Source organism: Siphonobacter curvatus (genome assembly GCF_002943425.1).
Taxonomy (GTDB): domain Bacteria; phylum Bacteroidota; class Bacteroidia; order Cytophagales; family Spirosomataceae; genus Siphonobacter; species Siphonobacter curvatus.
Window position 1 is genome coordinate 2,422,203 of the sequence record NZ_PTRA01000001.1, and the last position, 57,671, is coordinate 2,479,873.

Consider the following 57,671-nt stretch of genomic DNA (forward strand, 5'->3'; position numbering starts at 1 on the left):
GCTCGAAAAGTATCAAAGGCGGTATGGTGCTTGAAGACGGTACAGCTCAGGCGATTGCCACGAATAACAACGGAGACCGGGTTCGCCGCAACTCGACCGATAATCTGGATTACTGGTACGATAACTACTTCCTGGCCTGGGGTTTCCAACGCATCACCAATGATGCCGAAGGCCGTCGGAACGTGTTTTATCTCAATAAAGTAGCATATTAATTTTGCCCGAAATACGATGCGAAAGGACTGATGATTTACCTCATCAGTCCTTTTCCTGTCTTTGAACCATCAACTTCTTTCAGGAATAGTAGCCCTATTTTAGTCCTTAGAAGTAATACGTTTATCGATTGAACAAATCGCACGTTCGGTGACTTGTACGAAGGTGTGATTAAACCTGAAAGACTGAAGACAAGCAAAAGACTTGTCTAAACAATACCTTTTATGAAATTACTGACTCCCACCCCCTGGTCTGATTACGAACTGATTGACTGCGGAGGTTTCGAGAAATTAGAACGCTTTGGTGCCTACGTACTGGCCCGCCCCGAACCGCAAGCCATCTGGGATAAAACCCTGTCGGATGCCGAATGGGAAAGCAAAGCCCAAGCCTACTTTAAACGCGAAAAAGGCAACTCCGAACGCGGCGAATGGCTGACGAAGCAGGGGATGCCCGACCGCTGGACGGGTACCTACCCCCTGGGTTCGCAGAAGCTTACCTACAAACTTGCTCTGTCTTCCTTTAAGCACGTGGGTCTGTTTCCGGAGCAGGCTGCTAACTGGGAATTCATCTACCAGAAAACCAAGGCCCTCGGCGTAGAGAAGCCCAAAGTCCTCAACCTGTTTGCCTACACGGGTGTGGCCTCGCTGGCAGCTCGGGCCGCCGGAGCTGACGTTACGCACGTGGATTCGGTAAAACAGGTCATCAGCTGGTCGCGGGAAAACATGGAACTTAGTAATCTGGAGAACATCCGCTGGATGGTGGAAGACGCCATGAAGTTCGTGAAGCGGGAAGTTCGTCGGGGCAATACCTATCACGGCATCATTCTGGATCCGCCCGCCTACGGTCGCGGTCCCGACGGCGAGAAGTGGGTACTGGAAGAACAGATCAACGAGTTACTCAAACTTTGTAAGCAATTACTGAACCCACAACAGCACTTTTTCCTGATCAATCTCTACTCCCTGAGTTTTTCGGCCCTGATTGCCGAAAGTCTGATTCTGCGGATTTTCGAGAAAACCGAAAATCCTGAGTTTGGGGAACTGTACCTACCCGATTCATTCCATAAAAAGTTACCGCTGGGCATCTTTTACCGCTTTGCTACGGTTTAATGGCCGAGGTTTTTTGACTCCTGGCCCTTACCTTTCGCTTTGTTAGCGGAAACGGGCCCGGAGCCTCCCAAGATAGACGACTTATGAAACTATTGATCATCGAAGACGAGCCGAAAACCGTCCAGTCCATCAGACAGGGCCTGGAAGAAAATGGTTTTGAAGTAGATATTGCTTACGATGGTCTGATTGGTAAACATCTGGCCAAGCGAAATCCCTACGATCTGATCGTTTCGGATATTATCATGCCGGGCCTGAATGGCGTGGAACTGACCCGTGAGCTTCGGAGTGAAGGTGTAGAAACGCCCGTTTTGCTCCTGACGGCGTTGGGTGGTATTGACGAAAAGCTGATGGGCTTCGACGCCGGTGCCGACGATTACCTGGTTAAACCCTTTGAATTTGCTGAACTGCTGGCCCGTATCCGCGTACTGACCCGCCGCTGGAACGGTTCCATGCCCATCGCTTCCAATATTCTGCGGTATACGGATCTGGAAATGAACCTGGATTCGAAAACGGTAATCCGCGGCGAGAAGAAAATTGAACTTACCGCCCGTGAATTCGCCCTGCTGGAATTTATGTTACGGAATCAGGGAAAAGTGCTTTCGAAAGCCGAAATTGCGGAGAAAGTGTGGGATGTCAATTTCGACACGGGAACGAACGTGATTGAAGTGTATATCAACCTGTTACGCAAAAAGGTGGACAAAGATTTCACGACCCGTCTCATCCATACCCAATACGGGATGGGCTATGTACTAAAGGTGGAAGATTAACAGATGGTCCTGCTACCTTTCTCCTCTTTCTCAATACTGATTCATTAGGTTTCCATGCAAATTCGTACTCGTCTAACCATTCAATTCACCCTCTTGGTTTCGGTGATTGTTTTGCTGGCGTTTGCGGCCATTTACTACTTCCGGGAGTACTCTTTGCAGGAACAGTTCTATAAACGTCTCCGTCAGAAAGCCCTGAGTACGGTGGAGTTGCTGGTCAACCAGAATGAAGTAAATTCCGAGATTCTCAAACTCATCGACCAGTCGAATTATGACCTGTTGTACAAGGAAAATGTCATTCTGTACACCTATCGAAATGACATCTACCATGCCAACAATGATACCATTCGCTTCGATCTGGACCGGAATATCCTGAACCGCATCCGATTAAATAAGGAGCTGCGAATTGATCAGGGCGAGTACAAACTCTACGGACTCTATTACACTAACGATGGCGAACGCATGGTCAGCGTAGCCGGAGCCGCCGACGTAGCCGATCAGGTGAGTATGCGTTCGCTCCTGCGGATTATGCTGTATGCTTACGTTGCCTGTATTCTGCTGGTAGCAGTGGTAGGCTGGTTTTTTGCGGGAAGGGCCCTTGTACCCATATCGGATGTTATCAACGAAGTGCAGCGAATTTATCCGCAGAACCTGAGTAGGCGGGTGAACACGCAAAACGAAAAGGACGAAATCGGTCGGCTCACTTTCACGTTCAATGCCCTACTCGACCGGGTGGAACAGGCGTTCCGGCTGCAGAATATGTTCATTTCGAATGTCTCGCACGAGCTTAAGAATCCGCTTACCAAGATAATCTCTCAGTTAGAAGTAGTGCTGCTGCGGGAACGTAGTACGGAAGAATACCGCCAAACGGCTTCTTCCGTCTTGGCGGATGCCCGCGACCTGAGTCAGCTCTCCAATACCCTACTCGAACTGGCTAAAGTTTCCGATCAAAATCAACCCTTCCTGACGGCTCCCGTACGCATTGATGAAGTATTGTGGGATGCCCGTGATCTGCTTCGTTCGACCCATCAGTCGTATACCATCAAGGTAGAGTTTCCGGTTGACATTGAAGAAGATTCCGTTTTAACCTTAAACGGAAATGCCTACTTGTTGAAGGTAGCAGCGATCAATTTGATGGAGAACGGCTGTAAGTTTTCTATCGATCATACGGTTTTTGTGAAAGTACTGCCTAGTTCGACGCAACTTGAGCTGGTCTTCAGTAACCGTTCCGACATTGCTCAGGAAGAATTGAGTCTAATTTTTCAGCCGTTTTACCGTAGTCAGAAATCCGTACGTATTTCGGGGTACGGCATCGGTTTATCATTGGTAGACCGAATCATAAAATTGCATAATGGCACGATTGAGGTAGATTCGCAGGAAGGAAACGTGACCTTTCGTATCGTCATTCCTCAGCCTAAATCAAATTTTCAGTAGATTTTAAGGATTGCTTCACGTGTGCTTAAGTATTGGCCCGTTCATTTGCCCTTGCAAAGCAAACCAGTTTTCTCATCCGGTTAGATGGTTTGTAATGGGGGAAATGCAGACACGCTGGGGCCCTTACTGTCGGCTCCAGCGTAGTCTTTTTGATCAGTAACCTCTTTTACCCTCATGAAGTATATGCCTTACCTGGTCGCTACCATAGCCGGGTTTGCGTTAGGCGGCATGGTTCGTTGGTACTGCTACCCCTGGACAGACCTCGTATCCTCTCGCGAAATGATGCTGGTTACGGTACTCATCGGTGTCCCTTCCGGATTCGTCTTACAAATCATCGCCGTTCGGTATCCTCCCCAGAGTCGTCTGCTTGATATACGAGTTTTCGTATGCCTGGGAATTGTTTGTTCCTTGATCTGGTAAACGGTGTACAAAACTACGGCTCTATACTAAACGCGTCTACCTTTTCGTAAATCCCTGCTTTTCTTCCTAATTGAGGCCTTTGGCAATGTGCGGAAGGCCTTCGTAGCCCCTTCGCTGGTTGCAGGATTCCTGTCTGTTTACCTCTTCTTTATACTGGAGTACACCAAAAAAATCAACGCTTGACGTAAATCAAAACTTAACGTATATTCGAGTCATAAGCAGCTAGTTGTCCGCCCATTGAAATTTATGCCCGTACTGTTATCTTTAGGTTGGCAGATATACAATTAACCCAGGAACCTATTTCGTACACCTTTACTTAACCGCCCTTATGCTTTTACTAGTTGCCTTTCTGGCTTTAGCTCCCCTATTGCTACTAAATCAGATCAAAATCGACTCTCTTTCTTTCAGAGAAGCTATTATCGTTGGGCTTTGATTTTGCAGCATACTTTTCCTCCGTGAGCCAACCTTCATTTCTCAGGGATTTCAATGGATTGCAGCGATAAAAATTACTGCTTGAATCACTGATTTCGCCTGAAGATGAGGGCGATGCTTTACCAACTATTAACCCAGTCCGATCATGAAACACTTATTTACCTTCCTCTTCTTTTGTTTTACCCTTTATACATCCTCCGCTCAGGTGGGCATTGGTACGTCCACACCAGACCCCGCAGCAGCGTTGGATATTACCGCCACCGATAAAGGCTTGCTTATACCAAGGGTAACGCGGGCTAATCGACCGGGTAGTGCGGGCATGGTAGCTCCTACTCCTGGCTTGATGATCTATCAAACGGACAGCGATCCTGGATTTTATGTATATGACGGGACGAGCTGGGACAAGATGGTCAAGAAATCAGATCAACCCGGAGCTACGTTCTTTCAGGGGATTCGTAAAATGCCAGCCGATTTTAATACCTATCCACTATCTGGCCGCTTGGTTTCCTTTACTCCCATTACCTATGATACACTAGCTATATCACCAGATATTTTGATCAACGCAGCTCAAAGTCAGGTAACGCTTACAAAGGCGGGCACCTATCTAATAAAGTATCAGGTCAATCCTATCTCTGCGACCAACCCATATTTTAGTGCTGCTATCAGGGTTAATTTCAAAGCGATTTGGGGCACTTGGAACAGTGACTATACTTCTAATAGTCCAAAACTAAGTGGAGAGCTTATTGCTAAAGTGGAGGCCAATTCTACGGTAGATGTTGTTTTAAATAATGGCAGTTCAACCATAAATGTGATACAATTTCAACGCAATAATAGTCTAGGAGCCTCGCTCACCATAATACGGCTGAATTAACAGTAACCTATGATCCATCTCGAAGCATTCATCGCCCATTACATCCACATCAAAGACTTGATATTCGAGTTTGCCGTGGATCAGTCCAGCTTCACGCTACGCCTCGGCGATGCTTTGACGAAGAAGTAAATGGGGTGTAGAAAAGCGATGGGTCTTAAACCCATTAGGATTGGGAAAATAGTAAGGCTTGCGTTACATCTTTACCTGATCGAAAATTAGTACGAACGCAGCTTTTGTCGAAACATCGACGTCTCCATTCTGGCTTTACTGCAACAATCTACTCACAATCAGCTTACATTAATGGTACTTAGAGTAGGTCCGGAAGACCTACTCTAAGTATTTTACAACAACACGATAATGCATCTTTTCCAGTAATCCATTACTTTTGACCCGCTTATGCTTTCACTTCACCGTACAAGGGTGAACGGTCTTTGCCGGTTGGGACCTGAAGAAAGTACGAAGTGAAAGGATGCAGAGCTACTCTGGCAGCAATAGCCTTGCCCTGGTCCGCATTCCTAGCCCCATACGATTTATATTTTTATAAAGCACAGATTTTCAGTTCGTTCTATTTGCACGACTGTATAAACTATGTAAGTATGGCATTTTATTTGAATGGACTTAGATACCGCCCCCGGCCGGCCAAACGGACTTCTGCCGGCATTCTCTCTGGACTACTCCTGCTTTCCATTTTAGGCAATCTCGTACAGTGGACTTCCCAAAAGGCTATACGTACGCAGTTAAACAATGCCATCGTTAGCAATGATTCGACGCTGGCGGCCAAACACGAAACCGAAAAACGGCTGCTTCGGATGGAAGAGGAACTGAACCAGCAAAAGACCTTACGACTTATTTCGGAAAAACGTTAAAAGTACATCTCTTCCGCCAGTCGGAACGTGTTGCAATGAGCTTCGACAATGTCGGCGAGCCGATGCGAGTAGCCCCCGCCCATGACCACCACGAGCGGCAAACGGTAGCATTGAGCCTGTTCGAACACAAACTGGTCGCGACGGCGGCAGCCTTCTTTAGTCATCTTCAGCTTGCCGAGCTTGTCCGTTTCCAGCACGTCCACGCCCGCGATAAAAAAGAGAAAATCGGGTTTTTCTCGTTCCAGTAAGCCGGGCAGCGTTTCGTAGAGTTGCTGCAAATATGGTTCATCGGTTAGGTAAGAGGGCAATTCGATGTCCAGGTCCGACTTCTCCTTATGTAGCGGATAGTTGTCCTTCCCGTGCATCGAAAAGGTAAACACACGGGGTTCGTTTTCGAAAATGCAGGCGGTTCCATTCCCCTGGTGCACGTCCAGATCGATCACCAGAATTTTCTTCCGCTGTCCTTCATCCAGTAAATAATTTGCGGCAATGGCTACGTCATTGAGGATACAAAATCCTTCGCCTTTGTCCGCGTAGGCGTGGTGCGTACCGCCGGCAATGTTCATGGCCACGCCGTATTGCTGAGCGTACCGGCAGCAGTCGATCGTCCCCTGAGCAATGACGATTTCCCGGTGAACCAGAGCCTCCGTTAAGGGAAATCCAATCCGCCGTACCATTTTATCGGATAAACGGAGGTTCCATAGATCATCCCAGTACGTTGGCGTATGCGTTCGAAGAATCCAGTGCGGATCGAGGGGCTGCGGTTGAAAAAAGGAATCCTCCCGAACGACGCCTTCCCGCAACAGTTGTTGGGGAATGAGTTCGTATTTTTCCATGGGAAAGCGGTGTCCTTCGGGAAGCGAATAGCAGTATTCGGCAGTGTAAGCAATTTTTAACATAGGGATTGAGTTGCCCCTGGCCCGCTACCATTTTCATTCCAGCGGCCCAAGTGGCCTTATTTTTTTAGGCTATTGCGGATATTCAACCAACGTATAGCTTATGAAAACGCTACTGTTTGTATTCGCTCTGGGTATTACGGCCAGCTACGCTCAAACTTCCGTCAACGATTCTCGTAAGGATCTGATCGCAAACTTGAGCAGTACGGCCGATTACGCCACGTTCACCAACGCTCTCAATCAGAGCGGTTTGTCACAAACGTTACGTGCCAACGGTCCTTTTACCATATTCGCACCTACGGACAAGGCTTTCGCAAAGGTCCCTTCGCTGGATGAACTCATGAAAAGCGAAAATAAACCCAAGTTGATCAAGTTACTCTCCAACCACGTCCTGACGGGAAAGTATACCGCTCAATCGATTCGTGAAGCCATTGAAAAAGGCCAGGGCAAAGCCACATTCAAAACCCTGGGTGGCGGCACCCTGACGGCAGCTTTATCAGAAAACGCCCTATTGATTACCGACGAAGCCGGGAGCACCTCCCGCGTGATCATGCCCGACCAGAATTCCGATAATGGCATTATTCACATTGTAGATACGGTTGATCAGACGAAGTAGGCATTTGTTTTCATACTAGTTTGTCACTACATTTTCGAAGGGTCGATGGAAGAGAATTTCTTTCGTCGATCCTTCGTTGCATATAGGAGTGATCTTGTAAATTGCTCCATCATCCGTTTACACTTTATATTTTTACATGGCTACGTGGTTTTTAGGAAAGATCCGATTTACAAAGGAAATTGATGCAGGGAAGTTTCAAACCGTTACGGAGGCGTATTTGCTCGACGCCGTATCGTTTACAGATGCCGAAGCCCGCTTGTATGATTTATTAGGTGACAACGCTCCCGACTTTCGGGTAACCAGCCTGTCGCCCATGAAAGTTCAGGAAGTTTTTCATGTGGAAGGCCCTGAATTAAAGTGGTTCAAAATCAAAATTCTGATTACGACTTTTGACGAAAAAGCGAAGAAAGAAAAGAAGTCCTCGGCCTCCTTTCTCATCAACGCCGACTCCATTAAACAGGCCTACGATCGGGTGGAAGATGCCTTGGGTCGCGTAGAAGATTACGAAATTACGGACGTGTCCCTTACGCCCATTCTTGAAGTGGTTCCCTACGACGTGGACAACCAGAAGATGGATCAGTTGCGTCCGTTATCGGAGGCAGTGGCGGCGTTTGAAAATGATTCGAACCCCGCCTCAAAGCATTCACCCGAACAACCTTTTGAACGGGTCGAACCAGCGGCAGAGTAACCCCGGAATCCGGCAGGTATTCACTCCGGCCGGATTCTTATTCCTAATATCCCCATCATGAAAAAAATCTGCTTTGCTTTACTCACTCTCTGGGTTACCGGCTGCGTAAGTAGCCAGGGCCCCAGCCGTACCTCTACCCCATCTCAACCGACTTCTCCTGCGGCTCCGGCCAGCGGCGGACGCGTGAATATCGCCCAGCATGCCGCCCGTTCGCAGGAACACAGTATTCTTACCAAGGCTCTCAAAGAGACTGGATTTGTAAACACCCTACAGAACTCTGGACCGTTTACGGTCTTTGCTCCCACGGACTCCGCCTTTCACAAGTCGCCGGAAGCTACTGCCCTGCTGCAACCCGATCAGATGAACCGCCTGCGAAAAGTGCTGGCCTATCACATCGTTACAGGCGTTTGGCAAACCAAAAACTTTCAGGAAGCTTTAGACCGGGGTATTCAACGCGTGGAATTGCGAACCCTCGCGGGCGAATACATCTACGTATCCAAGAACGGCGACCAGTGGTTGGTAACGGATAAAACCGGCCATCAGGCCAAGCTTGAAACCACGGACTATGCCGTTAGTAACGGAATCGTACACGTAACTGACGCCGTACTTTGGCCCTAAGTCCGCAAGTTTCGGGTTACGGGACTGCAATGAAGCCGGTATTTTTGGTTCATGAACGACTATCAACGTATTGAAAAAGCGATTCAGTACCTGAATACGCACTTCCAGCAACAGCCTTCCCTGGACGCGGTGGCTGAGCATGTCCACCTGAGCCCGTACCATTTTCAACGCTTGTTTAAAGACTGGGCGGGAGTGAGTCCCAAGAAGTTCTTGCAGTACATCAGCCTCGAACACGCCAAGAGCTTACTGGCTCAGGGACACTCCCTGGCCGATACCAGTTTCGAAACCGGCCTTTCCAGTACCAGCCGTCTGCATGATTTATTCGTTACCATCGAAGGTATGACACCCGGCGAATACAAAAACGGCGGGCAGTACCTGCAGATTCAGTACAGCTTTGGCTCTACGCCCTTCGGACCGATTTGCATGGCTTCCACCGAAAAAGGCGTCTGCCATGTGGCGTTTATTACCAGTGAGGACGAAGGAAGAACTACCCTACAGCTCCGCTTTCCCCAAGCTCAGCTGCAGCTTCTACCTACTGACTTTCATCGGGCCGTGTTGCTGCGGTTTGAAGCTTCGCCTACGAATTTACCCCAGTTGAAGTTACATCTGAAGGGTACGGATTTCCAGCTTAAAGTGTGGCAGGCTCTTTTACAGATTCCACCGGGACGACTGAGTACCTATGCGGGTATTTCGCAGGCCATTGAGCAGCCTTCGGCCTGTCGGGCCGTAGGAACGGCGATTGGGCAAAATCCGATTGCGTACCTCATTCCCTGTCACCGCGTCATTCGTTCTACAGGTCTGATTGGTGATTACCACTGGGGAGCGAGTCGAAAAGCGGCTTTGATCGGCTGGGAATCAGCCCATATCTTAGGGGAACCAGAGAATGTTTGTTAGTAATTTTTAACACGACATTTATGGCATCGCATCGATAAATACCTAAACTTGCACTAGAATCAACGAAACCCATAACAACGATCACCCCTTAAAAATATAGAAATATGAAAGCGATTCTTTTGTCAGTCTTAGCCGCTGGTTTGCTTACCGCCACGCAGACCTTCGCTCAGCAAACAGCTCCCGTAGATGCGGCTAAAAAAGGTCAAATTATCATGAGTGCCCAGAAAATGATTGTGGAAAATGCCGTTCAATCACCGGGCTTAAAGACTTTTACCGCCGCTTTGAAACAGACCGGCGTTAGCAATACCCTATCTTCCAGCGGTCCCTTCACGGTTTTTGCTCCTACCGACTCGGCGTTTTCTGCCGTTCCTGACGCGGCTCAATTCGTTTCGGCTGGTAACGTGACGACCTTACGTAAAACCTTGCTTCATCACGTCGTAACCGGCAAGTGGACGGCTAACGACCTCCAAAACGCCGTGAATAAGGGCAAAGGGAAAACCGTACTCCGCACCTTAACGGGTCAGAACCTGACGGTAACAAAATCAGGCGATCAGTTTGTAGTAGCCGATGAAAAAGGCCATCAGGCAGTCGTCGAATTCCCTGATCAGGCTCAGAAAAATGGTGTAGTACACGTGATTAGTGCCGTACTCATGCCGAAATAATTATTGCGTTTTACCTAATACAAAAAGCCTTCTCTGATTACTCAGAGAAGGCTTTTTGTTACAAACGTCCGTCAGATTTCTTTGATGAACACGACCCGATCCTGTCCCTCTCCCGCGTAATTTTTAACGACGGGTACATCATAATCGCCTAGCTCACCGATCATTTTCATTCCCATTTTATGTTGGTGGAAGGCAATTGATTTCGTATTCTCCGGCGTTGTAATGGCTCTTACATGCGTACGGCCTTTCGCCTGGCAATAGTTGATAAAATGCTGGTACAGGAGCGTACCAAGCCCTTTTTTCTGGTGACTTTCGCGAATCCCAACGAGATGGACGTATCCTGACTGATCCGTCTGGGAGAGAAAACCGAAGAGATACGCTACGGGTTTTTGTTCTTCCCGAATGACAAAAGCTGTATTCCCAAATTCGTGAATGTAAATGGGATGATGGAAAGATAGCGTACGTTCGCTTCCCCAAAACGCAACGATGTCCCGAATGATGATAAAATAGTCGTCGAGCGTACAGTTTTCGATAAGCATAGTTGAGTGGTTAACAGTGGAAGAAAGATTGGGGCATACCTAGAAACAGATACCGTGGCAAATAAAAAGTCCCTAACCAATTTCGCAATTGATTAGGGACTTTTACTATACGTATTCAGAAAGAATTACTTCACTTCTTCGAAGTTCACATCCTGAACATCTTTATCGTTACCAGCAGAACCGCCAGCTTGACCTTCGGTAGCATCACCACCGGGGTAACCATTCGGCTGAGCACCACCACCGGCATTAGCGGCATTGTACATTTCAGTAGAAGCGGCCGCCCAGGCATTGTTCAGTTGTTCGGAAGCAGCATCGATAGCCGCAACGTCCTGGCTTTGGTGAGCCGTCCGCAGAGCAGCAACGGCCGTTTCGATGGCTGATTTATTGCCTTCTGACAATTTATCACCGTATTCTTTCAGTTGACGTTCCGTTTGGAAAATCAGTGAATCGGCCTGGTTCAGCTTCTCGATTTTTTCACGTTCAGCCTTATCGTTGGCTTCGTTCGCTTTGGCTTCGTCACGCATTCGTTGGATTTCGGCGTCGCTCAAACCGCTGGAAGCTTCGATCCGAATCTTCTGCTCTTTGTTTGTAGCCTTATCTTTGGCTGATACGTTCAGGATACCATTCGCATCCACGTCGAAAGTTACCTCGATTTGAGGAATACCACGGGGTGCGGGCGGAATATCGCTCAGGTGGAAACGACCCAGGGTACGGTTTTGACCGGCCATCGGACGCTCGCCCTGCAATACGTGGATTTCAACCGAAGGCTGATTATCCGACGCCGTTGAGAACGTTTCAGATTTTTTTGTAGGAATCGTGGTGTTCGCATCGATCAGTTTCGTGAACACACCACCCATGGTTTCGATACCCAGTGACAAAGGAATAACGTCCAGCAGCAGTACGTCTTTCACTTCACCCGTCAATACGCCCCCTTGTACGGCAGCACCAATGGCTACGGCTTCATCAGGGTTGATATTTTTCGAAGGTTTCTTACCGAAGAATTTCTCTACTTCTTCCTGTACTTTCGGAATACGCGTCGAACCACCTACCAGAATCACTTCGTCGATTTCGGAAGTGCTGATGTTGGCGTTCTTCATCGCTTTACGAACGGGTTCCATCATCCGTACGAACAGGCTATCAGCCAATTGTTCGAACTTCGCCCGCGTCAGCGTACGCACCAAGTGCTTGGGCATACCGTTTACCGGGAAGATATACGGCAGGTTGATTTCCGTCTGGCTGGAAGAAGAAAGTTCTACTTTCGCTTTTTCAGCGGCTTCTTTCAGACGTTGCAGAGCCATCGGATCCTGACGCAGGTCTACACCTTCGTCTGCTTTGAATTCATTGGCCAGCCAGTCGATGATCACTTGGTCAAAGTCATCACCACCTAAGTGCGTATCACCGTCGGTTGACTTTACTTCGAATACGCCATCACCCAGTTCCAGAATCGAAATATCGAACGTACCGCCACCTAAGTCAAACACGGCAATTTTCATGTCATGTTTTTTGTCCAAACCAAAGGCCAGAGCAGCAGCCGTAGGCTCGTTGATAATCCGTTTTACGTCCAGACCAGCGATTTGTCCGGCTTCTTTCGTAGCCTGACGCTCGGCATCGTTGAAGTACGCAGGTACCGTAATAACAGCTTCCGTTACGGTTTGTCCCAGGTAATCTTCAGCCGTCTGCTTCATTTTCGTCAGAATCTGAGCTGAAATTTCCTGAGGCGTATACAGACGGTCACCAATCCGTACACGAGGAGTATTGTTAGGGCCTTGTTCTACGACATACGAAATGGTTTTCATTTCGTTTTGTACTTCCGTAAAACGTTTACCCATGAAACGCTTGATTGACTGAATAGTATTCGTAGGGTTCGTAATAGCCTGACGTTTGGCAGGATCTCCCACTTTACGCTCGCCATTACCATTATCCATAAAGGCTACGACTGAAGGAGTCGTACGACGTCCTTCGCTGTTTGGGATAACAACGGGCTCGTTACCTTCCATTACAGCAACGCAGGAGTTTGTCGTGCCTAAGTCAATGCCAATGATTTTTCCCATGATAAAGTATTTGGTTTAATTTCTCGGTTATCGGTAGATGCTCTATTTATCTAAATCCCCGTGCCTATCGCTATTTTCTGTCTTAATTCTGACAGATTGACAGCATAAAAAAGGGCCCGCAGGGAAAAAATCTGCGGGCCTTTGACACAAACTTTACTCATCGCTGAGGTACTGACAGTTTATTTACCAAAAAGTCCGCCCAGCATACCGCCGAGTCCGCCTTCGTTGTTTTTGTCATTTTTATCGTTGGACGAGCCAAACAAGCTACCTCCAATATTCTTCAAATCATTCATATCAAGTTTACCGTCGGCCAAAGCCGCTCCTACCTGATTAAAGTTAAATCCACCCGTGTTGGCGTCCGTACCCGCCAGAAGTGATCCCATCATGGAATTAGCATCCACGGATGTATCGTTCGGATTGTTCAATTTTCCGATGATTGTACTCAAAACCATTGGCACGATGGCTCCAACAATGTTTTGAGCTACGGAACCACTGATTCCAAATTTGTCCATCAGACTCCCTATGGCATTTTGGGAAATTCCCGAAACAATGGGACTCTGCTGCACCGCCTGACGACCGGAGAATAATTCCATCAGGCCATTGATGTTTCCTTTGGCCGCTTCGCCCTGTAATCCCTGTACGATAGACGTAAAGATGGTCGTCTGAGCGGCTTCGTTCTGCTGTTCAGGAATAGCCGGATTGTTGACAATGGCTTCCTGTGAATTATTTTTGACGAGATTGAGGAGCTGATCTAACATAGTTGTTTATTAGTAAGAGTATGGTCGTTTTTACTTAGCAATAGTACTCTACTTTTTTGAAAAACAAAAATTACCTTTGCTGCATTACTTTGTAAAAAAGTTGAGCCTCCCTCCCTTAGTACGCTTATTTTTAATTCAATTTCGGACTTTTTCAACCTTACGATTATGGCTGCCCGACTGGCTTCCAATCTTTTGATCGAAAACCTGAAGCAGGAAGTAAATGGCCTGCTCTATACCAGCGAATCTGATGCTCCTTTTGAGGTAAACGCGTTGCCCGAATGGCAGGAAGAGACGCCTCCCGAGGCAGAAGCGTTCCGTACCTTGCTGGGACTAGAAGCGGATGTACCCGTGAAAATCCAAAAAATAGAATCGTTTTTCAGGCCTTTACTGAAGACCTATGATTGGTTCGGGGAAGAAGAAAATCAGACGGTAGAACGCTATCAGCAATTGAAAAGCTTCGTCGCTACCCAGTTGACGAAACCTCAGGTATACCGTGTGGGAGAAGTAGAAATCGATATTTACATCGTAGGGCAGTCCGTGGATGGCCCCTGGGTAAGTTTAAAAACCAAAGCTACGGAAACGGAATAAGGACCATTTTCAAGCCTGACGTGTAGTCATGAATTGCGGCTTTCTTTCTTGAAAAAGTGACATTTCGTCGTATTCGCTATAGGCTATTAAAACAAAAATCCTCCGGCAAGCCGGAGGATTTTCTATAGATCGAAACTTGATTTCTAATCTATGGCTCATTTCACGTGGTCAACCACAGCCTTGAACGCATCAGGATGGTTCATTGCCAGGTCAGCCAATACTTTACGGTTCAGTTCAACGCCTGAATTATGCAGTTTGCCAATGAATTGTGAGTAGCTCAAACCGTGCTGACGAGCACCGGCGTTGATACGAGCAATCCAAAGAGCACGGAAATTCCGTTTTTTCTGCTTACGATCGCGGTAAGCATAATTTAAACCACGTTCAACGGCATTTTTAGCTACCGTCCAAACGTTTTTACGACGGCCATAATAACCTTTGGCCAGTTTGAGCACCTTTTTGCGACGGGCCCGAGACGCTACGTGATTGACACTACGTGGCATGTTGTGTTAGTTTTTTGACGTTGGCGGAGGAGAGTTTTGAGTTCTGAGTTTAGGGTTCTGAGTTAAACTCGTAACACTAAACGCCAAACCCTAAACGCTGTTCTCGCTTAAAAAGCCATGAGTCGGGTTAAACAAGGAAACCTGTAATTGGTCCGAAGACGAACTACTTGGCAAGCAGAGCGATTACGCGAGCGTGATCTGACTCATGTACCAGCGTGCTCTTAACGAGGTTAGCCTTACGTTTGTTAGACTTCTTCGTCAGGATGTGGCTGTGGAAGGCGTGCTTCCGCTTGATTTGTCCGGTTCCAGTCAGCTTAAAACGCTTTTTGGAGCCCGAGTTTGATTTTTGCTTAGGCATAAACTGAACCTGTTAATAGATGAAAAAAGTACTCAAAGTGAAATGAACCGCAAAAGTAACAAAAAAAGCAATAATAGTTACGATTTAATTACGTTTTTTAAGCTATGTTCCTCGTTTTCAGGCCGTAAAATAACCCATGGAGTAGCATTCGTATGAATACTACTCCATGGGTTGGTACAGATTCGACTTTGCTAAAAAGCAGGTCGATTTATTTTTTCACTTTTGGAGCGATGATGATGTTCATCCGGCGACCTTCCAGACGAGCTTCTGATTCCAGTTTTCCGTGTTCTTCCAGATCCGACATGAATCGTTTCAAAAGATTGAAACCCTGATCTTTAAATACGATTTCCCGTCCGGAGAATTGTACGTAAGCTTTCACTTTCGAACCTTCTTTCAGGAAGTTTGTCGCGTGTTTTAATTTAAAGTCGTAATCATGATCATCCGTCGTAGGACTAAAGCGGATCTCTTTAATTACCACTTTAATTTGCTTGGATTTCAGCTCCTTCTGTTTTTTCTTCTGTTCGTATTTGAACTTCGAATAATCAACGATACGACATACTGGGGGATCTGCATTAGGAGAAATCTCCACTAAATCCAGAGCCTGTTGCTGAGCCATCTCCAGAGCCTGACGAATATCAACAATCCCCTGGTCCACGTTTTCGCCAACCAAGCGTACTTGCTGTACTCCGCGAATCAATTGATTAATGCGGTAGGGTTCTTCTTTCCTTACAGGAGGTCTGCGGTTCATACCGCCGGGGCGTAATGCCATACTTGTTAATTTGGTGATTTTTAAGTTTTCAGTGATTAATGTTTTCAGCAGAATGGAAGTAGACTGAAAACTCCTGATCCTGAACTGAAAACTGAGAAGAAGCCGTCACGAAAGCTTCCTTACGTAACGGCTTCGAAAAATACGTGCCTAAGATGAAGTATTTTTAAAATTTAAGCAAATTTTTATTGATTTCCTCCTTAGCCAAGGCAATAAACTGACCGATTGGCATACTGCCTAAGTCACCTTCGCCTTTTTTACGGACAGAAACGGTTCCTTCTGCCTGCTCTTTCTCACCTACAATGAGCATAAAGGGCGTTTTTGAAACCTCCGCATCACGGATTTTTTTGCCAATTTTTTCATCCCGGTGATCTACGTATCCCCGCAGATCATCTTCCTGAAGCATCAGGAAAATTTCGTTGGCGTAATCGGTGTATTTCTCCGAAATCGGCAATACAGCCAATTGCTCCGGTGACAGCCACAGCGGGAAGTTTCCAGCCGTACTTTCAATCAGAATAGCTACAAAACGCTCGAGCGAACCAAAAGGTGCCCGGTGGATCATCACGGGGCGGTACTTTTTATTATCCGCTCCGGTGTATTCGAGATCAAAACGTTCGGGCAGGTTATAATCTACCTGAATGGTACCCAACTGCCACTTCCGGCCCAGGGCATCTTTCACCATGAAATCTAGCTTGGGACCGTAGAAGGCCGCTTCACCGTATTCAATGACCGTATTCAGTCCTTTCGCTGCGGCGGAGCTGATGATGGCCTGTTCGGCCCGATCCCAGTTTTCTTCCGAACCGATGTACTTGGACCGGTCTTCCTGATCCCGTAATGAAATCTGAGCACTGTATTCGTTAAAGCCCAGAGCTTTGAACACGTACTGAACCAGATCAATTACTTTCATAAACTCTTCCTCGACCTGATCGGGACGGCAGAAAATGTGAGCATCGTCCTGCGTAAAGCCACGTACGCGGGTCAGTCCGTGCAACTCACCCGACTGCTCGTAGCGATAGACCGTACCGAATTCCGCAAAACGTACAGGCAGATCCCGATAACTGCGGGGCTTCGACCGATAGATTTCGCAGTGGTGCGGGCAGTTCATCGGTTTCAGCAGGAACTCCTCGTCTTCATCCGGGGTATGGATGGGCTGGAAGGAATCCTTACCGTATTTTTCGTAGTGACCGGAAGTCACGTAGAGTTGCTTGGAACCAATGTGCGGCGTTACGACCGGTAAATATCCCGCCCGAACCTGAGCCCGGCGAAGGAAATTTTCCAGCCGCTCGCGAAGGGCTGCACCTTTCGGCAACCACAGGGGCAAGCCCTGCCCTACCCGCTCGGAGAAGGTAAATAACTCCAGCTCCTTACCCAGCTTCCGGTGATCCCGCTTCTTGGCTTCTTCGAGCATGTGGAGGTATTCATCCAGCTCTTTCTGCTTGGGGAAGGTCACCCCGTAAATGCGGGTGAGCATTTTATTGTTTTCGTTGCCCCGCCAGTAGGCTCCGGCTACGTTAAGAATCTTGGCAGCTTTAATAAAACCGGTATCCGGAATGTGCGGGCCCCGGCACAGATCGGTGAAATTTCCCTGCGAATAGAAGGTAATCTTTCCATCTTCAAGGTCCTTCAGCAGATCCAGTTTGTACTCGTCGCCTTTTTCTTCAAAATAGGCAATGGCATCGGCTTTCGACATCGGTGTACGGGCATACACTTCTTTTTGCCGGGCCAGTTCGAGCATCTTGTCTTCTACTTTCTTGAAATCTTCCTGCGAGAACTTCTGATCGCCCAGATCAACGTCGTAGTAGAAACCGGTTTCAATGGCTGGACCAATCCCGAATTTCACGCCGGGATATAAGGCTTCCAGAGCTTCCGCCAGCAAGTGAGCCGACGAGTGCCAGAAGGTTGCTTTTCCGTCCGTGTCGTTCCAGGTCAGCAGTTTGACGGTTGAATCGTTTTCGATGGCACGACTAGCGTCCCATACTTCGCCGTTTACTTCGGCGGCTAATACATTACGGGCAAGGCCTTCGCTGATGCTACGGGCAATGTCCAGGCCGGAGACGCCCTTCGGAAACGTACGGATGCTTCCGTCCGGCAGGGTAATCTGGATTTGATTTTCCATGAATATTTGAAATAAGCGATTAAAAATCACGGAGATACAAAGTCCGTGAGAGCCTTACAGTTTCCAGTATACCGTTTGCTGTTTTCAGTAAACTGTGTCCAGCAAACGATTCTGTCAACGTGATATATAGTTACTTCTACTATGAAATCCGTTCATTGCATGCCCTAAACTAACAACCGTTCCCGATAAACGCACTACTAAATGGAATCGGCGGCGACGGTTCCCGTTTTGTCGGGTACAGTCAGGGCTGGTCGGTAGCGTTCGTCCTGCCGCAGCTCCGGGTAATTGCTGAGCTGTTTTCGTCGCGTCCGCCAGTACCCGCCTACCGCCTTTCGGTTACCCGGATTCTGCTGGGCTTCGGCTAGGTAATAATCCATGGCTTTGTCGTCGTTGCCTACTAATTCAAGACATTGAGCCATCAGAAAGTTCAATCCGGGGTAATTAGGATTAACCTTCTCGACTACCTGCAGGTGCTTAAGGGCGGCGGCCGCTTTTTCAACGTTGAACAAAAGAGACGCTACGTATAAGTTTGCCCCCGGATTATTCGGCTCCGTTTTAATGGCTTTCATAAACTCGGTGTACGAACTGTCCACTTGCGAAGTCTGCAGGAACGTCAGCCCCCGACGGTAATGCAAATCGGCATCGTTCGGATAAAAATGGAGCCCTTCCTGAGCAAATGCCAAAGCTTTGGGATACTCCTTTTTCTGGTAATAAATCCGAGATAGTTGCTGATACGCATCCAGAAAACCGGGCATAAGCGTACGGCTTCGCAGAAGCAATACCAGGGCTGAGGTGGTATCTCCTAATTTCGCGGCGATCATGCCACGATAGAAATACGCTTCGCCGTGGTAAGGGTTGATTTGCAGCGTACGGGCCAAGTACTGACGGGCTTTTCCCAACTGATACTTTTGCTGGTACAGATCAGCCAGCAGGACGAAAAGTTCGGGGGTACGTTCATTAAGAATTTCGGCCCGTTGAGCCGCGTACAGAGCCTCATCAATCTGCCGGCGTTGCCGCAAAATCTTCGCTTTGGTAACGTAATAACGACCCGTATTTCGTTTGAGTTCGATGGCCCGGTTGATGTCTTCCAGGGCGGCATCCAGCTCCGAACGCTGGAGGTAAATTTCCGCCCGTTTCTGGTAGTTGTCTGGAGCATCCGGGTACTGATGAATAACACGGGTCAGCAAATCCAGAGCTTTGGGCGTAGAAAAGCCTTCGTTCATATTCGGCAGCGGCGGAATACGTCCGCCCGCCTGCTCTTCCGAAGAACAGGCCATCATTCCCCCAAGTAAACCTAGAAACACAAAAACCAGAACCGAACGAATCATTCCCAAAGTCTAAAATCGCCGCAAAACTACGGAATTTAAAGTTCTGAGGATACCGATTCCAGAAAAGACCTGCGTATTCGTTAGGGGTTAGACGAAACAGCCTGGATTTTCTTACGAAAGAAAAACCGGTATTCGTACGCAGTTTTCGGCGATTGATATACAGCCTGCAAGTATTCCCAGCCTTGATCAATCATAAAATTTACTACTTCCATCGAAGAATTGAACCGTATGGCCTTACCCGTTTCAGGGTCTTCAATGGCCATTTTGCGGTCAGCCCACCTACTTTTCTGACCGTAATCCAATCGTAGCGTTAACGGATTTAAGGGAGCAGGTTCACTGATTTCAATACTGCAAATCGTACCTTCTTTGAGCTGATTAATATCGACACCATCGACAATCACTTGAGCCTGAGCGAACGAGGCTAGCAAACTAAAAACGAAGAGAAAGCGTACAACTAGCATAGGTCATAGAGTGAAAGGTTTCATTCCTTAAACTCGACGAGCCGAATGCTGGTATCTGCTTTAGAATTTTTAACAATTTCAGCCCGCTCTGCCCGCACCTCTTCTTTATTCGTACCCGTTCGTATTTCCGTATCAAACCATTGCTTTCCCGGTTTACGATGCCTGTGATAGGCGTTGATCTGAGCCGCAAAATCTTCCTGAGCGTTGCGGAGAAAACTCGCAGAAATGTACGTATCGGTAATACGAACGGTGGTCAAGTACACCAGGCGTGGCGTGCCCGGCGTTCGAATTTCATCATTTGTAGCCGTCAGAAAATAATAATAGGTCTCTGGTGGACGAACCAGCGTACCCATCACAAAAAACAGGCGGATTAGTAAATACTGCATACGTAATAAAAAATCAGTTGGCCCCCTTCAGATTTTCCTGAACGATTCAGGGCCGGACTTGATCGACGATAATCCCAAACCAGTGCGTTTGATTTTATCTTTTGTCGATCTGCGATCCGAGTAGGAGAAAATTCGCCTAATTTTGAAGTTTCCGGATAATACACAACATTGGCATGAAAAAAGTTTCCCTTTTCTTTCTCCTAACCCTCTTTGCGTACCAAGCTCTGGCTCAGAAGACTCCCAAAGAATTTTTAGGCTATGAACCTGGTACCATTCGCTGTACCCCCCACTACCGGGTTCTGGATTATTTTGAGTACCTGGCTCAGCAATTTCCCAAGCAGGTTAAACTTCAGCAGTACGGCACCACGTATGAAAACCGTCCTTTGATGGTGGCCATCATCGCGTCTGAAGAAAATTTCCCCCAACTTGAAACCATCCGTAACAATCACCTCAAGTCGATTGGCTTACTGGAAGGTTCCGCTTCCGGAAAATCGGTACCGGTTTCCTGGATGAGTTATAACATTCATGGCAACGAAAACGTATCGTCGGAAGCCGCCATGATCGTGGCGTATAACTTATTGAAAGGCGATAATACGGCCGTTCTCAAAAACACGGTTGTGATCATCGATCCCTGCGTGAACCCCGATGGCTACGATCGCTACGTAAACGGGTACAACCAGCGTTTGGGTAACGTTGCCAATGCCTACGCCGGTGCCTGGGAGCACTCGGAGCCTTGGCCGGGCGGACGGATGAACCACTACATGTTTGATCTGAACCGCGACTGGGCCTGGATGGTACAGAAAGAAAGTCAGGCTCGCAATACGATTTATCAGCAATGGATGCCGCACGTATTCGCCGATTTCCACGAGCAGGGTATCAACTCTCCCTACTTCTTTACACCACCAGCCAAACCCATACACCAGGACGTTACCGCCTGGCAACGGGAATTTCAGACCATCATCGGTGATTACAACCGGAAAACCTTTGATAAAAACGGCTGGCTGTACTTTACCCGCGAGAACTTTGACCTGTTCTACCCTAGCTACGGCGATACGTACCCGACTTTCAACGGGGCCATTGGTATGACCTTCGAACAGGCCGGAAACGGCCGGGCGGGTCTGGCTATTCAAAAGGAAGACGGTGATACGCTGACGCTTCACGAACGCATCAGCCACCACGTAGCGGCCAGCAAGGCGACGATGGAAGCTCTTTCAGCCAATGCGGATAAAGCGGCGTCGGAGTTTATTAAGTTCTTTACTAATGCCAAAAATAACCCAACTGGAACGTACAAGTCTTACGTCATCAAAACCAAAGGCAGCGAAGGAAACGCCCGGGCATTCACAGCGTACCTTAAACGCATGGGTTTCCAGTACGGTTACGCGGACAAGTCTGCCAACTTCTCGGGAGCCTACAGTTTTGCGGATGACAAATCAGCCTCTGCTTCCGTGGAAGCCGGTGATATTGTGATTAGTACCGCTCAGCCCCGTTCGACCTTCCTGAAAATTCTGATGGAGCCGAAAACGACGCTGGAAGATTCTGTTACCTACGATATCACGTCCTGGGCACTTCCCTACGCCTACGGTCTGAAAGCGTTTGCTCTGAAAGAAAAAGTGCCGTTTACAACCACCGCTCCGGCAGCTACTACGCCAGCGGCCATTACGACGAAACCCTACGCGTATCTGCTTCGCTGGAAATCGCAGGAAGATGCTCATTTGCTGGCTCATTTGTTCCGGAAAAACGTTCGGGCCCGGGTAGCTACGAAGGCGTTTGAGGTAGAAGGTCAGAAATACGACATCGGTACGGTCATTCTGACGCGGGGTGAAAACGCCAGACTGGGTGACGCGTTTGATACGATTTTACAACAGGAAGCCAAAGAAATGCCGGGCAGCCTGATTCCCGTGGCTACGGGTTACGTAACGAACGGTCCGGATTTGGGCTCGAATTACGTAGCACAGATGAAGGCTCCTAAAGTAGCGATTCTGACGGGCGAAGGCACCTCTCCCTACGCCGTAGGCGAAGTTTGGCATTACTTTGATCAGCAGCTGCACTACCCCGCTACGATGATTCACACGAACGATTTTGCGAGTGCCAAGCTGGCTGATTTCGACGTACTGATTCTGGCGAATGGTAATTACGGACGGGTGCTCAACGAATCCGGTCTGACCAAGTTGAAAAGCTGGGTACAGGCGGGTGGTAAACTGATTGCTCTGGAAGGTGCCGTTGGATCACTGGCGGGCAAGGATGGTTTCGAAATCACGAAAAAAGAGGAAAAGGACGAGAAAGGAAAAGCGGCCAACGACCTGAAAGTATTCGGTAACCGCGAACGCGAATCCGTATCGACTGACACGCCGGGAGCGATTTACAAATTCAACCTTGACACCACGCACCCGCTGGCGTATGGGTTGACGAATCCTTACCACGGGCTGGTACTTTCGACGAGTGAATATGGATTCCTGAAGAACGGCTGGAATGTAGGGTATTTGCAGAAAAACCCGGCCGTTGCTGGTTTCGTAGGCTTTGAAGCGAAAAAGAAACTGGAAAATACGCTGATGTTCGGTACGCAGGATTTAGGTCGTGGTCAGGTGGTTTACCTGGTCAACAATCCCCTTTTCCGTGGGTTCTGGCATCAGGGTAAGCTAGTATTTGCGAACGCCGTATTCATGGTGAACTAAGCAGTACCTGCTTTCGATGCAAACAAAAATCCCGGAGCCTGATCGTTCCGGGATTTTTTGTTTGTCCTTAGTATAAAAAACAATTATAAGATCGTCTAATCACTGAGAAATAGTTAGATATTTGTCTAATTATCTATTTACCGGATGAACACTTTATTTAAGGCTCTGAATGATCCGACACGGCGACAAATCCTGGAATTACTTCAGGAGAAAGATTTGACGGCGGGTGAGATTGCGGAGCATTTTGACATGACCAAGCCCAGCATTTCTCACCACCTGGATTTACTAAAACAAGCTGATTTGGTGGTTTCCCTAAAGAAAGGGCAACACATCATTTATTCGCTCAACATGACCGTGCTGGACGAAGTACTTGCCTGGATCATGCACTTACGTACACCCAAACCCTAACCTTATGAAAGCTTCCCGTACTTTACTTGCCATCGTTATTTCCCTGTTACCCCTGCTGTATCTAAACTTCATCTTTCCTGAACTGCCAGACCGCGTACCGATTCATTTCGACGCTCAGGGCCGGGCGGATAACTATGCGTCCAAATCCGGCTTTTACGGCTTTCAGTTTGGTTTGGCAGCCCTTTCCATTGGTGTTTTTCTGTTGATTAAGAACGGGCATGCTACCAAAACCAATGCTACGCCACATACTCAGGAAACCTTCGAACAAGTAGGTCTGGGATCGACGGTCTTTCTGGCCGCTATCAACTTCATTATCATTCAGGCGGCTTTGGCTACAGACGGACAAAAGCTGATTGACTACGTCTTACTAGCCATTCCTTTTCTCTTTCTGTTTCTGGGAAATTATTTCATTCGGTTGAAACCCAATTATTTCATTGGCATTCGGACAACGTATACGCTGAACAACGAAGAAATCTGGCGAAAAACGCACCGTCTGGCGGGCCGGTTACTGGTGGCTGCCAGTTTGATGAGCATTCTGCCGATGCTATACGTCAGCTTTACGGGGAAACTTGGTATCATTTTCGGTTTGGTCGCCGTAGGTTTCATCTATCCCATGTACTATTCCTATCAGTTGGCCCGTAAATAACTTCCCTTTTCAATCGTTTAAACCTGCCTATCTTATGAAGTCACTTACTGTCCTCCTGCTCGGCCTGAGTACACTTGCCTTTGCCCAGGAACCCAAACCTTTTCACGAAGAAGAAGTAGGCTACTGGAACACCAAAGATTCCGTGCAGTTAAAAGGTACATTGACGCTGCCGAGTCAGGGCAAAAATTTTCCGGCTGTGATTCTTATCACGGGCTCGGGACCTCAGGATCGGGACGAAACCATTCTGGGTCATAAACCTTTTAAAGCCATTGCCGAATACCTGGGCAGTCGCGGGTATGCCGTCCTGCGATACGACGATCGTGGCGGAGGAAAAATGAATAAAACCTTCATCAACGCTACGATTGATAACTTTATCAAGGATGCCGAAGCGAGTCTGGATTACCTGAAAACCCGAAAAGAAATCAATCCCCGAAAAATTGGCATGCTCGGCCACAGCGAAGGTGGCAGTATAGCTCCGGGCGTGGCCGCTCAGCGAAAAGACGTTGCATTTGTCATCCTGATGGCCGCACCGGGTCGATCGATGGTGGAGGTCATGCGGCAGCAAAATCGCGATTTGTTCTATACGGCAAAGATCGACTCAGCAGTCGTTGAAACCTACGTTACGGAATACTTCGACAAGGTCTTTCCTGCTTTTGCTACGCAACAGGATACAGCCCAACTAAGTGGGTTGATCCGGGAACGCATTGGTTTTCTACGTACCCAACTGTCGCCCAATCAGTTGTTCGTTTTTGGTATTCCTCCCAAAGAAGATATGTACGTCAAACAGGTGGTTGCTAATTATAACGGGGAATGGTTTCGTCGCTTCATTACCTTCGACCCCGTTCCTTCCCTGCAAAAAATGACGGTACCGACGCTCGCGTTGAATGGTACCAAAGACGTCCAGGTGAACGCCGACATGAACCTTCAGGGGATTGAAAATGCATTACAAAAAGCCGGAAATAAACGGTACAAAATCGTACGTCTGGAAGGATTGAACCACCTGATGTTACCCGCCAAAACGGGTTTACCTCAGGAATACGCCGCCATCAAAGGTGACATTGATCCAACGTTCCTGGAAGCTGTCTACGAATGGTTACAGAAAGAGGTCAGGTAATACTGGCGGCGAAATGCGGCCAGCCAGGTAGGCACAGTTTACCAACTTTTACGTCCGTAGCATCCGCTATGGACAACCCGTCCGGTTAACGTTATCGGAATTGCTACAGGAAACTTGAAAGAGAAGGCGGAGTTAGAAATTGTTAGGTAATGGATCTACCCGCTTAAACGTGCACCAGTGTACCTAATTCAATCCATTTCCTAACCCCGGAGGGGTTCAACCATACATAGCCCCGTATGCAATACGGGGAAGAAATCCTTACAAACAGCTGAGGTTTCAGTTTTGACGGTCGCATTTGCAATCCATCAAACCTGAAACCTCAAACCCCTTAAAACCTTCTAATTTCCGCGATACAGCACCGCCGTTCCTTCCATGATGTAACCGTTGGAAGTCGTTGAGGTATAGTACTGATACTTCACGTCAATGACGGCATTGGCACCCATATCTTCGGCTTTTTTCACGAGCATCTGAGTCAGCCGGTCTTTTTGCCGGGCGTCATTACCGCGTTGTGTCATGGGACCTTTAGTCGTCCGCTGAGCATCCGTCAAAGGCATTTCTTCGTGGATACTCACCTGATCAATCACTTGAAAAGGACGATCCGGTTTTTCCTGGTTTTCCCAGTACACATCCAGGTCATACTTCCGGTCACGCGAAATGGGTACCGAAGGCATAAAACACGACGTTACCGTCCAGGCCAGTATCCCAAAGCCCAGTACACGTAGGCCGAGGGTTCGATTAAATCGTTTCTGAATCATAGATTACTACCCGATCCCAGTATTGCTTGCAGTCTTCCACGAATTTCAAGTGAATCGGGTCTACCTGATACACATCGTGGCCCGCCATATCTTTAAAAACGGTCAAAAGACAATAATCGTACGAGCGATCAATCACGGGACGATCCGTAGAAGCCGGTTTGCCGACATTAAACAGCTCCAGGCCTTCTACCTGACCCAGGGAAGATACACCCTGTTCAAATTTTAAACGATCTTCTGCAGAGATATCCGCTTTCAGGAAAAAATTAACGACGTGTACGAACATTAGAGTTTTCAGTTTATTGTTTTGAGCGGCTGACGCCGCGGTTTAGAGTTTTGGATTTAGCGTTAGTGGCGATACTTGCTGTGAATACCTCAGCTAACCAGTAACACAACTCAAAACACTAAACCCAAAACCCTCTACTCACCTAAACTAGTTTATCCTTTTGAATCACCGAACGTTGGCGTTCTTTTAATTCTTCGGAGGTTTTCATTAAGGGTAAGCGTACATCGGAAGAAATCAGTCCCAGCGATTCGAGAATCCCTTTCACGCCGACCGGATTTCCTTCTTCGTATAGCAATGGATCAATGTCCAGGAACGAACCGAGTGTTTTACGGGCCGTAGCAAAATCGCCGTTGAGAGCCGCGTGAACCATCCCAGTGAATTTTCCCGGGAAAGCGTTGGCAATCACGGACATTACACCTACGCCACCGATGCTAATGATGGGTACCGCCTGTACGTCATCGCCCGAGATGAGCAGGAAGTCTTCGGGCATATCGCGGAAGATTTCCATGCATTGCTCGATAATACAGGAAGCTTCTTTCACCCCGATGATATTCGGATGCTGAGCCAGCTCAATCACCGTCGCACTCGTCATGTTGATGCCCGTACGACCGGGGATGTTGTACATGATTACGGGAACGGGAGAAGCATCGGCCACCGCCGTGTAGTGAGCAATGACGCCCCGTTTACCGGGCTTATTGTAGTACGGACAAACCGACAGAATGGCATCAACGCCCGTCAGATCCGTTTTAGCAATTTCTTCAACAACCTTGGAAGTGACGTTACCCCCGATTCCGTAGACGATGGGAAGTTTGCCCGCATTTTTTTCCTTGACAAACTGAAGTACCTCCACTTTTTCGGCTTGGGTCATCGTGGCTGACTCGCCGGTAGTTCCCTGGATCACCAGGTAATCAACGCCCCCGTCGGTGACGTGTTGCAGCATACGTTCCAGACCCGTCCAGTCGATGGAGCCGTCTTCGTGAAAGGGAGTAACTAGGGCGACTCCAACGCCGTGAAATTTTTTCATACTGGATGGTAATGGGGTCAGGTCTGCCTATGTATCCGTCCCCGATCAACTAAACTATTAATTTCAAAAATTCTTCTTCGCTAATCATCGTTACGTTGAGCTTCTTGGCTTTTTCGACCTTGGAAGCTCCGGGTTTTTCCCCCACGATGAGGTAATTTAATTTACCCGATACGCCACTGAGCAATTTACCGCTGTGGGCTTCAATGAGGTGTTCGAGGGCTTCCCGCTCGAAATTCTCGAACGTTCCGGTGTACAGAAACGTCTTTCCGGCCAGTTTATCGCTCAATTGTTCGACAATCGCTTCCTGACCTACGCTCATCTGTAAACCCGCCGCTTTCAGCCGTTCTACAAAAATACGGTTATCTTCTTCCTGGAAAAATTCTACGACACTTTGAGCGATACGTCCGCCAATTTCGGGGACGTTTACCAATTCTTCGGCACTGGCTTTCTCAAGGGCCTCGATGGTTTTGAAATACCGGGCCAGCTTTTGAGCCACCGTTTCGCCCACATAGCGGATGCCCAGGGCAAACAATACGCGTTCGAAAGGCACGGTTTTAGAATCGTCGATAGCTTTCAGAATAGCCTGCGTCGTTTTTTCCCGGAAACCAATTTTCTTGCTTTTGCCCGTATCAGGATCGGTGATCGTTTTTTCCAGCCCGAAGAGTTGCTCGTACGTCAACGCATAAAAATCGGCGGCGGTTCGTACCAGTCCTTTTTCGTATAATAATTCTATTTTCCCTTCGCCCAGACTATCCATATTCATGGCTTTTCGTTGGATAAAATGCTCCAGACGAGCCCGAATTTGCGGTGGGCAGCCTTTTTCATTCGGGCACAAACGGGCTACTTCGCCCTCCCGCTGAATCAGGGTCGAGCCACAGGCCGGACAGGTGGTCGGGTAGTGAATAACCTCCGAAATCAGGGGCCGTTTCTCCAAGTTGACCCCCGTAATTTTGGGAATGATTTCGCCTCCCTTTTCCACGTATACGTGATCGCCTAAACGCAGCCCCAACCGTTCGATTTCATTGGCATTATGCAGACTGGCCCGCTTTACGATGGTACCGGCCAGCAGCACGGGCGAGAGATTAGCCACGGGCGTAACGGCCCCCGTGCGTCCCACCTGATAGCTGATGGATCGTAGGGTCGTTTCTACCGACTGAGCTTTGAACTTATAAGCAATGGCCCAACGCGGCGACTTGGACGTATACCCCAATTCCCGTTGCTGAGCGAAGGAATTGACTTTAATGACAATCCCATCGGTATTTAAAGGCAGATCGAAACGCTTGGTTTCCCATTCGTTGATGTAAGCCAGTACTTCCTGAATCGAGGAGCATTTTCGCCAGGTTTGCGACACGTTAAATCCCCAGCGTTGCAGGGCCAGTAAGCTCTCTTCGTGCGTGCTGAAAATTTCTGTATCGGCCAGGAACGTATACAGGTAACAATCCAGTCGGCGACGGGCCACTTCCGCGGAATCCTGTAATTTGAACGTTCCAGCAGCGGCATTACGGGGATTCATCAGCGGTTCTTCGCCAATGTCCACACGTTCCTGATTGAGCTTATTGAACGAAAGCAACGGCATGAAGCCTTCGCCACGTACTTCAAAAATTGGCGGCAAATCTTCGGCTTCGATGTGGTGCGGCAGAGTTCGCAGGGTTCGCACGTTATTGGTAATGTCATCCCCCCGCGTTCCGTCCCCCCGGGTGACACCCGTGGTCAGCAGCCCGTTTTCGTAGCGGATGGACAGGGAAATACCATCGAATTTCTGTTCGCAAATGAATTCAACGTCTTCCTCAGGAATGATTTTACGAATGCGTTCCTCCCAGTCCAGAATTTCCTGTTCGTTGTACGTATTCGACAACGACAGCATCGGATACCGATGGAATACGGTTGCAAATTCTTTGGAAACGGTACCCCCGACGTTCTGCGTGGGCGAGCCTTTGTGCTTGAATTGCGGGTACTCTAATTCGAGCTGCGTCAACTCCCGCAAAAGGGCGTCGAACTCAAAATCAGATACTTCAGAAACGGCGTCCTGATAATATCGGTTATTTAAATACTGAAGACGTTCGGTTAGTTCGTCAATTCGTTGCTGAGGAGTCATGCGTACGGTTACTAAGGGACCGTTTTCAGTGCGACGCGTGACGGTTTTATCTACCCTAAACGCAGTCTTTGCCCACTGGAAACTGATTTTATACAAAGGTCTAAAACTTTCGCATACAGAAAAATTTACCTTTGCTCCATGAAAACGCCTTTAATCGCTCCTTCGATACTTGCCTCTGATTTTGCGAACCTGCAACGTGAAATCGAAATGCTCAACCGCTCCGAAGCCGACTGGATTCACGTGGACGTCATGGATGGGGTCTTTGTCCCCAATATTTCTTTTGGTTTTCCAGTGGTCGAAGCCGTCAAACGCTACGCCCAGAAACCCCTCGACGTGCATCTGATGATTACGCAGCCCGAACGATACATCGAGACCTTTCAAAAAGCCGGAGCCGATCGCATTACGGTTCATTATGAAGCCTGTACGCACCTGCACCGTACCATTCAGCAGATTAAAGATGCGGGTTGTCAGGCGGGCGTGGCTCTTAATCCGCATACGCCCGTTTTCCTGCTGGAGGATATTCTGGAAGAGCTGGACCTAGTACTGATTATGTCCGTGAATCCGGGTTTTGGTGGACAGAAATTTATCCAACGGACGTACGAGAAAATCAACCGTCTGTCGGAATTACGCTATACGCTTAACCCGCAGTTACTCATTGAAGTAGACGGCGGGGTGAATGCGGGGAATGCCCGAAAGCTGGTAGAACACGGGGCAGATGTACTCGTCGCCGGAAACTTTGTTTTTTCCGCGGAAAGCCCGGAAGTAGTGATTGCTGATTTGAAGAAGGACGCGGCGTTGTAATTAATTCAAAAGAAAACGGCTTCAATCAAAAGGGTTGAACGAAACAAACTGACACTACGGCTCTTCCTCGCAACTACAGCGAATGCCGAAGAACCGTAGGTTCGACCCATTCTCTAATGGTTAGGTTTTAGCCCAACCCCCTCAAACGCAAAGAAGGACGAGCGAATGCCCGTCCTTCTTTGTGCTTAATATTCCTTCTAAATCTTCACTTCAAACGGAATAATCAACTTAAAGCTCAAATTCCGGCCCATATTGAATACCCCAGCTCGACCCGTTCGTGGATTGACTTCCAGGTATTTCAAACGACTTTGGTGTGACTGATACGCTACATCAAAAACGTTATTAGCCGAGAAGTAGAAGGATGCCAGCGTTCGTTTGTTTTTCGTTACGATGTCCGTACCCAATCCGATATTCACGAGTTGGTACCCCGGTGTCGCGGTTTCCGTACCGTAAGCAGCCAGAAAGCGATTCTGTTTCTGCGTTACTTCCAGATCCACGGTCAGGTACAGATTCCGTAGAAAATCCCGGTACCGATCTTTCGTCAGTTTTACCTGCGAAATCCAGCGGGGAGCGGGCATGAACGGCAAATATTTAGCTTCCTCTTCGCGGGCCGAGAGATTGTCCCCGAATACCGCTGAGTAACTCTGCGTAATACTAAACCAGCGAGCCGCCTGCGGATTGAACGTTACCGTACCTTCCATACCCCGAAGCCGGGCATTGCCCTGAGCGTAGCGGTAAATGGGAACGTTGCCATTGTACAGCGTATCTTGACCGTTGGGTTTCTGTACCCGTTCGGAGTACGTGTAGTTTTGAATCGAGTTCTGGAAGACGCTCAGATCCACGTACCAGTTTTTGTCTTCGTACGTCAATCCTAAATCGCCCTGATAGGCCACTTCCGGCACGGCGTCGAGCTTACCGATTTCATAGCGGAAGGTCCCGGCGTGAATGCCGTTTGACGAAAGCTCGGGTACAGTAGGTGCCCGAAAACCCCGCGAACCATTCACCCGTACGGCTAATTTTTCGGTCAGGTTATACACGCCACCTAGACTGGCCGATACGTTCTGGTAGTTTTTATCAAAGCCCGCAAAACGCTCACTGCCCGCACCCTGCGGCGTTACCTGGAAATTACCGTCCGGATCAATGTATAGTTTGCCAATGTCGAGTAAGCGAATGTCATACCGCACCCCGCCGGAAAGCTTCAGCCGATCGTAGCTCTTCTTGGCGAACAGGAATACACCGTTGTCGAAGAGGTTGTAGTTCGGATACAGTACCTGAAAACCCTGATTGTCCAATCGCTGGAACATCCCGTTGGTACCGACGTTCACCTCCCAGTTATTCTTGGCCGCGAAGTTGTACCGCACATCGTAGTAATTGGTGTACAGGTACAAGTCCAGTTGCGACTCCCAAGGACGGGTCACATCTCCGTACTCGCTACGGCGGTTTCGGGCCATACTCACGACCGCCGTAGCTGATGAGCCATTGGCGAAATTGACCAGGTTATTCCAGGAAAGTTTTTCGTTAATGAGCTTTTGCGAGTTGTACGGAATGAAATTGCGACTGTTGAGTTCGTCATTCGTAACCGGTCGGTCTACTACTTCGCCGATCCCATTAACGCTCGCCGTTGTAAAGCGCCCCGACGCATCGCGGGTACCATTGATGATGTTGTATTTCTGGAACGTCCGCAGGAAGTGAATGCGGGAATAACCCCACTTTTTATTTAAACCAAAATAGCCGTTGAAATTGATTGGCTCGGTAAAATTGGAGGCGAACACGCGATCGTCGTACGCATTGCGGTAATTCTTGGTGGACTTTGTTGAAGCCTGAGCCAGCCAGACAAATCCGTTTTTGTTGCCCGCGATCTGAGCCGAGATTCCGTAGAGATTATTATTCGTCTGATAGTTACTCAGGATTCGACCCACCATTTTGCCTTCCTCGATCGGACGCGGCGACAATACGGACATTACGCCTCCTAACCCATCGGAACCGTACATTAGTGAACCGGCTCCTCGGATGATTTCGTAACGATCAATCGAATACTCATCAATCTGGATGCTGTGCTCTTCACCCCACTGGTTATCCTCCTGCCGTACGCCGTCGTGCATGGTAATTACCCGGTTGAAGCCCAACCCCCGAATGATGGGCTTACTCAGCCCCGCTCCAGTCGATACCTGCGACATGCCGGGTAGTTTAGCCACGGCATCGATCAGGTTGGTCGAAGACTGCTGTAATAACCGCAACTGCGTAATGGCTGCAATCGGAATGGGGCTTTCCTTGATTACTGTTTTCGTGGATGATCCCGAAACAATCACTTCTTCGAGCGACTGAGCGGCGTTTTCCATCACAAAATCCTTAGTCGTTGCACCATCCACGGTCACTTTTTCAATCACCGTCCGGTGGGATACGTAGCTAACCTGCACCGTAAACGTGCCCTTGGGCAGATTAGAGATTTTGTAGGCACCGTTTACGTCGGAAGTGGCTCCCACGCGTAATTCCGGAATGTATACCGTCGCACCCACGACGGTTTCGTTATCTTCCCGGTGAATCACTTTACCGGAAAGGGTATTCTGAGCAAACAGGCTTCCTGAAAGCAGAAAGCAGAAGAAGAAGAAAATATTTTTCATCGAGTGTTTTTGCGGGAAAAATGGACCATACAGGCCTACGCACACCCCAAGGCATGGGAACTGCACGCGATGCTACCTGCTAGGATACAAAAAGAAAGAAAGGAGAAATCTTGGACTAAACTGACGTGCAAAGACATACGATCTCCTGCGGAGCCGGTACACCTCTACGTTAGGCCTGAATAGCCAACCATTTCGAAAATGAGTTACACTAGGCCGCGGGTGGACCTCGGAGGGAGTAATAGAGGAATTCACCAATCGGCGTAATTCCTTGGTAGAAAAGCGTAAAAACCGGACTTAATTCAATTTCCCAAGTCTGAAAATCAATCGATTCAACACTCGGCAGATCCAGTACGGGATTGGACACCGCATCCAGTAACAGCAACTCCAGTGACGTGTGGGAGTTGGGCTGAATGGGCCCTTTCGTCTTCGATCGGAAGGGGTGAGCGTGAGAAATAATCCGTCCATCGGCCAGTCGGTGCCCGTGCCGGAACACTACGCCATTGACGAGCATTACCGTAAACAGGCCGAGAAAAAATCTCGCGACCGTCAGCCGGTACAGGCTTCGCCAGGAAGATTGCGTAGTTACGTTCACAGGGAAGGTTTCAAATCAGGGACGATGTGTTACAAAAATAGAAAAGCTTTTCATATTTGGTTTGTAGTTGAGGCTTAATAGTTGACTGTGGAAGGATTTTTTCGGATTTAGCTTCGACTACCGGATGAATGTATAGCGATTTATGAAGAATACTATTTCCCTGATTATCCCTTTAATGCTGGGAACACTGATGGCAGGCATTGACAGCAGTATTGTGAATGTCTCCTTACCCACCATGAGTCGGGAGTTTGGGGTAAACGTCGATGAGATTGAATGGGTCATTACCATTTACATGCTGGGCTTTTGTATTTTCATGCCCCTGACAAACTGGCTGCGATTGCGGATTGGTTTTTATAAACTCTATCTGGGAAGCTTACTGCTGTTTATCTTAGGTTCGCTGGGCTGTGCCCTTTCCACTACCCTGCCCGAACTCATTACGGCCCGAGCCTTTCAGGCCTTCGGCGGGGGGTCGCTCTCTCCCACAGCCATGGCAATTTTGACAACCGTGTTTCCAGCTAACGAACGCGGTAAAGTCATGGGATGGTGGTCGCTGGGAGGCATTACGGGTCCGGCGATCGGGCCTACGCTGGGTGGTTTGCTGACGGAATATTTCGGCTGGACTTCCATCTTCTACATTAACCTGCCCATTGGCATCCTGGCTATTGCACTGGCTATGCGGTCACTGAAGTTTCTAGACCGTAGTCGGGATACCAGCATTCATTTCGATCTGAGTGGTTTTGCTCTGTTTACGCTATTTATTCTGCTGTTTCAGTTTGCCATTGCCCAGTTTTCCAGCCAAGGATTCGGGTCTTTGCAGGTATGGTTGCCTCTAGTGCTTTCCTTAGTAGCCCTGGGCGTATTTATCAAACGCAGCTATCATCGGCCCGGAGCCTTATTTGATCTTAGCATTTTTGAGCGACCGACGTACGTGTACTGCGTGCTGATTACGGTACTTCGCTCTATCGCTCTGTTCGGTGGCTTATTTCTGTTACCGTTCTTACTCCAGGGTTATCTGAAATTTTCTGAACTGGAATCCGGACTGATGATTCTGCCCAACTCCATCATGATGGCGATTTTTACGCCACTCGCGGGGAATCTCTCGGATAAGTACGGCCCCAAACGTTTTGTCATGGCGGGGCTGGGACTGGTGGCTCTTTCCATGTTCCTGTTCTCGCAAATCAATGAGCCCATGGTGTGGTATGTACTTCTCTCCATGATGATTCGGGGAATTGGACTGGGTCTCTTGATTACGCCGCTGACCGCTACCGCCATGAATGCTGTACTCCCCAATCAGGTGACGCCCGCCTCTTCGGTGTATACGCTCATTCAGCAACTCAGTGGCTCTATCGGCATCGCTTTTAGCGGGATGATTCAGCAATTTATCTACCAGTATTACATCAGCCGGAATACGTCGGAAATGCTATCTGAACACTACTCCATTCAGTATGTATTCATGATTTCAGGGTCGCTGGTGGCTCTCGGTATTTTTATCGCTACCAAGTTGCCCCGGTATAAAGCCAAACTGCCGCAAAATAATGAGCAACTGTCAGTGAATCCTTAAGCTTTCTAAATCAGTATGGATCACTCCACACTTAGCCCTTATCCTACAGTAAAGGTGAAATCATGCGGGCTACTTTTTCCAGCATTTTCTTCCAGACTGGTCGCTGTAGCCACTGACTAGGATCGAGCCGTTCAGCGTCCTGTATGTCTTCGTAAAAGATATTACGCAGGTATTCGGACACCTGAGCGTCGTAGAGAAAGGCGTTCACTTCGAAATTGAGTTCGAAACTTCGAAAATCCATATTGGCCGTTCCGATCGAAGACAGTAAGCCATCGGCCACGAGGGTCTTGGCGTGAACGAAGCCCTTCTGGTACCGGTAAATTTCCACGCCTACCCGCAGCAAATCCTCGTAATACGACTGAGCGGCCGTATTGACCAGCCAGGAATCCGAAATGCCCGGTACGAGTAATTTGATTTTTACACCACTCAAAGCCGCCACAATCAGGGCATCCAGCAGACTGTCTCCCGGTATGAAATAAGGCGTCGTAATCAGGATTTCGTTTCGGGCCAGATTAATCGCCTGTAACAGCGAAAAGAGAATACTGGGCTGAACGGAATCGGGACCGCTGGAAGCAATCTGTACCAGAGCGTTCGTCTGTGACGCTTCGGGTTCACAGAAAAACTCGGGTTCGGGCATGAGCGATTGTCCGGCACAAAAATTCCAGTCGCAGAGAAAAATATACTGTAAATAGTACGTCCCCGGTCCGTCGATTCGCAGATGCGTATCTCGCCAGTACAGCTTATTTGAATTGGGGTTTTGATACCGATCCGAGATATTAATTCCCCCGGTAAAAGCCGTACTCCCGTCAATCACAATAATTTTCCGGTGATTGCGGTAATTCAGTCGGTTGGCTAGAGCGATGAATATAATACGGTAAAAGGGATACGCCTCCACGCCCGCCGCCCGCAGTTCCGGTACCAATGTGCGGCGAATGGAGCGGCTACCAAAATCATCATAAATAAATCGAACCTGTACACCCTGTCGGGCTTTTTCGATCAGCACGTCCTTGATCGCATTTCCAATGGTATCATCCTCAAAAATGTAGTACTCGATGTGAATGTGATGCCTGGCTGCCCGCAAGGCTTTCAGAATTTCAGGAAATGTTTCTTCACCGTTGCGAAGGACTTTGATGTCATTGTTAGCCGTTAACGGACTGATGTTATCGTTGAGAAGTAAATACGCCAGTTCGCGGTACTGCTGCACGGCCTCATGGTCCGTTTCGAGGTTATTACGGGTAACCCGGGTTATCTGAGCGTAGAGCTTCTTGAGGAGTTGATCATCGTCGAAAAGTTTCTTACTGTACAGACTACGGGTCCGATAGTTCAGTCCTACCGAGAAGTATAGAATCATGCCGACAACGGGCAGAAAAACCGTTAAGAGCAGATACGCCAGCGTTTTCGTACTGGTCCGGGTGTCATAAATGATGCGTACACAAGTGGCAGCTACGATCAAACCGTAGATTAATTCGCCAATGAGCAGCCAGTCAATTTCTTCCAGTAAGGTCATACTTAATACTTCTCAAGGTTACCCGTTTCGCCCTTGATCCGGCGGAACATTTGCTGAACGCTCTTCCAGGTCCAGCCCGTAAAGCGGCCCCGCTGCATGACCAGCCGATTGTCGTAACCGGGTGTCAGGTAAAAATGAAAGGCGAATTCGGCGTCTGGATTTTCCCAGCCCCGAATCTGTCCAAACCGCAGAACGTTGAATTGCAGGACCGATTCCTTACGGCTCACGGTATAAAACCCCCGTGAAAAATATTTCAAATTCTGGACTTGTGCATTTTCATGGGTCAGTAATTCTTCTCCTTTCGGTACGTAATGAAAAGCCGTTTGCCCCCGATCCCATACGGAACGATATCCCAGTTGATAGTCCGCACCACTTTTTGCCACGGCGTACCAGAGTAAGCCATTGAAAGGCGTAGGCGTGGTGAAATAATCGCTGTACGGCAAATGCTGAGCTGTCAGAGAGGCTTCGATTTCTTCGTTGATGCGTCGCTTGTGCTCAATCGTCCACAGCGTGTACAAACCGCAGGGAATCAGTCCTGCCAGCAACCATACCCGACGACTGGCGGCTTCCGGCCGTAATTGCCAGAGGGCTATACTCGCCACTACCAGTGAAAGCGTAAACAGGGGATCAATTACGTATAAAAGATTGAATGTCAATCGTTGCGAACTAAAGGGTTCGAGAATACCCGTTCCGTAGGAATTGCACAAATCCAGCAGATCATGCAGCAGTAGTTGAAGTACCCCAAATCCGTACAGGCGAAGGAAAGAGACTTGCGGATAAAACCTTCGAATCAGCCCCGCCAGCAAAGCCGGTAACAGAAACGCAACAACCAGCGAGTGGGTGATTCCCCGGTGTACCAGCAGGTTTTCAGCGGGTGATAACCAGAGACTCGTTACCGAATCGATATCGGGCAGGTTTTGAGCAATTGCTCCCCAGAGTAGAGCCTTCTTACCTATTTTTTTGGTTAAAATCGCTTCGCCCACACAAGCTCCGATGGTAATATGGGTCAGTGTATCCATGGGAAAGGGGTAGTTCAATTCCCTCATATAAAGAGGTGTGGGAAGGAAATTGTTTCGGGAGTTGGGCTTGAGGTTTGATTAGGTTTGAAGTTTGAAAAGCGTTCCATGGGTTCAATACCATTAGCCCCGTATGCAATGCGGGGAACATGCATCGACAGGAACCTGCCAACTTTAGACTAATCAAACCCGATCATACGTCAAACCACATACCAAAGAAACTGGCGTAAAAAAAGACGCTATTCCCGAAGGAACAGCGTCTTTTGTAAAGTATCAGGTTTGAGAAAGGTTTGATTCGTTTAAAGTTTGAGTCGGGGAAGGTTCACACTCCATGAATCGGGAATTTAAACCTCAAACCCTTTCAAACTACTCAAACCTGAAACTTCCCTCAAACCATCCCTACTACTTCTTCGTAAAACTGCCCGAAGCCGTCGTCAGGCCACCTTTCTGGCTGTTGACTTCGATATTCCAGTTCGCCGGGTTTCCTTTCACAATCCAGCGAAGGCGAACGTAACCCATTCCCGGAATGTTGGCGACCTCCAGCGTTTGTGGGTTGAGTTTCTGCTCTTTGTAGCTTTCAAAAGCCGGGTTAGAACCGTATCCGTAACCACTTCCATCGGGATTCGTCATTTGCAGACCACTGACCACCTGAGCCTCTTTGAGAGTGATGTAATCAGGCAGGTTGATTTTGTTTTTCACATCAAACGACGAGTGTGTAGGAATAATCCGGCTATTGGTAATCGTGGCTGTAATTTCCGTCAGACCATTGCCCAGCTCTTTCTTCGCGACTTCCTTCACCTCGATTTTAGGCATCTGGTTGGCGTGGAAAATCGTGAAAGCCGCATTACGGTGGCCATCCGTTTCGAGGATAAAGCCGGGGTGGTTCCGAATGTAATTTTTCTTGAATCCACCGATTTCAATGTCGCCGTACTGCGGGTGTTTGAAGGGTTTCCAGTCCACAAAGGCATCACCGTGTAGCAGTAATCGGTCAAAATCGTACGGTTCCGTATTGGGAGCGTTCCGTAGTTCATTGGCTTCGCCTTTTTTGTTGAAATACAGATAGGACGTCCACAATTCATTCGAGAACATGAAAATTCCACGACCCAGAGCAAACCAGTCGATTTCTCCGCCGTATACCGTATACAGAATTTTGTGAATGGCTCCGTACTGGTAGGTTGGGATCATTTTCTCGCCCGTTTTGCCCAAGTAATCGTATACCTGCACGTCAGCGGGATCGTAATGTACGTCGTCTTCCGCCGCACCGGGACCGCGTAAAAACATCCCGCTATAGTTGTGGTAACTCTGAGCCCCGGCAATGTTGGGGTGCTTCATCACCCATTCCATAATCACTCGCGGCTCGGGCAAACTAAACGGATATTTATAAGCTCCACCCTGAATGTAATCGGGCTGCCAGTTCCAGGCCCAGTCGCGGTTCGGATCGTAGCTACCGGGACGGTCTTCGTTGACGAGGCCATCACCGTCGTTATCAAGGCCTTCGATCCCGAGCATTTCGTACTCACCTGCTTCATCGGGTTTTGCCGGAATCAGCATCCGGGGATCTTCGGGGTTTACTTTCAAACGACCATAGGGAGATTTCCGACGCATCATCGTAATCTCACCATCGCCGTCGAGATCATCGAAATTATCCTCGTCGACCAGTCCATCGCCGTCATCGTCAATCGGTGTCATACCCGAGCGGGGTGTGTTGGCCGTGTTCGGCTTGTAGATGAAATCCTCGCGGGCATCGGGGTTAATCGTCGGAGCGAAATAAAAGGTTTTATCCCGTAGCAATTCCTTGATAAACTGATTGTTGGCGTGGTTTTCGGTCAGGTACCAAGCCGCGTACAGAGCCATTTCTGAGCCCTGTAATTCATTGGAGTGAATGTTGGCATCCGTCCAGAAAGCGGGCTTCTGCGTATCGCTTTTGCCAGACTTCAGGTCCGTTATCGTCAATACATACAGGTCGCGACCCTGCTGCGATTTACCGATGGTTTCGAGTTTCGCCAGATTCGGGTACGCTTTCACCATGCGTTGCATGATGTCAACGAGACCTTTGTAGTCGTAGTACCGGTTCCAGGCAACCTGTACTTTCGGATTGGGCGGCGTACCAATAGCCCGAATGCCGATGGGATCTTTCTGCTGAGCCAGCACCGATACGCCCGACAGCAGCAGCGAAAGGGTTAAAATTTTCTTCATGGAAATAGCGTATGAATGGAGAAGTGCTTGTCTGGATTTGACTGCGTTTCTAGTTTGCGTACGTTTTTGGTTTAAATGGGTTTCTAGTTTGATACGGTTTGAAGGCTTATTCAAGCGTAGATCATACCACACTTCCTTTTACTTCATCCTACCTTTTCAAACATGAACAAACCCTTTTTCAAACTACCTGAAACCAACTTAAACCTTCTCAAACGCTAGTCAAACCGCCGCAAACGCCCCTCCTTATTTCAGATTAACAGTAACTTTGGATGAACCTGCCGGTGCCGATGAAGCTTCGATGGTGAATGTTCCCGTACCCGATACCAGCCAGGTCAGTTGCTCGACGCCGTTACCGGCAATCGCGGTGCGGACCAGCTGATGCGTACGACCCGACACCAGCTTCTGATTTTTGGCGGGTGTCGCCACAATTTTCAGACGGTCTTCGTATTTCACCCGGTTACCCAGTTCGGAGTGCGTCGGCAGTAAACCCTTGTTGTGCACATCCACCGTAATACGGTTCAGACCTGGCGACAGCGTTTCCGTTTGTACATTCACGATCTCTACTTCGGGCATGGCTTTGGCTACGCTCAAGAGAAAACTGGCGTGTTTTTCGGCCGCCGGCGTCAGCATAGCTACGGGTGGGTTCCATTTGACGAAAGGTACCAATCCACCGACTTCCACTTTCTTACCAGGAAAATCAGGGTGTTTAATTTCCTTCCATTCCACAAACGCTTCGATATTATTAGCTTTCGCCCATTTCAGCAGTTCTACGTCTTCTTCTGAACCTAGGGCCGGACTCGCAGCGGCTCCGCGACCAGCTCCCATACCGGGCCGTCCACCGGGTACTGGCGTAGCTCCGGCCGGACGAGGACTGCCCGCCCGAGCAGTATCCTTGGGCATCCACCAGCCGGGCGTTGAGAAACTCAGTTTCCCGAAATGATAATACGCCCAGGAAGGGAAGTCGCCTTTCGTAGACGGTAAGCTCGGAGCGTCTTTCAGTCCAGTCGCCGTGTACAGCTTGCTCACGTATTCGTTGACGGCCACATCTTTCGCCTGCCAGCCTTTTACGACCCGCTGATTGGCCTTCATCGGATCAAACTTGTAGGCTTCGGTCAGATTGTTGGCAGGACCAAATGTTAGAATGGCGTACACGTTTTTGTTCTCGTACAACCAGTCGATCAAAGCCCGGTTTTCCAATTCCGATACGGGGTAATCACCCGAACCGGGTTTGAAAGGCTCGTATTCGAACGTAAAGTTTTTATTGAGGTGAATCCCACCCAGGCCGTCCTCATTGAATGCCCCGTCTTTGTCATTATCGATGCCTTCGGTATACACCAGGTACTGACCCTGTTCGCCCTTGGCAGCGTCTGCTTTCACCAATACGCGAGGGTCGCCTTTGGCTACGCGGTAAGTTCCCGTCGGATCTTCGATTCGGATTTGGGTAATGAGCCCATCGCCGTTCAAATCTTCCGGACCGTCTTCATCCACACGACCGTCCCGATCTTCGTCCACGGGTCGGGCCGTAGACGAACGCTCATACTTCAGTTTAGCGAAGTACTGAGCCGCCGCATCGGGGTTTAGGTTAGGGAGAAAGTAGAAGGTTTTGCTCGTAAGCAATCGGGCTACGCTGTCGGAAGATGCTCCGCTCAATAATTTTTCTGCGGTTTGCAGAGTTAATTCTGTAGCGGCCAGGTGCCAGCCTTCCAGATTGGCGACAATCACGACCGCCGGTTTTTTGCCGCGATCGCCCTGACCGACGCTGAGTACCCAGAGGTCTTTTCCAGTAGATGTTTTGCCGATGGATTGCAGGGAAGTTAGGTTCTTGTACTGGGCGTTAAGTTGCTGAAGGCGTTTGGTTAAAGCCGCCTGGTCGGTATAGCCAGACTGGGCCCACAAACGGCCTCCCAGCAGCAGGCCAAGCCCAAGCGTGCTGATGAAGCGTTTTCTCATAAGGGGTTATTTGATTTTATTTGAAACTTGAAAGGGGGCATTCGGCCCATCTTTTCACTGCAACAGCCAGAGCTGTACCGAAAAAAAACAAAGTTTATTTCCCGCTTCCAGACAAAAATAGATGTTGACACGGGCGTTCACTTTGGTTTTCTTCTAATTTTCGACTAAAATCGAAAGAACAGAGATAAGAGGTCTGAGCTTTTGCGTTAAGAAGTACCGGAGCAACCCATTTTCTGCGTACCACCACCTAATTTCTGCAGAAGGGTTACTCCTTTTATCACCGTCTTTGATTCATGAAACGAGCGATTGGGCTAGTAGTAGTTTTATTTTTTTGGGGATTTAGCCTTCAGGCTCAACGTATCTACTGGGCTTCGAAAGTCATACAGGTTTCTTCTGAAACAGCCAGTAATGATCCGGCGTACCGTGCGGTACAGGTGTTGGGCAAACCCAATACGGGTCCTTACGCAGGCTCTAGCAAGGCTGCCTGGCAACCGGCCCAACCCGATTCGGGCGAGGAGTTTGTAAAAGTGGCTTTCGATACGCTCACTCGCATCCGGCAAGTGATTGTGGTTGAAAACTTCGGAGCGGGCTGCGTACATCAGGTTTGGGCCAGCGACGAAAAAGGGGCTGAAAAATTAATTTTTTCTAATACGGAAGCCGTACCAGCGACCGAAGGAAAGATATGGTCGATTAAACTTCCCGCTCTTACCCCCTACCGGGTCTCCGCAATTCGCGTGGTACTAAACACCGCCCGCCGACCGGGCATGAACCAGATTGATGCCATCGGTATTTCGCTGGGTGCGGAAAGCTACCAACCCGTTATCAAACTAGCCGCCAGCCGTTCGCCGCAGAAACTGGTCAAGGAGAATCTGGGGCCAGCCATTAACTCGGCGGCGAAAGAACTGAATCCCATCATTGCTCCGGACGGTAAAACGCTCTTTTTTACCCGTTGGAATCACCCCGATAATATGGGCGACCCTATGTCTGATTTTCCGGGAGCACCGGCGATGAAACGGCAGGATATCTGGTTTTCCCAGAACCTGAACGGCGTCTGGCAACCGGCTCAGAACATCGGGGCTCCGCTCAATAACAAAGATCACAACGCCATCTGCTCCATTTCCGCGGATTCCCGTACGGCCCTGCTGCTCAACCAGTATATGCCCAATGGCGAAATGCAGTTCGGTATTTCCTCTTCCTACAAAGGCAAGGCGGGCTGGTCGTTTCCTAAACCCGTTATTATTGAAAAACTGGATTTAGTACGGGATGAAAATGGCTACTTCACCGAATATTCGCTTTCGCCCGACAAGCGGACGATGCTCATGGCCATTCACCGCAGTGATTCGCGGGGCAGCCGGGATTTGTACATTTCGTTCCTGCAAAAAAATGGGCAGTGGTCCCCACCCCGCAACCTGGGTCCGGACATCAATACTGCCGAAGAAGAAGGCTCGCCCTTTCTGGCGGCGGACGGGAAGACCATCTATTTCAGTACCCGAGGCTGGCCCGGTTACGGCGATCAGGACATTTTCGTAAGCCGTCGCCTCGACGATAGCTGGCAACGCTGGTCAGAACCGGAAAACCTGGGACCGGACATCAATACGCCGGGTTGGGATGGTTACTTTACGGTACCCGCCTCGGGTGATTACGCGTACCTATGTTCGGATCAGAATTCGCTCGGCGGTGAAGATATTTTTCGGATTCGGATCAATGAAGCCATCAAACCTGAACCCGTGGTCATTGTTTCGGGTACGGTGCTACATGCCTATACCCTAAAACCAATGACAGCCGATGTAATAGCTCAGGTGCTGGAAGGTAAAAAAGACAGTATTCAAACGGAATTTAATCCCGAAACCGGAGAGTATAAATTAATTCTGCCGCTCAAAAAACTGTACGGTCTAAACTCGTCGAAACAAGGCTTTTACGCCCAAAGCGAAGAGCTGGATTTACGGAACGAAAAACGGTACCGGGAAGTACGTAAGAACCTGCTTCTGGTTCCCATGGAAAAAGGCACGCGGATTGTCATGAATACGGTCTATTTCGAGCAAAGTCAGCCCGAAGTAGATTCGGCCTCCTTCGCGGAATTACGCCGACTCGTCCAGGTAATGAAGGAAAATCCCAACATGCAAATTATGATGGAAGGGCATACCGACAATCAGGGTGATTTCAACGCCAATCTGGTTTTATCCCAGCAACGCGTGGAGCATATCAAGAGCTTTTTGGTCTTTAAAGGCATTGCCGAAGACCGGATTATCTGTAAAGGGTACGGGTCGAGTCGCCCGATTACGAACAATTACAGCGAGGAAAACCGCCGAAAAAACCGCCGGGTAGAATTCACGATTTTACGGAAATAAGCTTTCGCTGAACCATTTTACACCCCGTTTTATGAAAGAGCACTGGGGGATGAGCTTGCTTTCAAATCTATTCTTGATTTGCAGGACTGTGGGTTTTTAATCATTTTCGCGGCTGATTCAGTCTAACCGGACTGAATACATGGTGCCATGTCAAGACCCACTATCTACCTTCTTCTCTCTGGAATTCTTATTCTTGCGGTCGGTTTACGACTGTATACGCTCGGCGATTACAGTCTGTTTTTCGACGAAAAATCTACCCTGCTGGTTTCGCAGGGCGTACCGCTGGAGGGGGCCAATCAACCAGAATTACACCAGAAATATTTCACACCCAAGGATTTCTGGCGGCCCAAGCACATGGCCGACTATTACGAAGCCATCAATCGGAGTGACATCGGAAATTCTCCCGCGTACTACGTGCTGTTTCATGCCTGGGTGGCTTTGTTTGGCATGAGTGATTTTACGCTCCGACTGCTTTCGGTCATTTTCAGCGTTCTGACGGTAGCTCTGGTCTTCCGGTTCACGCAAAAACACCTCAAGAGTGATCGAATGGCCCTGTTTGTGGCTTTATTAATGGCCATCGAGCCGTTTTTTGTTGCTTACAGTCATCAGGCCCGTAACTATTCGATGACGTTCTTCTTTACGCTGCTGGCTACGGACGTTTTTCTGGATATTGTTCGCTCCACCAGACCTGTTCACTGGACCAGATTTCTCTGGTACGGATTGCTGGCCTGGCTGGTATGGTTCTGTCACTTCCTGGGCATTGTCGTGATTGGTATTCACGGCTTGTACGTATTGCTCTACGTACGGAACTTGCGAATCTGGATGGGCTTAGCTCTTTCTCTGATTTTTCCGGTACTGGGTATGGTCTGGTGGATGTCACCCGGCAAAGGCGGCGAATACACGCTACATACGCTGAAGTATCAGGGAGAACTTTACAAAAAAATTGCGGATACGCAGACGGATGGCATGATTACGCCGGCGACTCTTCCGAACATCTGGAAGAAACTGGCTCCCGTATTAGCTGATCAGTTTTGGGTGAGCAACGGACTGGCCAGCCGCCTGAGTGGTAAACGAAATCTGATTATCCTGTCGATTACCACGGTACTTTCCCTGTTTGCCATTTGGCAGTACCAACGCAAGCAACAGTTTCGCTGGTCACTGATTGCGATTGTATTAACCATCGTATCCCTCTTTTTATACACGACTCAGCCCTTTGCCTTCCTGGCTTTCCAGAGTTCGATGATTTTGGCGGGTGTTCTGCTGGTATACGCGTTCAAAAACCGGGCGGTGGCCGAACGTCCCTTACTGGTCTTTTTCGTACTGCTTACCTTTTTACCGACCGCTTTTCTGGTAGTAATGTCCCTAAAAAACGGACATACCTTTGGCATTACACAACGCTACGGGGGTTTCTCCTTTCCGTATGCGTTGATTCTGATTGCCATTGCTTTACGTGAAAGTAGACGCCTGCCGCTCTGGAGTAAAGCGGTTGTGGGTGTGGCCTGCGTCGCTCAGATGGGCTGGCTGGTTCAGGTTTTACAGGAAATTTACGAAGACCGATCACCCAAGTACACCTACCGTTCGGAAGCCCGGATTGCAAATCCGTACTGGGCGGCGGCTCAGGAGATCAAAAAGCTGTACGTCCCTGGTGACACTATTCTGTACCCCAGCGGTGTGAAAGATGTTTATGGATCAGCGGATGAGTACACAGCAGACATTAAAATCTCGATTCTGGACGCTCAGCTGACCAATGTCTACTTACCGAAAGATGCCTCGTATTGGCAACGAATTGACTCCCTTGAGCAGGATAAGTTGTATCTTTGGCAAAAATCAACGGGTCAAAAACGTCTGATTTTCGATTTTGAACGTTCTAAATATCGGTACTAAGGTTGCTTCGCACGAAAAGCCTTCCGGTACCGACCTCAGCATAAGCCCTCTACGGGCCTGACTACCATTAACCATTTTCAACTGCCAGCCTTACTTTCCATGTTGGAAACTGAATTGAAACAATTAGCCGGGGAACTGCGACTAAAGACGCTCGAGCTCTACAAAATGGCCAATGCGGGTCATATTGGCTGTTCGATGAGTTGCCTTGATTTGATGATCGGATCGCTCGTCAAACAAAAGCGGGATTCGGAAGTCTTCATCCTATCCAAAGGACACGCCGCAGCGGCTTTGTATACGTGCCTGAATCATCTCGGTGAAATTTCGGACGACACCCTGCAGACGTTCTATAAAAATGATACAACGCTTCCGGCTCACCCCGCTCCCAATAAACATACGGGCATTCCCTTTGCTACGGGTTCCCTAGGCCACGGACTGCCCATTGCCACGGGTATTGCCAAAGCCAATCAGCTCAGCGGTGAGGACGCTCTGACGTTCGTTTTGATGTCGGACGGTGAAACCAATGAAGGGACAACTTGGGAAGCTTTACACTTTGCCGTAAACAATCAGCTCGATCAGTTAGTAGTATTAATCGACCGGAATCGTTTGCAGGGATTTGGCCACACCCAGGATATTCTAGGTGATTCGGCGGACCCCCGCAAATACGAAGTGTTGGGAGCTGACGTCGTTGAGATCGATGGCCATGACATTGCGACGATCATTCAAACGATTGAACAGCTACGCACCCAACGCAACGGCAAGCCGAAAGTAGTCGTCGCCAATACCATTAAAGGCAAAGGCATCTCGTACATGGAAAACCGCATGGAGTGGCACTACCTACCCATGTCAGCGGACCTGTACGCCCAGGCCCAAAAAGACGTCATCGAAGCGTATCAACTATCTGTAGAACACGTTCTTTAGTTTACAGTTGTCGGTTTGCAGTGTTCAGTTGGGTTTCTTCCTGAAAACTGAAAACTGAAAATTGTAAACTACCCTATCTAATGACCGAATTATTACGTGACGATATTTTGCAGTTGCGAGGGCCCATCTTCGTGTATGGAGCCAGTGGGTTTATCGGAGCTGCCCTGTTTGAAAAGATTTTTGCCGTTCGCAAGGACGTGTATACCCTCACCCACGATGCCCGCAAAGCCTGGCGACTGAAATTACTCGACGTACCGGCGGAGAATGTCATTCACTGTGACATTGTTTCGCCCACGTCCGTAAAGGGGGTTTTTGATGAACTGCAACCCAAAACCGTCTTCAATCTGGCGGCGTACGGGGCGTACTCCAAGCAGCAGAACGTCATTCTTACCTACGAAACCAACGTCATCGGTACGGTAAACATTCTGGAAAACTGTACGCCGGAGACCGTGTATATTCACGCAGGCAGCAGTTCTGAATACGGATTTAACTGTACAGCTCCCGCCGAAACGGATCCGGTTGAACCGAACAGTCACTATGCGGTCTCGAAGGTTTCTTCGGCGTATCTGATTCAGTTTTACCACCAGGTACAACGCAAAAAAGCGGTCAACTTACGGCTGTATTCCATTTACGGCGATTGGGAAGAACCCGATCGGCTAATTCCACGTCTGGTGGAGAACGTTCGAAAAGGACAACTTCCTCCGCTGGTATCCCCCGAAATTTCCCGCGATTTTGTGTACGTGGATGACTGTATTGCCGCCTTTGTGAAAGCGGCTCTGGCCGACTTCAACGTCATTGGTGGTAATTCCTATAACATTGCCTCGGGGGTGAAAACCACCATCGCCGATCTCGTCAAAACCGTACAGGAACATTTCGGGATCAACCAGGAAGCGGTCTACGGCACCATGCAAAACCGCAAGTGGGATTTGGCCGAGTGGTATGGCGATCCTTCAGCCGCCCGCCGGGATCTGAACTGGGAAGCTCAGTATACGCTGGCTCAAGGTTTACGACGCACCTATGATTGGCAGGAGCGACATCAGTACGAAGAACGCATCATTCCGGCCTTCCAGAATCCGTATCTGAATCCGGTTATTTCGGCCATCATCGCCTGTTACAAGGATGCCCAGGCGATGCCTTACATGTACGAACGCCTCGTCAAGACGTTCAATGCGATGAAGGTGCGGTACGAAATCATTTTCGTGAACGACCGCTCGCCCGATAATACGGAACAAGTGCTGGAAGAGTTGTGTGCTAAAGATCCTAACGTGATTGGCATCACACACTCGCGGAATTTTGGTAGTCAATCGGCGTTCCTCAGTGGGATGGAAATCTCAACGGGTGATGCTGTTGTCCTGATGGATGGTGACTTACAGGATCCACCGGAGATTATTCCCGACTTCTACGAAAAGTGGCAAGAAGGCTACGAAGTGGTCTACGGAACGCGGGTGCAGCGGGAAATGAAACCGCACATGCACGTGTTCTACAAACTCTTTTACCGAATTTTCCAAAGTCTGAGTTACATCCCCATCCCCCGCGATGCCGGTGATTTCTCCATGATTGACCGGAAAGTGGTAAAAGAACTGGTCGCTCTCCCCGAAACCGAGCAATTCCTGCGGGGATTACGGGCCTGGGTGGGCTTCAAGCAAACGGGAGTTCCCTATGTACGGCCTGAGCGGATGTTTGGCGTATCGACCAACAACTGGCGGAAAAACATTGGCTGGGCGAAAAAGGCCATTTTCTCCTTCAGTTTCGTACCGCTGGAACTGATGAGCTACGCAGGTTTCACCCTCACGGGACTTTCCGTACTGGGCATTTTCTATCAGATTCTGGCCAAGTATTTCATTGCACCGGATACCCCACAGGGCTTTACTACGGTTATTATCCTGATTACGCTGTTCGGCGGTTTAACCTTGATGGGGCTGTCGTTCCTAGGCGAGTACATCAGTAAGATTTTTGAAGAAACGAAAAAACGGCCCAAGTTCATCCGAACGATCGTCCGTAAAGGCGGAAAGAAATACCAGACGTCCGAAGAGATCAAAACGCTGGTTACGCAACAGAAAAAGTAGTAGCGTTATGAGTTTAGTGTTTGGAGTTTTGGGTTTAGAATGACGTCACCAACTCTAAACCCAAAACCTTAAACTCTAAACCCAAAACACATTCTTATGAGAAAAGAATTTAGTGAAGCCATTGAAAAACTGGGAGCGGCGGATGAGAAACTCGTATTCATTACGGGTGATTTAGGTTACAACGCTCTTGAAAATGTGCAGAAAACGCTGGGGCCCCGCTTCATCAATGCCGGTGTAGCCGAGCAAAATATGGTCGGTATGGCCGCCGGATTAGCCTACCGGGGTTACAAGGTCTTTTGTTATTCCATTGCTCCGTTCATTGTCTATCGCTGTCTGGAGCAGTTCCGCAATGATGTTTGTCTGCACAACCTGCCCGTTTTTCTAGTGGGAAATGGCGGTGGCTACGGCTACGGGATCATGGGGAGTTCGCACCACGCCATTGAAGATATGGCGGCTCTGAGTCCGCTACAAAATGTCAAGTGCTGGGTACCCGCCTTTGCCGACGAAGTGGAACTCAGCATCGAAAGCATGGTACGGGAAGCACGTCCGGCTTATCTGCGATTAGGCTACGGAAAAAATGCGCCTTCGTTTGAACGTGAATCGGGTTCCTTCCGCATTCTGCGTACGTACCCCGATGCTCAGGGTACAGTAGTAGCCCTGGGACCAGTGGCTCAGAATGTACTGACGGCTTTGGAACAATCGGGTCAGCCATGGAATGTACTTACGGCTCTTACCCTGCCCTTACAGCTTACGGATGAAGTAGCAACCTTACTCGAATCCGCCGGCCATGTGTTGGTGGCTGAAGAGCACGTTAGCATTGGTGGATTGGCTCAGCAATTATCAGTACAGGTACTCGAACGTGGCCTTTCGCTGAAATCGTTTAAAAGTCTACGGGCCGAGGGCTATCCGGGTGGGTTGTACGGCGATCAGGCGTATCACCAGCAACGTTCTCACCTCGATCCCGACTCCATTGTTCAAGCCTTAACTCTGTAATTGAAGCGGCCCCTCACGGGCTTTGATTTCCGGAATGTCCCTTAAAAAAAGTATCGCTTTTCTGGCTCTGCTGGCCGGTCTGGTACCCATTTTCTGGTACTTCAGCCTGCTTCATACCTACGCACTTAATATTCCCAAGTGGGATGATCACGGCTTACGGGCGTTCATCGAACGGGTTGAGTCGGCTAAAACCCTGGGACAGGTATTTCAGGCCTTCTGGCGACAGCACAATGAGCACCGGATCGTTTACGATCGAATCATTTCCTTCCTGGATTACACGCTCACGGGCAAGCTCAACTTCGTGCACCTGATGTGGGTGGGCAATGCCTCGCTGCTGCTTTTGCTGATAGTCTGGGGGAAAGCCCTGCAACCGTATCGCTCGCTGGCTTATCTCTTGCCGCTGCCTTTTTTGCTGTTCAATCTTTCGCAGTGGGAAAACATGTACTGGGGCATGGCCGCTTTACAGAATTTCAGTGTCGTTGCCTGGGTCGCGTGCGGACTGTACGCCCTGTCTTATCACCGTACGCTGGGCTGGGCGATAGCTTGGGGAATACTGGCGGGTATTACCAGTACCAACGGTTTGCTACTTTGGCCCATCGGGGCAGTCCTGTTATTTCTTCGCTCTTCCCGAAAGAAAGCCTGGCTTTGGACGGGTCTGGGCATCCTTTTCTGGATTTTATATTTCCTGTATTACAACAAAACCGAGCAGCCTACGCAGCCGGTACCCAATAAAGTACTGACCTTCATTCGATCAGTACTGCTGTTTTCCGGGTCTGTTGCGGAACCCTTGTGGCCCCGCAAATCGACGTTGGTGGTACTAGTCACCGGAGCCCTGCTGGTTTTAGCCGCTTTGGGCATGACCACGCAGTTAGGCTGGAAGGCTTGGCGTTCAAAGCTGACTTCGTTGGATACTTTCTTACTCGGCATGCTGGCCTTCGTGGGCGGCACGACAGTGATGGTTGCCATTGGACGGATGGGTTTTGGCGAAGCAACGTTCATGACCAGCCGGTACAAAATCTATACGATATTGTTGGCGATGCTGGTGTATACCTGGCTACTGATGCAGGTCTCGACTACCGTGCGAAAAGCCATTGGGCTTACAGCGAGTGTACTGGGCGTAGCCATTCTACTCGGCTGCTATTCGTATTTTTATGATGATACGCTTCGGCTGCGTAATGAGTTGTTGAGCATGCAGTTCAACTGGACGTACCCGCGGGTACCGGTAAAAGAGCCCCTGATCAATGATCCGGCTCCGGCCTGGTACGATGCGTATGCAGATGACATGATCAAAGGTGAGTTTTCCCGCTGGAAACCCTACCCTATCTCTTTACAGCCGTCGGCAGACTTTACCTTGCTGACCAGCGAAGGCTTTGCCAATGGCATGGCTTTCCCCGGTTCGTATTACTTACTGCGTAGCCTGAAAAAATCGTATTTGATACCCTTTGGTTTTACCACAACGACCCAGCCCTTTGCCTCTCCCCGCAATGAGCAATACATTCAGCCGGTTTCACAGACGGCCCTTTCACACGCACATTATGAACCAGGATTGTATCTAATTTTCGTGGTCCAACAAACGGATACGGGTTCTCCCCGCTTTTACCAGACGGGGCGGTCTATCTCCATTGAACCCCGTCCAGAATCCCCAGCTTTGCCGCAAAACTGGTAAGGAAGTGGATTAAGGAATTGTTATGATCGTTGAAACAAGGCACTTTTAATCCATAGCATTCAAAACAAAGCACTCATCTTAAAGTTATATCGTATAAACCCGGGACATGGCTTAACACCGTTTGATCTTATTTCGACTGAAACCAAGGAAGCTCAGGAGTATAAACCTGATTCATCGAAATATTGCACTACCTTTGCGGCATCAACCTATATCATGTTGCCTTTAGTCCCCAACCAATAGTTATTTCATGTCTGTTCTGCTATCCATTGTAATGCCTGCCTACAACGAGGAGGAAATTATTGAAACCGTTGTTCAAAATTGGTCGGCATTCCTTGAAAAATACTTTCAACCCCTTGGCGAAACTCGCCTGATTGTTGTAAACGACGGCTCTAAAGATTCAACCGGAGCCAAATTAGATCAAATTGCTCCGAAGTACCCTCTACTGATGGTGGTCCACCAGAAAAATGGAGGTCACGGAAATGCCGTTGTACATGCGTATCGGAAAGCCGTTGAAATTAACTCAGAATGGGTGTTTCAAACGGATTCTGACGATCAGTTCGTAGCAGAAGATGTACTGAAACTTTGGGAAAAACGGAATGAATCCGAATTTATCATGGGCTTCCGCCAAGTACGGCACGATGCGACATTCCGGCTTTTTGTAACCCGGGTTTTGAAGTACTCGCTGTACGCCGTTTACGGTACGTTCATCTCCGATAGTAATATTCCTTTCCGCCTCATCAAAGGAAGTCTGCTTAAGAAGCTGCTCGCTCAGCTTCCGACGCCGCTGCCGTTTGCCCCCAATATCTTCCTGGCTATCATGGCTCGTAAGGCGGGTAACAAAACCTTTGATATCCCCATTACGCACAAGGAACGGGCAACCGGTGAGGTTTCCATTCAAAAAATGAAATTACTGAAAGTGTGTTGGCAAAGCTTCCAGGAGCTCTTCAAATTCCGCCAGGAGCTCAACTCAAAAGTGAAAGCCATCAAATCCTAAGTACTATTTAGTTGTACCATTCTGACTCATTTAGAAAATTATTCAGCATGAATTATCAGTATGTAATTATTGGGTCAGGCCCAACGGGTCTGGGGGCGGCGTATCGTTTGAAAGAACTGGGCATTACCGATTTCCTGGTTCTGGAAAAAGAAGACCATATTGGAGGGCTGGCCACCAGTTTCGTTGATGAACAAGGCTTTACCTGGGACGTAGGCGGACACGTCCAGTTTTCTCACTATAAGTATTTTGACGACCTGATGCTGAAGGCTCTTGGAGCCGATGGCTGGTTGACGCACCAACGCGAAAGCTGGGTCTGGATTGAGAACCGTTTCGTACCCTATCCCTTCCAGAACAACATCAAATACCTCTCGCAGGATACGATGTGGAAGTGTCTGGATGGCCTGATTGACCTGTACAAGAATCCTTTCCAAGGTAAGCCTAAAAACTTCCGCGAGTGGATTTTAGCTACGCAGGGCCGGGGTCTGGGTGAGGTTTTCATGTTCCCGTATAACTTCAAGGTTTGGGCGTATCCAACCGAAGACATGAACGCCGTATGGGTAGGCGAACGCGTATCCGTTGTGGATTTACACCGCATTACCAAAAATATCTTATTCAATAACGACGATTATTCCTGGGGCCCCAATGCCACCTTCCAGTTCCCCAAACATGGCGGTACGGGAGGCATCTGGGAAGCCGTAGGTGATCTGGTGGGTCGCGAAAACATTCTGCTCAACGCCGAAGTAACCAACGTTGATGCCCAACAAAAGCAGATTACGCTGGCCGATGGTCGTACGGTAGGATATCAGACGTTACTGAATACCATGCCCGTGGATTTGTTCACGAAAAAGGTACAGGGCCTCGACCCAGCCGTTGTGGAGAAAGCTCAGGGCCTCAAGCACTCGTCAACTAACGTGATTGGTATTGGTCTGAAAGGCCAACCCAAAGCAGAACTGGCGACGAAATGCTGGATGTACTTCCCCGAATCCAATAGTCCCTACTACCGGATTACGGTATTCTCGAACTACTCCCCCAACAACGTACCCGACATTAATACGCAGTGGTCGTTAATGGTGGAAGTGAGTGAGTCACCCAAGAAACCCGTGAACCAGGAAACGCTGATGGCTGAAACCATCCAGGCGTTGCTGGAAGATGGACTCATCGAATCAGCCGACGACATCATTTCTAAATTCCATATTCGTTTCGAGTACGGTTATCCCACGCCAAGTGTTGAACGCGACGGCATTCTGAAAACCGTATTACCCGCTCTGGAACCCTTTGACATCTACTCCCGTGGTCGCTTCGGTGCCTGGAAGTACGAAGTTTCCAACCAGGATCACTCCCTGATGCAGGGCGTGGAATGGGCCAACCGAGTAGCGATGAACGTACCCGAACTCTCACTCTTCTTCCCCGACACCGCTAACGCCATGTGGGGTAAGTAAGCTCAATTTTTATTTGAAGTTTCGACGAGGAACCTTTTATTCGCTGCCAGTCGGGAAACCGACTGGCAATTTTATTAAGTTGTTCCGTACATTCGGTATTACATACGGTGGCTAACGCCCCGCTCACCGATTTTCTAAAAATTGACCCTTAGTGAAGCGTATTTACTGGATTCTGGGCCTTGCTATCGTTATTGGATTAGGTTGCTGGGCGTATTACCGCTGGTCAACGAACGAACGCTCGGCCTGGGCCTACATCCCGGAAGATTATCTGTTAGCCGTTGAAAGTACGGAACTACAGAATCCCTCCGAGCCCCTGCGTTCCTACCAGATGAAGCTTTCCGATTTACCGATCCTGGAAGAAGCTCAGGATGCTCTGAGCGTTCTGCGGCAGGCGGTGACGGACACGGCTCAGTTGTCGAATTTTCTGCACGGAAAAACCATCACGTATGCCCTGCACGTGGAAACTAGTAGTACCGTTAATTACGTACTCTATATCCCCTACCAGGCTCAGGATCAGATCTTCTTAAGTCAACTCAATTCCCTCAATTCCAAAGCCGTACGGGGTCTTACCCATCAAACGGCCAAACAGGCCATTACCGACGTTACCATTGCGGCCAGCCGTAAACGGTTTTCGTTCATGCAATACGATAACTATTTGATTTTGAGTCCGTCTTCGCTACTGGTGGAAAACGTGGCCATGAAAATCAGTAAGTTACTTGATGTTCCGGCCACTTCGCCGCCCGTACCTGCGGAATACGTTACTGCCAAAACCAAACTCTGGCTGAATGGCCCGGCGTTGAAATTACTGGCCGGGCGGATCATGAATCAACAATCGCCCGGCGGATCATTATTGTCGCTACTGCCCACGAATACAGCATTTCAATGCCAGGTCGACGGCCTGAGAAAAGAACTATCGGTTCAAACCACCACCAATCTTCCGGAAGCCAATCCTTACTGGCACACCTTCGACGGCCAGCAGTCGGGTGGTATGCTCAGTCAACGTTTCATTCCCAACGGAACGGCCACGATGGTGAAGCTCAACCTGTCGGACCCCATTGGCTGGGCCAATCGTTTTATCCGCTACCAGCGGAAACACGAATCCGAGCTGGCGGACCAGAAATCACTGTGGCAGGACAACTACCCCGTCACGCCCGATTCTATTTATTACCACATCAATCGGGAGCTGGTGCTATGCCGCATGGAAAGTGATGAACTTAACGAAGGCGGCAACTTGCTACTGGTAAAGCTGAATCAACCCAAAGCCTTTATTCGCTGGATTCAGAAAGACGCTGCCGCGATACGGGAACACGAAAAAGCTCCCCGCTTTGAAGAATTAGTTGCGGGAAACGTTGTACGCCAACTCTTACTGACGGAAGTTCCGGCGGTCTGGTTTGGGAGTGCTTTTCAAGGCTTCCCCCGCACTTACTACACGATCGTAGACGGATACGCCGTCTTTGGCAGCAATGTGCAGGTGATCCGAAATTATATCATGGATTACCGACGGGGGAACGTCTGGATGAACTCGGCTCAGGCTCAGGAAGTCCTGCGGCTTATGAAGCCCCAACCATTCACGATGGTTTTTAATGCCGGAAAATCCTGGTTTTCCGTTTTGAAGGGCCTCAAAAATGAGTGGAAAGGTCCGATTACCAATCTGGAAGAACCGCTCAAACGCCTGAATTTTCTTACCTGGCAAACCGGCGTTCGGGCGGGTAAAGTTGACCATCGACTCATCTGGACCAAAGGCCGCATCACGGCAGATCCCGGTCTGCTGCGAAAAGTATTCCTGCAAAAGCTCATTCCGAATCCGCTGGGTCGACCGTTGCAGCGAGAGCCTTACGTGTACCGGAATGCTATTATGGGTACGACCGACCTGATCATTCAAACGCAGGATCATGACCTGATTCCCGTAGCCATTGGAGCCGCTCCTTCGGTGAAATTCCGGCTGTCGGGTCCGCTGGTTGCTCCGATTCAGTTAATGGACTACTTTGGCAAAGGACGCGATCAGCTCGTACTCTTTACGGCCGACCGCCTGTATATCCTGAATCCCACGGCGAAAGGTTATCAACTGTACGCGTCCAAACCCTTCAGCCGTTTGCTGGACTATCGGCTGACCATTTTCGATCAGACGCCCGAACGGCGTACTCAGTTTTCGGCCCTCGACGCCGAAGGTCGACTATACACGGTCAGCAAGGCTGCGTTCAACCTTGTTCCTTCCGGGACCATTCCCGATGTGCGGCATGCCTTGACTCCCATTACTCAGGTAACTACGCAGGGCGATTCGTACGCGGTGCTGCTCGAACCCAACGGCCACCTGACGCTTACCAATGCGAAAGGCAAAGCTTTACCTCGTTTCCCGATTCAACTCAAGCAGAACTTTGACGGGCCTGCCTTTGTCGAAACGACCGATCGCGACGCGGATTTCTCTCTGCAACTCGTCAGCGTTTCTGGTGAAATTCTAAAAATGAATCAGGAAGGCAAGATTATCCAGCACCGACAGCTGATCAAGCCATCCCGCGAAACGCGTTTCCGGACATTATTAGAAGAAACCGGGAAGGACTGGCTCATTGTGCAGCAAACGAATCAGAACGTAACGATCTTAGATAAACAGGCCAATTCGCTCTTTAATATTTTCCCGATTACACCGGAAAGTCAGTTGCGATACTTTGCTTTTGGAGCCGAAACGAAAATTTTATCCGTGACGGATTCGCGGGGTACCATGCTGTACAATTTACAGGGCGAACCGATGATTCAGGCCCCCATTCCGAGCCTTTACCCGGTTACAATCGAGTTTGCGGAGTCCTATCAGAAGCTGTTCATCTATGCTACCAGCGGAAAAGGAGTACAGATTCTGACGTCCAAAATCCGTTAATCCAGGGGTCCGTGCTCCTATTCCCATGAATTTCCAATCCAAACCGTTAGTTTTGGGCGTTTTTTATACGACTTCCAATGGTTTTTAATTCCCTTCAATTTCTTCTCTTTTTCGGAATCGTAACGCTTAGTTATTTTAGTCTCCGGTGGAGTGGACGCTGGCTATTACTATTACTGGCCAGTTGTTATTTCTATCTCATCTTCGTTCCCAAGTATATTCTGATTCTTTTTGGAACGATTGTCATTGATTACATCGCAGGTATCTGGATTGAAAATACCAAAAATCCCCGCAACCGAAAAGCCTTACTATTACTGAGTCTGGTGGCGAATGTGGGTATTCTGGCTTTTTTCAAATACTTCAATTTTATTGCCGAAAATGTGGAAGCCGTTTTGCATCTGCTGGGCAATACGCGGCATATTCCGCGGCTTGGGATGGATTTGCTACCGGGCATTATCTTACCGATTGGTCTGTCGTTTCACACCTTCCAGGCCATGAGTTACACCATTGAAGTGTACCGGGGCAATCAGAAAGCCGAACGTCATTTTGGGATCTATGCTCTGTACGTGATGTTCTATCCGCAGCTGGTGGCGGGACCGATCGAACGTCCGCAGAACGTACTTTGGCAGTTCCACGAATACTTCCCTTATAATTGGGAGAATGTCAAGGAAGGACTCATGCGAATGGCCTGGGGCCTTTTTAAAAAGGTAGTCATTGCCGAACGGCTGGCAATGGTCGTAGACCCGGCCTACGCCAACATTAGCGATCATAACGGTACGAGTCTCTGGGTGGCAACCATTTTCTACAGCTTTCAAATCTACTGCGATTTTTCGGGCTATTCAGACATCGCCATCGGAGCGGCCAAAGTGATGGGCTTTACCCTGATGGAAAACTTCAAGTCCCCGTACGAAGCTGCTTCAATTTCCGA

General features: G+C 48.9%; 50 protein-coding genes (2 of these 50 cut by a window edge). 29 read left to right on the forward strand and 21 right to left on the reverse strand.

Features of this window, described 5'->3' with window-relative positions:
• The 7 genes from C5O19_RS10060 to C5O19_RS10090 form a co-directional block, all read left to right on the forward strand.
• Positions 1–212, forward strand: partial view of a hypothetical protein gene (locus tag C5O19_RS10060; protein ID WP_104711805.1) — the 3' end only. 1,342 nt of this gene lie to the left of the window's left edge; only the last 212 of its 1,554 coding nucleotides appear in the window; the start codon falls outside the window, past its left edge; its stop codon occupies positions 210–212.
• A 222-nt stretch (positions 213–434) separates the two neighbouring features.
• Positions 435–1,316 (forward strand): class I SAM-dependent methyltransferase, encoded by an 882-nt coding sequence (locus tag C5O19_RS10065; protein ID WP_104711808.1) that lies wholly within the window; start codon positions 435–437, stop codon positions 1,314–1,316.
• An 83-nt stretch (positions 1,317–1,399) separates the two neighbouring features.
• A complete protein-coding gene (locus C5O19_RS10070) occupies positions 1,400–2,083 on the forward strand; it encodes a response regulator (RefSeq protein WP_094817022.1) in 684 nt (227 codons plus the stop codon).
• A gap of 54 nt (positions 2,084–2,137) precedes the next feature.
• Positions 2,138–3,514 (forward strand): HAMP domain-containing sensor histidine kinase, encoded by a 1,377-nt coding sequence (locus tag C5O19_RS10075; RefSeq protein ID WP_104711810.1) that lies wholly within the window; start codon positions 2,138–2,140, stop codon positions 3,512–3,514.
• Between the two features lie 174 nt (positions 3,515–3,688).
• Positions 3,689–3,934, forward strand: coding sequence for a hypothetical protein (locus C5O19_RS10080; RefSeq protein WP_104711812.1), 246 nt, complete (start codon positions 3,689–3,691; stop codon positions 3,932–3,934).
• Positions 3,935–4,511: 577 nt separating this feature from the next.
• Positions 4,512–5,237 carry a BclA C-terminal domain-containing protein gene (locus C5O19_RS10085; RefSeq protein ID WP_104711813.1) on the forward strand — a complete coding sequence of 242 codons (726 nt, stop codon included), beginning with the start codon at positions 4,512–4,514 and terminating at the stop codon, positions 5,235–5,237.
• 596 nt (positions 5,238–5,833) lie between these two features.
• Positions 5,834–6,103 (forward strand): hypothetical protein, encoded by a 270-nt coding sequence (locus C5O19_RS10090; protein ID WP_104711815.1) that lies wholly within the window; start codon positions 5,834–5,836, stop codon positions 6,101–6,103.
• Here C5O19_RS10090 and C5O19_RS10095 read toward each other — a convergent pair.
• Positions 6,100–7,002, reverse strand: coding sequence for a histone deacetylase family protein (locus tag C5O19_RS10095; RefSeq protein ID WP_104711817.1), 903 nt, complete (start codon positions 7,000–7,002; stop codon positions 6,100–6,102). The genes C5O19_RS10090 and C5O19_RS10095 overlap by 4 nt on opposite strands.
• Before the next feature lie 100 nt (positions 7,003–7,102).
• Between C5O19_RS10095 and C5O19_RS10100 the strand changes: the two genes are divergently transcribed.
• The 5 genes from C5O19_RS10100 (at position 7,103) to C5O19_RS10120 (ending at position 10,477) form a co-directional block, all read left to right on the forward strand.
• On the forward strand, positions 7,103–7,615 hold the full coding sequence (locus C5O19_RS10100; protein ID WP_104711819.1) for a fasciclin domain-containing protein: 513 nt from the start codon (positions 7,103–7,105) through the stop codon (positions 7,613–7,615).
• Between the two features lie 136 nt (positions 7,616–7,751).
• Complete coding sequence (locus C5O19_RS10105) at positions 7,752–8,303, forward strand: DUF4494 domain-containing protein (RefSeq protein ID WP_104711821.1); 552 nt, start codon at positions 7,752–7,754, stop codon at positions 8,301–8,303.
• Between the two features lie 57 nt (positions 8,304–8,360).
• Positions 8,361–8,921: a fasciclin domain-containing protein gene (locus C5O19_RS10110; RefSeq protein ID WP_104711822.1), complete on the forward strand. Its 561-nt coding sequence runs from the start codon at positions 8,361–8,363 to the stop codon at positions 8,919–8,921.
• Between the two features lie 51 nt (positions 8,922–8,972).
• Positions 8,973–9,815: a bifunctional transcriptional activator/DNA repair enzyme AdaA gene (locus C5O19_RS10115; RefSeq protein WP_104711824.1), complete on the forward strand. Its 843-nt coding sequence runs from the start codon at positions 8,973–8,975 to the stop codon at positions 9,813–9,815.
• Between the two features lie 104 nt (positions 9,816–9,919).
• Complete coding sequence (locus C5O19_RS10120; protein WP_104711826.1) at positions 9,920–10,477, forward strand: fasciclin domain-containing protein; 558 nt, start codon at positions 9,920–9,922, stop codon at positions 10,475–10,477.
• Between the two features lie 71 nt (positions 10,478–10,548).
• Here C5O19_RS10120 and C5O19_RS10125 read toward each other — a convergent pair whose 3' ends face one another.
• The 3 genes from C5O19_RS10125 to C5O19_RS10135 all read right to left on the reverse strand — a co-directional run bounded on the left by C5O19_RS10125 (position 10,549) and on the right by C5O19_RS10135 (position 13,825).
• A complete protein-coding gene (locus tag C5O19_RS10125) occupies positions 10,549–11,016 on the reverse strand; it encodes a GNAT family N-acetyltransferase (RefSeq protein ID WP_104711828.1) in 468 nt (155 codons plus the stop codon).
• A gap of 125 nt (positions 11,017–11,141) precedes the next feature.
• Entirely contained in the window at positions 11,142–13,067 is a 1,926-nt protein-coding gene (gene dnaK, locus C5O19_RS10130; protein ID WP_104711830.1) for a molecular chaperone DnaK, read from the reverse strand.
• Positions 13,068–13,246: 179 nt separating this feature from the next.
• Positions 13,247–13,825 carry a hypothetical protein gene (locus C5O19_RS10135; RefSeq protein ID WP_104711832.1) on the reverse strand — a complete coding sequence of 193 codons (579 nt, stop codon included), beginning with the start codon at positions 13,823–13,825 and terminating at the stop codon, positions 13,247–13,249.
• Between the two features lie 165 nt (positions 13,826–13,990).
• Here C5O19_RS10135 and C5O19_RS10140 point away from each other — a divergent pair, with 165 nt between their 5' ends.
• Positions 13,991–14,413, forward strand: coding sequence for a nuclease A inhibitor family protein (locus C5O19_RS10140; protein ID WP_102199991.1), 423 nt, complete (start codon positions 13,991–13,993; stop codon positions 14,411–14,413).
• A 155-nt stretch (positions 14,414–14,568) separates the two neighbouring features.
• On the opposite strand, the gene rplT is transcribed toward C5O19_RS10140, so the two are convergent.
• From rplT to C5O19_RS10175, 7 genes are all read right to left on the reverse strand, one after another.
• Positions 14,569–14,913: a 50S ribosomal protein L20 gene (gene rplT / locus C5O19_RS10145; protein WP_094817007.1), complete on the reverse strand. Its 345-nt coding sequence runs from the start codon at positions 14,911–14,913 to the stop codon at positions 14,569–14,571.
• 163 nt (positions 14,914–15,076) lie between these two features.
• Complete coding sequence (gene rpmI, locus C5O19_RS10150; RefSeq protein ID WP_094817006.1) at positions 15,077–15,271, reverse strand: 50S ribosomal protein L35; 195 nt, start codon at positions 15,269–15,271, stop codon at positions 15,077–15,079.
• Positions 15,272–15,479: 208 nt separating this feature from the next.
• Positions 15,480–16,040, reverse strand: coding sequence for a translation initiation factor IF-3 (infC, locus tag C5O19_RS10155; protein ID WP_094817005.1), 561 nt, complete (start codon positions 16,038–16,040; stop codon positions 15,480–15,482).
• A 163-nt stretch (positions 16,041–16,203) separates the two neighbouring features.
• Positions 16,204–18,153 carry a threonine--tRNA ligase gene (gene thrS, locus C5O19_RS10160; RefSeq protein ID WP_104711834.1) on the reverse strand — a complete coding sequence of 650 codons (1,950 nt, stop codon included), beginning with the start codon at positions 18,151–18,153 and terminating at the stop codon, positions 16,204–16,206.
• A gap of 197 nt (positions 18,154–18,350) precedes the next feature.
• The gene (locus C5O19_RS10165; RefSeq protein WP_104711836.1) at positions 18,351–19,481 is read right to left on the reverse strand and encodes a tetratricopeptide repeat protein; all 1,131 of its coding nucleotides are present in this window, start codon (positions 19,479–19,481) and stop codon (positions 18,351–18,353) included.
• An 80-nt stretch (positions 19,482–19,561) separates the two neighbouring features.
• Positions 19,562–19,942 carry a hypothetical protein gene (locus tag C5O19_RS10170; RefSeq protein WP_104711838.1) on the reverse strand — a complete coding sequence of 127 codons (381 nt, stop codon included), beginning with the start codon at positions 19,940–19,942 and terminating at the stop codon, positions 19,562–19,564.
• Positions 19,943–19,962: 20 nt separating this feature from the next.
• Positions 19,963–20,328, reverse strand: coding sequence for a hypothetical protein (locus tag C5O19_RS10175; RefSeq protein WP_104711840.1), 366 nt, complete (start codon positions 20,326–20,328; stop codon positions 19,963–19,965).
• A 173-nt stretch (positions 20,329–20,501) separates the two neighbouring features.
• On the opposite strand from C5O19_RS10175, the gene C5O19_RS10180 reads away from it, so the two are divergent.
• From C5O19_RS10180 to C5O19_RS10195, 4 genes are all read left to right on the forward strand, one after another.
• The gene (locus tag C5O19_RS10180) at positions 20,502–23,000 is read left to right on the forward strand and encodes a M14 metallopeptidase family protein (RefSeq protein ID WP_104711842.1); all 2,499 of its coding nucleotides are present in this window, start codon (positions 20,502–20,504) and stop codon (positions 22,998–23,000) included.
• 144 nt (positions 23,001–23,144) lie between these two features.
• Positions 23,145–23,408, forward strand: a complete 264-nt coding sequence (locus tag C5O19_RS10185) for an autorepressor SdpR family transcription factor (RefSeq protein ID WP_102199986.1) — start codon at positions 23,145–23,147, stop codon at positions 23,406–23,408.
• Between the two features lie 4 nt (positions 23,409–23,412).
• Positions 23,413–24,054: an SdpI family protein gene (locus C5O19_RS10190; RefSeq protein ID WP_104711845.1), complete on the forward strand. Its 642-nt coding sequence runs from the start codon at positions 23,413–23,415 to the stop codon at positions 24,052–24,054.
• A 34-nt stretch (positions 24,055–24,088) separates the two neighbouring features.
• Positions 24,089–25,168 (forward strand): alpha/beta hydrolase family protein, encoded by a 1,080-nt coding sequence (locus C5O19_RS10195; RefSeq protein WP_104711847.1) that lies wholly within the window; start codon positions 24,089–24,091, stop codon positions 25,166–25,168.
• A gap of 338 nt (positions 25,169–25,506) precedes the next feature.
• Here C5O19_RS10195 and C5O19_RS10200 read toward each other — a convergent pair whose 3' ends face one another.
• The 4 genes from C5O19_RS10200 to ligA all read right to left on the reverse strand — a co-directional run bounded on the left by C5O19_RS10200 (position 25,507) and on the right by ligA (position 29,325).
• Positions 25,507–25,923, reverse strand: coding sequence for a heavy metal-binding domain-containing protein (locus C5O19_RS10200; RefSeq protein ID WP_094808941.1), 417 nt, complete (start codon positions 25,921–25,923; stop codon positions 25,507–25,509).
• Entirely contained in the window at positions 25,904–26,206 is a 303-nt protein-coding gene (locus tag C5O19_RS10205; RefSeq protein ID WP_094808940.1) for a Dabb family protein, read from the reverse strand. Before C5O19_RS10205 ends, C5O19_RS10200 begins: the two co-directional genes overlap by 20 nt.
• Before the next feature lie 142 nt (positions 26,207–26,348).
• Complete coding sequence (dapA, locus tag C5O19_RS10210; RefSeq protein WP_104711849.1) at positions 26,349–27,230, reverse strand: 4-hydroxy-tetrahydrodipicolinate synthase; 882 nt, start codon at positions 27,228–27,230, stop codon at positions 26,349–26,351.
• A gap of 49 nt (positions 27,231–27,279) precedes the next feature.
• Entirely contained in the window at positions 27,280–29,325 is a 2,046-nt protein-coding gene (ligA, locus tag C5O19_RS10215) for an NAD-dependent DNA ligase LigA (RefSeq protein ID WP_104711851.1), read from the reverse strand.
• 138 nt (positions 29,326–29,463) lie between these two features.
• Here ligA and rpe point away from each other — a divergent pair, with 138 nt between their 5' ends.
• Positions 29,464–30,126, forward strand: coding sequence for a ribulose-phosphate 3-epimerase (gene rpe, locus C5O19_RS10220; RefSeq protein WP_104711852.1), 663 nt, complete (start codon positions 29,464–29,466; stop codon positions 30,124–30,126).
• 197 nt (positions 30,127–30,323) lie between these two features.
• Here rpe and C5O19_RS10225 read toward each other — a convergent pair whose 3' ends face one another.
• Together C5O19_RS10225 and C5O19_RS10230 are read right to left on the reverse strand one after the other, a co-directional pair.
• Positions 30,324–32,747 carry a TonB-dependent receptor gene (locus C5O19_RS10225; protein WP_104711854.1) on the reverse strand — a complete coding sequence of 808 codons (2,424 nt, stop codon included), beginning with the start codon at positions 32,745–32,747 and terminating at the stop codon, positions 30,324–30,326.
• A 208-nt stretch (positions 32,748–32,955) separates the two neighbouring features.
• Positions 32,956–33,339 (reverse strand): hypothetical protein, encoded by a 384-nt coding sequence (locus tag C5O19_RS10230; protein WP_104711856.1) that lies wholly within the window; start codon positions 33,337–33,339, stop codon positions 32,956–32,958.
• A 142-nt stretch (positions 33,340–33,481) separates the two neighbouring features.
• Between C5O19_RS10230 and C5O19_RS10235 the strand changes: the two genes are divergently transcribed.
• Positions 33,482–34,900 (forward strand): MDR family MFS transporter, encoded by a 1,419-nt coding sequence (locus C5O19_RS10235; RefSeq protein WP_104711858.1) that lies wholly within the window; start codon positions 33,482–33,484, stop codon positions 34,898–34,900.
• A gap of 43 nt (positions 34,901–34,943) precedes the next feature.
• Here C5O19_RS10235 and cls read toward each other — a convergent pair whose 3' ends face one another.
• The 4 genes from cls to C5O19_RS10255 form a co-directional block, all read right to left on the reverse strand.
• Positions 34,944–36,407 (reverse strand): cardiolipin synthase, encoded by a 1,464-nt coding sequence (cls, locus tag C5O19_RS10240; RefSeq protein WP_104711860.1) that lies wholly within the window; start codon positions 36,405–36,407, stop codon positions 34,944–34,946.
• A gap of 2 nt (positions 36,408–36,409) precedes the next feature.
• Positions 36,410–37,426, reverse strand: coding sequence for a metal-dependent hydrolase (locus C5O19_RS10245; RefSeq protein ID WP_165795994.1), 1,017 nt, complete (start codon positions 37,424–37,426; stop codon positions 36,410–36,412).
• A 399-nt stretch (positions 37,427–37,825) separates the two neighbouring features.
• Positions 37,826–39,619 carry a M14 family metallopeptidase gene (locus tag C5O19_RS10250; RefSeq protein ID WP_104711864.1) on the reverse strand — a complete coding sequence of 598 codons (1,794 nt, stop codon included), beginning with the start codon at positions 39,617–39,619 and terminating at the stop codon, positions 37,826–37,828.
• 243 nt (positions 39,620–39,862) lie between these two features.
• Positions 39,863–41,569 (reverse strand): M14 family metallopeptidase, encoded by a 1,707-nt coding sequence (locus C5O19_RS10255; RefSeq protein ID WP_104711866.1) that lies wholly within the window; start codon positions 41,567–41,569, stop codon positions 39,863–39,865.
• A gap of 293 nt (positions 41,570–41,862) precedes the next feature.
• Between C5O19_RS10255 and C5O19_RS10260 the strand changes: the two genes are divergently transcribed.
• The 10 genes from C5O19_RS10260 to C5O19_RS10305 form a co-directional block, all read left to right on the forward strand.
• A complete protein-coding gene (locus C5O19_RS10260) occupies positions 41,863–43,917 on the forward strand; it encodes an OmpA family protein (protein WP_104711868.1) in 2,055 nt (684 codons plus the stop codon).
• 147 nt (positions 43,918–44,064) lie between these two features.
• Positions 44,065–45,801 carry a glycosyltransferase family 39 protein gene (locus C5O19_RS10265; protein WP_104711870.1) on the forward strand — a complete coding sequence of 579 codons (1,737 nt, stop codon included), beginning with the start codon at positions 44,065–44,067 and terminating at the stop codon, positions 45,799–45,801.
• A gap of 99 nt (positions 45,802–45,900) precedes the next feature.
• Complete coding sequence (locus C5O19_RS10270) at positions 45,901–46,719, forward strand: transketolase (RefSeq protein WP_104711871.1); 819 nt, start codon at positions 45,901–45,903, stop codon at positions 46,717–46,719.
• A gap of 80 nt (positions 46,720–46,799) precedes the next feature.
• Positions 46,800–48,785, forward strand: coding sequence for a GDP-mannose 4,6-dehydratase (locus C5O19_RS10275; RefSeq protein WP_104711873.1), 1,986 nt, complete (start codon positions 46,800–46,802; stop codon positions 48,783–48,785).
• A 96-nt stretch (positions 48,786–48,881) separates the two neighbouring features.
• Positions 48,882–49,778, forward strand: a complete 897-nt coding sequence (locus tag C5O19_RS10280) for a transketolase family protein (RefSeq protein WP_104711875.1) — start codon at positions 48,882–48,884, stop codon at positions 49,776–49,778.
• A gap of 34 nt (positions 49,779–49,812) precedes the next feature.
• The gene (locus C5O19_RS10285; protein ID WP_104711877.1) at positions 49,813–51,444 is read left to right on the forward strand and encodes a hypothetical protein; all 1,632 of its coding nucleotides are present in this window, start codon (positions 49,813–49,815) and stop codon (positions 51,442–51,444) included.
• A 247-nt stretch (positions 51,445–51,691) separates the two neighbouring features.
• The gene (locus tag C5O19_RS10290; protein WP_094808924.1) at positions 51,692–52,438 is read left to right on the forward strand and encodes a glycosyltransferase family 2 protein; all 747 of its coding nucleotides are present in this window, start codon (positions 51,692–51,694) and stop codon (positions 52,436–52,438) included.
• 47 nt (positions 52,439–52,485) lie between these two features.
• Complete coding sequence (locus tag C5O19_RS10295) at positions 52,486–53,877, forward strand: protoporphyrinogen/coproporphyrinogen oxidase (RefSeq protein ID WP_104711879.1); 1,392 nt, start codon at positions 52,486–52,488, stop codon at positions 53,875–53,877.
• 151 nt (positions 53,878–54,028) lie between these two features.
• Positions 54,029–56,746 carry a hypothetical protein gene (locus C5O19_RS10300; RefSeq protein WP_104711881.1) on the forward strand — a complete coding sequence of 906 codons (2,718 nt, stop codon included), beginning with the start codon at positions 54,029–54,031 and terminating at the stop codon, positions 56,744–56,746.
• 77 nt (positions 56,747–56,823) lie between these two features.
• Positions 56,824–57,671: the 5' portion of an MBOAT family O-acyltransferase gene (locus C5O19_RS10305; RefSeq protein WP_104711883.1), read on the forward strand. Its footprint extends 583 nt past the window's final position; only the first 848 of its 1,431 coding nucleotides appear in the window; it begins with the start codon at positions 56,824–56,826; its stop codon lies off the right edge, out of view.

Excerpts from the sequence above, each read along its gene's own strand:
- C5O19_RS10065 (WP_104711808.1), top strand. The coding sequence starts at position 435 with ATGAAATTACTGACTCCCACCCCCTGGTCTGATTACGAACTGATTGAC.
- C5O19_RS10070 (WP_094817022.1), top strand. The coding sequence starts at position 1,400 with ATGAAACTATTGATCATCGAAGACGAGCCGAAAACCGTCCAGTCCATC.
- C5O19_RS10075 (WP_104711810.1), top strand. The coding sequence starts at position 2,138 with ATGCAAATTCGTACTCGTCTAACCATTCAATTCACCCTCTTGGTTTCG.
- C5O19_RS10080 (WP_104711812.1), top strand. The coding sequence starts at position 3,689 with ATGAAGTATATGCCTTACCTGGTCGCTACCATAGCCGGGTTTGCGTTA.
- C5O19_RS10085 (WP_104711813.1), top strand. The coding sequence starts at position 4,512 with ATGAAACACTTATTTACCTTCCTCTTCTTTTGTTTTACCCTTTATACA.
- C5O19_RS10090 (WP_104711815.1), top strand. The coding sequence starts at position 5,834 with ATGGCATTTTATTTGAATGGACTTAGATACCGCCCCCGGCCGGCCAAA.
- C5O19_RS10095 (WP_104711817.1), bottom strand. The coding sequence starts at position 7,002 with ATGTTAAAAATTGCTTACACTGCCGAATACTGCTATTCGCTTCCCGAA.
- C5O19_RS10100 (WP_104711819.1), top strand. The coding sequence starts at position 7,103 with ATGAAAACGCTACTGTTTGTATTCGCTCTGGGTATTACGGCCAGCTAC.
- C5O19_RS10105 (WP_104711821.1), top strand. The coding sequence starts at position 7,752 with ATGGCTACGTGGTTTTTAGGAAAGATCCGATTTACAAAGGAAATTGAT.
- C5O19_RS10110 (WP_104711822.1), top strand. The coding sequence starts at position 8,361 with ATGAAAAAAATCTGCTTTGCTTTACTCACTCTCTGGGTTACCGGCTGC.
- C5O19_RS10115 (WP_104711824.1), top strand. The coding sequence starts at position 8,973 with ATGAACGACTATCAACGTATTGAAAAAGCGATTCAGTACCTGAATACG.
- C5O19_RS10120 (WP_104711826.1), top strand. The coding sequence starts at position 9,920 with ATGAAAGCGATTCTTTTGTCAGTCTTAGCCGCTGGTTTGCTTACCGCC.
- C5O19_RS10125 (WP_104711828.1), bottom strand. The coding sequence starts at position 11,016 with ATGCTTATCGAAAACTGTACGCTCGACGACTATTTTATCATCATTCGG.
- dnaK (WP_104711830.1), bottom strand. The coding sequence starts at position 13,067 with ATGGGAAAAATCATTGGCATTGACTTAGGCACGACAAACTCCTGCGTT.
- C5O19_RS10135 (WP_104711832.1), bottom strand. The coding sequence starts at position 13,825 with ATGTTAGATCAGCTCCTCAATCTCGTCAAAAATAATTCACAGGAAGCC.
- C5O19_RS10140 (WP_102199991.1), top strand. The coding sequence starts at position 13,991 with ATGGCTGCCCGACTGGCTTCCAATCTTTTGATCGAAAACCTGAAGCAG.
- rplT (WP_094817007.1), bottom strand. The coding sequence starts at position 14,913 with ATGCCACGTAGTGTCAATCACGTAGCGTCTCGGGCCCGTCGCAAAAAG.
- rpmI (WP_094817006.1), bottom strand. The coding sequence starts at position 15,271 with ATGCCTAAGCAAAAATCAAACTCGGGCTCCAAAAAGCGTTTTAAGCTG.
- infC (WP_094817005.1), bottom strand. The coding sequence starts at position 16,040 with ATGGCATTACGCCCCGGCGGTATGAACCGCAGACCTCCTGTAAGGAAA.
- thrS (WP_104711834.1), bottom strand. The coding sequence starts at position 18,153 with ATGGAAAATCAAATCCAGATTACCCTGCCGGACGGAAGCATCCGTACG.
- C5O19_RS10165 (WP_104711836.1), bottom strand. The coding sequence starts at position 19,481 with ATGATTCGTTCGGTTCTGGTTTTTGTGTTTCTAGGTTTACTTGGGGGA.
- C5O19_RS10170 (WP_104711838.1), bottom strand. The coding sequence starts at position 19,942 with ATGCTAGTTGTACGCTTTCTCTTCGTTTTTAGTTTGCTAGCCTCGTTC.
- C5O19_RS10175 (WP_104711840.1), bottom strand. The coding sequence starts at position 20,328 with ATGCAGTATTTACTAATCCGCCTGTTTTTTGTGATGGGTACGCTGGTT.
- C5O19_RS10180 (WP_104711842.1), top strand. The coding sequence starts at position 20,502 with ATGAAAAAAGTTTCCCTTTTCTTTCTCCTAACCCTCTTTGCGTACCAA.
- C5O19_RS10185 (WP_102199986.1), top strand. The coding sequence starts at position 23,145 with ATGAACACTTTATTTAAGGCTCTGAATGATCCGACACGGCGACAAATC.
- C5O19_RS10190 (WP_104711845.1), top strand. The coding sequence starts at position 23,413 with ATGAAAGCTTCCCGTACTTTACTTGCCATCGTTATTTCCCTGTTACCC.
- C5O19_RS10195 (WP_104711847.1), top strand. The coding sequence starts at position 24,089 with ATGAAGTCACTTACTGTCCTCCTGCTCGGCCTGAGTACACTTGCCTTT.
- C5O19_RS10200 (WP_094808941.1), bottom strand. The coding sequence starts at position 25,923 with ATGATTCAGAAACGATTTAATCGAACCCTCGGCCTACGTGTACTGGGC.
- C5O19_RS10205 (WP_094808940.1), bottom strand. The coding sequence starts at position 26,206 with ATGTTCGTACACGTCGTTAATTTTTTCCTGAAAGCGGATATCTCTGCA.
- dapA (WP_104711849.1), bottom strand. The coding sequence starts at position 27,230 with ATGAAAAAATTTCACGGCGTTGGAGTCGCCCTAGTTACTCCCTTTCAC.
- ligA (WP_104711851.1), bottom strand. The coding sequence starts at position 29,325 with ATGACTCCTCAGCAACGAATTGACGAACTAACCGAACGTCTTCAGTAT.
- rpe (WP_104711852.1), top strand. The coding sequence starts at position 29,464 with ATGAAAACGCCTTTAATCGCTCCTTCGATACTTGCCTCTGATTTTGCG.
- C5O19_RS10225 (WP_104711854.1), bottom strand. The coding sequence starts at position 32,747 with ATGAAAAATATTTTCTTCTTCTTCTGCTTTCTGCTTTCAGGAAGCCTG.
- C5O19_RS10235 (WP_104711858.1), top strand. The coding sequence starts at position 33,482 with ATGAAGAATACTATTTCCCTGATTATCCCTTTAATGCTGGGAACACTG.
- cls (WP_104711860.1), bottom strand. The coding sequence starts at position 36,407 with ATGACCTTACTGGAAGAAATTGACTGGCTGCTCATTGGCGAATTAATC.
- C5O19_RS10245 (WP_165795994.1), bottom strand. The coding sequence starts at position 37,426 with ATGGATACACTGACCCATATTACCATCGGAGCTTGTGTGGGCGAAGCG.
- C5O19_RS10250 (WP_104711864.1), bottom strand. The coding sequence starts at position 39,619 with ATGAAGAAAATTTTAACCCTTTCGCTGCTGCTGTCGGGCGTATCGGTG.
- C5O19_RS10255 (WP_104711866.1), bottom strand. The coding sequence starts at position 41,569 with ATGAGAAAACGCTTCATCAGCACGCTTGGGCTTGGCCTGCTGCTGGGA.
- C5O19_RS10260 (WP_104711868.1), top strand. The coding sequence starts at position 41,863 with ATGAAACGAGCGATTGGGCTAGTAGTAGTTTTATTTTTTTGGGGATTT.
- C5O19_RS10265 (WP_104711870.1), top strand. The coding sequence starts at position 44,065 with ATGTCAAGACCCACTATCTACCTTCTTCTCTCTGGAATTCTTATTCTT.
- C5O19_RS10270 (WP_104711871.1), top strand. The coding sequence starts at position 45,901 with ATGTTGGAAACTGAATTGAAACAATTAGCCGGGGAACTGCGACTAAAG.
- C5O19_RS10275 (WP_104711873.1), top strand. The coding sequence starts at position 46,800 with ATGACCGAATTATTACGTGACGATATTTTGCAGTTGCGAGGGCCCATC.
- C5O19_RS10280 (WP_104711875.1), top strand. The coding sequence starts at position 48,882 with ATGAGAAAAGAATTTAGTGAAGCCATTGAAAAACTGGGAGCGGCGGAT.
- C5O19_RS10285 (WP_104711877.1), top strand. The coding sequence starts at position 49,813 with ATGTCCCTTAAAAAAAGTATCGCTTTTCTGGCTCTGCTGGCCGGTCTG.
- C5O19_RS10290 (WP_094808924.1), top strand. The coding sequence starts at position 51,692 with ATGTCTGTTCTGCTATCCATTGTAATGCCTGCCTACAACGAGGAGGAA.
- C5O19_RS10295 (WP_104711879.1), top strand. The coding sequence starts at position 52,486 with ATGAATTATCAGTATGTAATTATTGGGTCAGGCCCAACGGGTCTGGGG.